General features: G+C 43.4%; 39 protein-coding genes (1 of these 39 only partly in view). 36 read left to right on the top strand and 3 right to left on the bottom strand.

The window, feature by feature from the left end; genetic code table 11:
* From Q5866_RS02490 to Q5866_RS02650, 33 genes are all read left to right on the top strand, one after another.
* On the top strand, positions 1-988 hold the 3' portion of the coding sequence (locus Q5866_RS02490) for an aspartate kinase (protein ID WP_303178567.1). 296 nt of this gene lie to the left of the window's left edge; 988 of the gene's 1,284 nt are visible here — the last part of the coding sequence; its start codon lies beyond the left edge, outside the window; the stop codon is at positions 986-988.
* Positions 985-1,713 (top strand): glycosyltransferase family 2 protein, encoded by a 729-nt coding sequence (locus Q5866_RS02495; protein WP_186974738.1) that lies wholly within the window; start codon positions 985-987, stop codon positions 1,711-1,713. Before Q5866_RS02490 ends, Q5866_RS02495 begins: the two co-directional genes overlap by 4 nt.
* Positions 1,714-1,724: 11 nt before the next feature.
* Positions 1,725-3,425, top strand: a complete 1,701-nt coding sequence (locus Q5866_RS02500) for a hypothetical protein (RefSeq protein WP_303178570.1) — start codon at positions 1,725-1,727, stop codon at positions 3,423-3,425.
* Positions 3,426-3,517: 92 nt separating this feature from the next.
* Positions 3,518-3,793: a hypothetical protein gene (locus tag Q5866_RS02505; protein ID WP_303178572.1), complete on the top strand. Its 276-nt coding sequence runs from the start codon at positions 3,518-3,520 to the stop codon at positions 3,791-3,793.
* 789 nt (positions 3,794-4,582) lie between these two features.
* Entirely contained in the window at positions 4,583-8,011 is a 3,429-nt protein-coding gene (ileS, locus tag Q5866_RS02510; protein WP_303178574.1) for an isoleucine--tRNA ligase, read from the top strand.
* A gap of 95 nt (positions 8,012-8,106) precedes the next feature.
* Complete coding sequence (locus Q5866_RS02515; RefSeq protein ID WP_227216864.1) at positions 8,107-8,487, top strand: TraR/DksA C4-type zinc finger protein; 381 nt, start codon at positions 8,107-8,109, stop codon at positions 8,485-8,487.
* 44 nt (positions 8,488-8,531) lie between these two features.
* Positions 8,532-9,143, top strand: a complete 612-nt coding sequence (locus Q5866_RS02520; RefSeq protein WP_303178576.1) for a lipoprotein signal peptidase — start codon at positions 8,532-8,534, stop codon at positions 9,141-9,143.
* Positions 9,144-9,167: 24 nt separating this feature from the next.
* On the top strand, positions 9,168-9,749 hold the full coding sequence (locus Q5866_RS02525) for an RNA polymerase sigma factor (RefSeq protein WP_303178578.1): 582 nt from the start codon (positions 9,168-9,170) through the stop codon (positions 9,747-9,749).
* Positions 9,750-9,883: 134 nt separating this feature from the next.
* Complete coding sequence (locus Q5866_RS02530) at positions 9,884-11,017, top strand: FecR family protein (protein WP_303178580.1); 1,134 nt, start codon at positions 9,884-9,886, stop codon at positions 11,015-11,017.
* Between the two features lie 87 nt (positions 11,018-11,104).
* Positions 11,105-14,635, top strand: a complete 3,531-nt coding sequence (locus tag Q5866_RS02535) for a SusC/RagA family TonB-linked outer membrane protein (protein ID WP_303178582.1) — start codon at positions 11,105-11,107, stop codon at positions 14,633-14,635.
* A 76-nt stretch (positions 14,636-14,711) separates the two neighbouring features.
* Positions 14,712-16,265, top strand: a complete 1,554-nt coding sequence (locus tag Q5866_RS02540; RefSeq protein ID WP_303178584.1) for a RagB/SusD family nutrient uptake outer membrane protein — start codon at positions 14,712-14,714, stop codon at positions 16,263-16,265.
* 12 nt (positions 16,266-16,277) lie between these two features.
* Entirely contained in the window at positions 16,278-17,195 is a 918-nt protein-coding gene (locus Q5866_RS02545; protein ID WP_303178586.1) for a hypothetical protein, read from the top strand.
* A gap of 12 nt (positions 17,196-17,207) precedes the next feature.
* The gene (locus Q5866_RS02550) at positions 17,208-17,942 is read left to right on the top strand and encodes a fibrobacter succinogenes major paralogous domain-containing protein (RefSeq protein ID WP_303178588.1); all 735 of its coding nucleotides are present in this window, start codon (positions 17,208-17,210) and stop codon (positions 17,940-17,942) included.
* Between the two features lie 11 nt (positions 17,943-17,953).
* A complete protein-coding gene (locus tag Q5866_RS02555; protein WP_303178590.1) occupies positions 17,954-20,668 on the top strand; it encodes a prolyl oligopeptidase family serine peptidase in 2,715 nt (904 codons plus the stop codon).
* Between the two features lie 9 nt (positions 20,669-20,677).
* Positions 20,678-21,898 carry a thioredoxin fold domain-containing protein gene (locus tag Q5866_RS02560; protein ID WP_303178592.1) on the top strand — a complete coding sequence of 407 codons (1,221 nt, stop codon included), beginning with the start codon at positions 20,678-20,680 and terminating at the stop codon, positions 21,896-21,898.
* Between the two features lie 36 nt (positions 21,899-21,934).
* Positions 21,935-22,429: a TlpA disulfide reductase family protein gene (locus Q5866_RS02565; RefSeq protein ID WP_303178594.1), complete on the top strand. Its 495-nt coding sequence runs from the start codon at positions 21,935-21,937 to the stop codon at positions 22,427-22,429.
* Between the two features lie 76 nt (positions 22,430-22,505).
* The gene (locus Q5866_RS02570; protein ID WP_303178596.1) at positions 22,506-25,748 is read left to right on the top strand and encodes a hypothetical protein; all 3,243 of its coding nucleotides are present in this window, start codon (positions 22,506-22,508) and stop codon (positions 25,746-25,748) included.
* Positions 25,749-25,766: 18 nt separating this feature from the next.
* Positions 25,767-26,468: a hypothetical protein gene (locus Q5866_RS02575; RefSeq protein ID WP_303178598.1), complete on the top strand. Its 702-nt coding sequence runs from the start codon at positions 25,767-25,769 to the stop codon at positions 26,466-26,468.
* A gap of 205 nt (positions 26,469-26,673) precedes the next feature.
* Complete coding sequence (locus Q5866_RS02580; RefSeq protein ID WP_303178600.1) at positions 26,674-27,168, top strand: thioredoxin domain-containing protein; 495 nt, start codon at positions 26,674-26,676, stop codon at positions 27,166-27,168.
* Positions 27,169-27,335: 167 nt separating this feature from the next.
* On the top strand, positions 27,336-27,695 hold the full coding sequence (locus Q5866_RS02585) for a hypothetical protein (protein ID WP_303178602.1): 360 nt from the start codon (positions 27,336-27,338) through the stop codon (positions 27,693-27,695).
* 235 nt (positions 27,696-27,930) lie between these two features.
* A complete protein-coding gene (locus Q5866_RS02590) occupies positions 27,931-29,967 on the top strand; it encodes a thioredoxin family protein (RefSeq protein WP_303178604.1) in 2,037 nt (678 codons plus the stop codon).
* A 133-nt stretch (positions 29,968-30,100) separates the two neighbouring features.
* A complete protein-coding gene (locus tag Q5866_RS02595) occupies positions 30,101-33,346 on the top strand; it encodes a hypothetical protein (protein ID WP_303178606.1) in 3,246 nt (1,081 codons plus the stop codon).
* A gap of 103 nt (positions 33,347-33,449) precedes the next feature.
* Entirely contained in the window at positions 33,450-33,887 is a 438-nt protein-coding gene (locus tag Q5866_RS02600) for an immunoglobulin domain-containing protein (RefSeq protein WP_303178608.1), read from the top strand.
* 337 nt (positions 33,888-34,224) lie between these two features.
* Complete coding sequence (gene topA, locus Q5866_RS02605; RefSeq protein ID WP_303178610.1) at positions 34,225-36,609, top strand: type I DNA topoisomerase; 2,385 nt, start codon at positions 34,225-34,227, stop codon at positions 36,607-36,609.
* Positions 36,610-36,720: 111 nt separating this feature from the next.
* Entirely contained in the window at positions 36,721-38,862 is a 2,142-nt protein-coding gene (locus Q5866_RS02610; protein WP_303178612.1) for a peptidylprolyl isomerase, read from the top strand.
* 96 nt (positions 38,863-38,958) lie between these two features.
* Positions 38,959-39,537 (top strand): acyltransferase, encoded by a 579-nt coding sequence (locus Q5866_RS02615; protein WP_099291161.1) that lies wholly within the window; start codon positions 38,959-38,961, stop codon positions 39,535-39,537.
* 19 nt (positions 39,538-39,556) lie between these two features.
* Positions 39,557-40,684 (top strand): DegT/DnrJ/EryC1/StrS aminotransferase family protein, encoded by a 1,128-nt coding sequence (locus tag Q5866_RS02620; protein ID WP_303178615.1) that lies wholly within the window; start codon positions 39,557-39,559, stop codon positions 40,682-40,684.
* A gap of 10 nt (positions 40,685-40,694) precedes the next feature.
* A complete protein-coding gene (gene wecB / locus Q5866_RS02625) occupies positions 40,695-41,756 on the top strand; it encodes a non-hydrolyzing UDP-N-acetylglucosamine 2-epimerase (RefSeq protein ID WP_303178617.1) in 1,062 nt (353 codons plus the stop codon).
* A gap of 1 nt (position 41,757) precedes the next feature.
* Positions 41,758-43,053 carry a glycosyltransferase family 4 protein gene (locus Q5866_RS02630; protein ID WP_303178618.1) on the top strand — a complete coding sequence of 432 codons (1,296 nt, stop codon included), beginning with the start codon at positions 41,758-41,760 and terminating at the stop codon, positions 43,051-43,053.
* An 8-nt stretch (positions 43,054-43,061) separates the two neighbouring features.
* Positions 43,062-44,075, top strand: a complete 1,014-nt coding sequence (locus Q5866_RS02635; protein WP_176554973.1) for a D-glucuronyl C5-epimerase family protein — start codon at positions 43,062-43,064, stop codon at positions 44,073-44,075.
* 253 nt (positions 44,076-44,328) lie between these two features.
* Entirely contained in the window at positions 44,329-46,257 is a 1,929-nt protein-coding gene (gene asnB, locus Q5866_RS02640; protein ID WP_303178622.1) for an asparagine synthase (glutamine-hydrolyzing), read from the top strand.
* Between the two features lie 11 nt (positions 46,258-46,268).
* Positions 46,269-47,303 (top strand): glycosyltransferase, encoded by a 1,035-nt coding sequence (locus tag Q5866_RS02645; RefSeq protein ID WP_303178624.1) that lies wholly within the window; start codon positions 46,269-46,271, stop codon positions 47,301-47,303.
* Between the two features lie 3 nt (positions 47,304-47,306).
* Positions 47,307-48,488 carry a glycosyltransferase family 4 protein gene (locus Q5866_RS02650; RefSeq protein ID WP_303178626.1) on the top strand — a complete coding sequence of 394 codons (1,182 nt, stop codon included), beginning with the start codon at positions 47,307-47,309 and terminating at the stop codon, positions 48,486-48,488.
* Here Q5866_RS02650 and Q5866_RS02655 read toward each other — a convergent pair.
* From Q5866_RS02655 to Q5866_RS02665, 3 genes are all read right to left on the bottom strand, one after another.
* Positions 48,485-49,264 (bottom strand): hypothetical protein, encoded by a 780-nt coding sequence (locus Q5866_RS02655; protein ID WP_303178628.1) that lies wholly within the window; start codon positions 49,262-49,264, stop codon positions 48,485-48,487. The genes Q5866_RS02650 and Q5866_RS02655 overlap by 4 nt on opposite strands.
* Positions 49,249-51,402 carry a lipopolysaccharide biosynthesis protein gene (locus tag Q5866_RS02660; RefSeq protein WP_303178630.1) on the bottom strand — a complete coding sequence of 718 codons (2,154 nt, stop codon included), beginning with the start codon at positions 51,400-51,402 and terminating at the stop codon, positions 49,249-49,251. Before Q5866_RS02660 ends, Q5866_RS02655 begins: the two co-directional genes overlap by 16 nt.
* 63 nt (positions 51,403-51,465) lie before the next feature.
* Positions 51,466-52,566, bottom strand: a complete 1,101-nt coding sequence (locus Q5866_RS02665; RefSeq protein ID WP_303178632.1) for a glycosyltransferase — start codon at positions 52,564-52,566, stop codon at positions 51,466-51,468.
* Positions 52,567-52,777: 211 nt separating this feature from the next.
* Between Q5866_RS02665 and Q5866_RS02670 the strand changes: the two genes are divergently transcribed.
* From Q5866_RS02670 to Q5866_RS02680, 3 genes are all read left to right on the top strand, one after another.
* Positions 52,778-55,258, top strand: a complete 2,481-nt coding sequence (locus tag Q5866_RS02670; RefSeq protein ID WP_303178633.1) for a YfhO family protein — start codon at positions 52,778-52,780, stop codon at positions 55,256-55,258.
* 193 nt (positions 55,259-55,451) lie between these two features.
* Complete coding sequence (locus Q5866_RS02675) at positions 55,452-56,831, top strand: PCMD domain-containing protein (RefSeq protein ID WP_303178635.1); 1,380 nt, start codon at positions 55,452-55,454, stop codon at positions 56,829-56,831.
* Between the two features lie 12 nt (positions 56,832-56,843).
* Positions 56,844-57,659 carry an outer membrane beta-barrel protein gene (locus tag Q5866_RS02680; protein ID WP_186974767.1) on the top strand — a complete coding sequence of 272 codons (816 nt, stop codon included), beginning with the start codon at positions 56,844-56,846 and terminating at the stop codon, positions 57,657-57,659.
* Positions 57,660-57,671 lie beyond the last annotated feature (12 nt).

Here is a 57,671-nt window from a genome sequence, read left to right on the forward strand (position 1 = left end):
GAATACCGAATCTTCCCTGTGCTACGACTACGAGTACGACCGTATCATCAGCTTCGGGGAACTCATCTCGACCACGATTATTTCCCATTATTTAAGGCTCAAAAATATCGACAACCTATTCATCGACATACGCAAATACTTGAAAACCGACCAGAACTACCGGAACGGCAACATCGACCTTGAACTCTCCGGGCAGCTCTGCGAAGAGGCTTTCGATTTTAAAAATACCACCATCTACGTCACTCAAGGCTTCATCGCCGGAACCCGTACCAACCAAACCACCACGCTGGGACGCGAGGGCTCCGATTACACGGCGGCATTACTTGCCAACCTGCTGAACGCCGAGGATGTCACCATCTGGAAAGACGTACCGGGAGTAATGAATGCCGACCCGAAAGAATACGACAAGGCACAAGTCATCAGCAAAATGTCGTACAAAGAAGCCATCGAGCTATCCCACTTCGGGGCAAAAGTCATTCACCCGAAAACCATAAAACCGATACAGAACAAACAAATTCCCCTGTATGTAAAATCATTCCTGCACCCGGAATCAAGCGGAACAATCATCGAGGAAATAGACGAACACCTGAAACTCCCCCCCATATACATCAACAAGGGGAATCAATGCCTGCTAACCCTCACTCCAAGAGATTTTTCCTTCATCGCCGAAGAAAAACTCAGTCACATCTTTGCCATACTTGCGCGATACAAACTCAAGCTGAACCTGATGCAAAACTCCGCCATCAGCTTCTCGTTCTGCATAGATTGCAACACGGCCATCTTCAATGAATTCCTGCAACAATTGCAAGAAGAATTTGAGGTACGTTACAACCAAGATGTCAAACTGATAACCATACGCCACTACACGGAAGAAGCCATCTGGGAAATAATAGGCGACCGCCCGTCACTCGTGGAACAACGAAGCCGGACAACCGCCCAATTCGTGTTGAGAAACCATATGTCGGAACCAATTCACTCTCGTTCATGAAACAACAGACCTTGTCCATCATCATCCCCGCGTACAACGAAGCGAGTACCATATTCCGGTTACTGGAAAAAGTACATCATACCCGCCTCGTCCATGATATTCGTAAAGAAATTATTGTTGTAAACGATTGTTCCAAAGATAACACGGAAGAAGAAATCCTGCGTTTTACAGAAACTTACCCGGACTGCACTCTCGTTTATCACAAACAGCCGCACAATCAAGGAAAAGGAGCTGCAATTCGAGCGGGAATCCAAAAAATCACGGGCAATTGGACAATCATTCAGGACGCTGACCTTGAATACAACCCCGAAGATTACAACCCGCTACTGGAATGGATGATAGAGAACGACGGAAAAGTCATTTACGGTTCCCGTTTCCTGAACAAAACGAACAAACACTCCTACCAGAGCTTCTACCTTGGCGGACGGCTCCTCTCCATAGTGACGAACCTGCTGTACGGGCAACACCTCACGGACGAGCCGACCTGCTACAAGATGTTCGACTCGGGACTATTGCGTTCCATCCCCTTAAAATCCACGGGCTTCGAGTTCTGCCCCGAGGTCACGGCAATCGTCTGCCGCCGGGGATACAAAATACCGGAACTCCCTATCCGTTACTATCCCCGTAGCATCGAGGAAGGCAAAAAAATCAACTGGAAAGACGGGTTGATAGCCATCTGGGTGCTGGTAAAAATACGGTTCGCGAACAAACATTCACTCGAATAAACACCACAATCATGAATATATTCAAAAACATACAACCCCGAACGTTAATATATTACTGTTTAGGTATCATCACCTGTGTATTCGTCTTCAACTACATTCAAATATTTGACTTCAAACCGGACTTAAACGGTGACAACGTGTACTACTACGCCCTCGGCAAAGCCCTCGCCTCCGGGCAGGGATACACCAACATCATGTTCCTCGAGGAAAGCCCCCACTCGCACTTTCCCCCGGGTTACCCGTTATTCACGGCACTCATCTTGCTGTTTTTCAAATCCTACACGGCACTGAAAATAGCGAACGGCGTTCTTTTCGGCTTATCCATCCTGCTTCTTTTCTTCCTGACGAAAAGAATTTCAGGCAATTTGCTTCTGGCATTACTGACCTGCCTGCTATGCTGCATGCAGCAAGCCATGTTGCGCTACTCGACCATCGTGATGAGCGAAATGTTGTTCACCTTCCTGACAATGGGAGTACTCTACCTCTTCAGCCTTCTCGACACGGACCGCCTTTTCAGCAAAGACCGTCCCCGCCGGCAAATACTCTATTTCGCTGGAATCATCATCGGGCTGAATTACATCTACTTCGTCCGCACCATGGGAACATCCATCATTATCGCCGCCATACTCTACATGCTGCTCGTTTGCGGACAAAAAGCCCTCGAATGGCTAAAAAGCAAACGGGAGAACAGCGACGCGCGAATCATTCATCTCAACAAACGAGCCCTAACAAGCAACCTGCTCACCCTATGCATCATTATTGCCACTTTCGCCGGGGCTAAAACCGCGTGGGATTTCAGAAACAAAAGCATCGGGGTGACTCAAAGCGATTACCTCAAAGACTTCAAGAAAAAGCCCAAGGGGCAAACCATGGAAACATTCTCCGACTGGACGGAACGCGTGCAAAACAATCTCGTCAGCTACATCGGGAAATGGATACCCACTGCCGTCATCTCCGACGAACCCGCGTTTGACCAAAAAATAACCCGAACAGACCTCATCAAAGGTACATGCATCGTTACTCTCATGATTCTGGGATTAATAGCCTTACCCCACATGAAACTCCTGCTCTTCCTGTACATCGGCATCACCATGACAGTACTCATGGTCTGGCCGGAACAATACGCCGGACACCGTTACTTCATCGGCATCATTCCGTTGTTCATCTTCCTGTTCCTGAACGGCTGCGTGGAAGGATTGCGCTTGCTTGTGAAGAAAATGCCGGAAACAAAATTCACACGTCGAATCCCCACCGGGGGAATGGTCCTCATCGTATCCCTTTTCCTGTTCCCGCATTACGCCAAAGCCCTAAAACCACAGCAAAATTTCGCCACGTATAAAGTTTGGAACGAAAAAATTGCCGACGCCGCTTTCGTAGAATACATATACGCCATCAACTGGTGCAAAAAGAACTTACCGGAAGACGCCCGCATCGCCTGTCGCAAACCGGAATTATTCTACCTCTTCTCGGGAGGTCGGAAATCAACCAGTTTCCCGCAATACGCCACCCCGGAAGACCTGCTCAACATGTTCAAAGAGAAAAACCTCTCGCACGTCATCATCGACCGTTGGTTCCGCCACGGGTATGTCACCGTCTACCCGATGGTACAAAAATACCCCACCCATTTCAAACCCTTGATTCAAATCGGGCAGAACACGAAAAAACAGCTCCCGACACTTATTTTCCAATTCTTCCCGCAAGCGGAATTGTAATATTCTTCAATAAACCAGAATACTGATTATGGATACATTAAGTCTCAAGAAAGCAACATCATTGTTCATCCTAACTTTAATACAAAGAGACGATGGACAAAAGAAACAAATTATGGAGACACCGGCAAATGGCACGCGTGTTCAAAGCTCGCATGATTCTTTATGCCGCTTATAGACATTGCATTATTCACGAGGATGGCAGTATTGATAGTCATCCGCATTGGTTCGAGTTGGCAAAAGAAAAATGGGCAAGAGTTTACAAAACCTCAGGAACTCCATGTAACTGTTCGATGTGCAGAGGAAAAAAGTATAACCGCAAGGAATACAAGAAAGAAACTCTGCGCATTATCAAAGAATCATTGAATTAGCCAATAGATTGAAACGTCATGAGGGGGGACAAAAGTCCTTGTCTAAACTCAACTCTCCCTCTGTTTCCAGAAAAACTCACCAGCACTTCCTCTGTTCATAGAGAAGGTAGCGGCGTAGCCGACGGAGGAGTTTTTAGAGGAAAATGATTTTTGACACCCTCATAACGTTTGTTAAATCAAACAAAGCACTCAAAACAACAGCTATTACAAATAGTTTCATCCCAACATTTGATTAACGCCAGAAACTACAAAATACGCCATTTTGATACCATAAAAAACTTTTCACGCACATTTTATCCTTATAGAAAATAAAAACAATGAATTATGACATTTTATCTTCCATGGAAGATAAAATGACACACTAGGGCTATAGATACTGAATTAACAGGGAAAACCTCTCCAATACAGTTATAAATGCAGTATCAATTCCGTATCACTTCCGGATGAATAGTACTTATAAAACTTTAGTAGTCCTTTTAATTCCCTATAAGAACGCTATTATAGTATAGGGTTTTAATAGCGTTTTAATAGGGAACTAATAGCGTTTTACACGGAAGTGAACCGGAAGTGATACACTATTGATACGGGATTCATTACTGTATTCCAGACTATTAGAGAACAACCTCTCGTGAATCACCCGAAAAAAGAAAATTGCACGTGTCGATATCGCGATCGAGTAAAAAAAGACATCAATTCCTATCAGTATTTCTACTTTCTAAATAAAATGGTATATTTGCAACTTGATTTTTTAAACGTGCAATAATAATATCTAAAAAGTTAGGAGTCACGATGGACAAAAAATTCCAAGAGTACAAAGGATTGGATCTCTCTCAGGTAAACAAAGACGTCCTGAAAGAGTGGAAAGCTCAACACACGTTCGAGGAGAGCTTGAAAATTAGAGAGGGGCATCCCTCGTTTGTCTTTTTTGAAGGTCCCCCTTCGGCAAACGGTATGCCGGGTATTCACCACGTAATGGCACGGACGATTAAAGATATTATTTGCAGGTACAAAACTTTACAAGGATTTCTCGTTGAACGGAAAGCGGGATGGGATACCCACGGGCTTCCGGTAGAATTAGGCGTGGAAAAGAAACTCGGTATCACGAAAGAGAATATCGGGAAAACCATATCAGTGGCAGACTACAACAAAGAATGTCGTGCGGACGTGATGAAATTCACCCGCGAGTGGGAAGACTTAACCGACAAGATGGGATACTGGGTAAACATGGAAGACCCGTACATCACCTACGACAACCGGTATATCGAAACCTTGTGGTACCTGTTGAAACAACTGTACGAAAAAGGATTCCTTTACAAGGGATACACCATACAACCCTACTCCCCGGCGGCAGGAACCGGATTGAGCACGCACGAACTGAACCAACCGGGATGCTACCGGGACGTGAAGGACACCACGTGCGTGGCGCAATTCAAAGTAGTACGGGACGAGAAATCGGAAAAGCTGTTCGCTCACGGTGACGAAGTGTACTTCACCGCGTGGACAACTACCCCGTGGACGTTACCGTCCAACACGGCATTGGCTGTAGGCCCGGCTATCACGTACGTGGAAGTGAAAACTTACAACCCGTATACATTCCGCCCTGTAACCCTCATTTTGGCGAAAGACCGCTTCAGCGCTTACTTTAACAAGAAAGCGGAGGATATTGCCCTAAGTGATTACAAGGAGGGAGATAAACTTATTCCTTACGAGATTGTTGCCGAATATCAAGGTACGGAACTCGATGGCATCCGTTACGAGCAATTGTTACCGTGGATGACACCCATGGGCGACGCGTTCCGCGTGATCTTGGGTGATTACGTGAGCACGGAGGACGGTACCGGTATCGTGCATATCGCCCCGACTTTCGGTGCGGACGACGACCGGGTTGCCAAGGTAGCAGGCATCGCTCCCATGTTGTTGATAGACAAAGATGGCAATAGACAACCGATGGTTGACAAGCGGGGACGTTTGTTCCTGCCGAGTGAAATCGACCCCGATTTCTTGAAAAACAACGTGAATATCGACTTGTACGGGGAGTTCGCCGGACGCTTCGTGAAAAACGCATACGACCCGGAATTAACGGACAACGATCCCACGCTGGATATAGACTTGAGTATCCTGTTGAAACGGGAGAACAAAGCGTTCAAGGTAGAAAAACACGAGCATAACTACCCGCATTGCTGGCGCACGGATAAACCGGTGCTTTACTACCCGCTGGATTCTTGGTTTATCAAGACCACGGCGGTACGCGACCGGATGATCGAACTGAACAAAACGATCAACTGGAAACCCGCGAGCACGGGTGAAGGGCGTTTCGGCAAATGGTTGGAAAACCTCGTGGACTGGAATCTTTCCCGTTCCCGTTACTGGGGTACCCCGCTCCCGATATGGGTAAGCGAAGACGGAACCGAGAAAATATGCATCGGTTCGGTACAGGAATTAATGGAAGAGATGGAGAAAGCCGTACAAGCGGGCGTGATGAAGGAAAACCCGTTCAAGGATTTCAAAGCAGGAGATTACTCGAAAGAGAATTACGATAAAATAGATTTGCATCGCCCGTACGTGGACGACATTATACTGGTATCGCCCACGGGACAACCGATGTACCGCGAGAAAGACCTGATCGATGTTTGGTTCGACTCGGGAGCCATGCCCTACGCGCAGGTGCACTACCCGTTCGAGAACAAAGAGTTGATAGACAATCATATCAAATTCCCTGCCGACTTTATCGCCGAGGGAGTGGATCAAACCCGCGGGTGGTTCTTCACGCTTCACGCCATCGCCACCATGGTGTTCGATTCCGTGGCGTTCAAGAATATCATCTCCAACGGGCTGGTACTGGATGCCAAAGGAAACAAGATGTCGAAACGATTGGGTAACGCCGTCGATCCTTTCGACACGATCGAGAAGCAAGGTTCCGATCCCTTGCGCTGGTACATGATGACTAACGCGCAACCGTGGGATAACTTGAAATTCGACATCGCCGGGGTGGAGGAAGTGAAACGCAAATTTTTCGGTACGCTGTACAACACGTACAGTTTCTTTGCCTTGTACGCCAACATCGACAACTTCACGTATGCCGAGCCGGAAGTTCCGTTCAACGAAAGACCGGAGATCGACCGCTGGATACTTTCTTTGCTCAATAGCTTGATCAAGGAAGTTACCGAGGCTTACGAGAGTTACGAACCGACCAGAGCCGGACGTGCTATACAGAATTTCGTGATCGAGAACCTGTCGAACTGGTACGTGCGTCTTTCCCGGAAACGTTACTGGGGAGGGGAACAAACCACGGACAAGTTGTCGGCTTACCAGACACTGTACACCTGCTTGGAAACCGTGGCTATCCTGTCGTCACCCATCGCACCGTTCTACATGGATCGCCTGTTCAAGGATTTGAACAGTGTCACCGGACGTTACACGACAAGTGTTCACCTCACGGATTTCCCCGTCGCTAACGACACGATGATAGACAAGCAACTGGAAGAACGGATGGATATGGCTCAACAGATATCCTCTATGGTACTCGGGTTGAGAAGGAAAGTTCAAATCCGCGTCCGCCAACCGCTTTGCAAGTTGTTGATCCCGATTTTGGACGAGGGGATGACCGCGCAATTGGATGCCGTGAAAAATATCATCCTGTCGGAAGTGAACGTGAAAGAGATCGAGTACATAACCGATACCGCCGGGATATTGATCAAGAAGATCAAACCGAACTTCAAGACTTTAGGCCCGAAATACGGCAAGTACATGAAGCAGATTTCCGCTCTCGTGGCAGAAATGGACCAGAACGACATCTATAATTTTGAAAAACGGGGTACTTACTCTTTGCAAGTAGGCACGGAGAGTCTGGAATTGACACTGAACGACATGGAAATCCTGTCGGAAGACATCCCGGGCTGGCTGGTTGCCAACGAGGGACGCTTGACGGTGGCTCTGGATATCAACATCACGAAAGAATTGCGCGAGGAAGGTATCGCCAGAGAGTTGATCAACCGGATTCAGAATTTGAGAAAGGAAAAAGATTTCAACGTGACGGACAAAATAGATCTTCAAATCGGCAAGCATAAAGACATTAACGATGCCGTGGAGAATTTCAAGGAGTATATCGCCAGTCAGGTTCTGGCAGAGAACGTTACGCTGGCAGACAAAGCCGATGAAGATGTGCAGATCATCGAAATCGACGATATACATACTTTCATAAAGATTCAAAAAATGTAACTTCCGCGGGCTATAACGAGTAAAAACGGATATTTTAGCAGCAGGAAGGTTGCAGAACGGATTTTTTTATTAACTTAGACAAAAACTTTACAACTATGTCAGAGAAGACCAGATATTCGGACGAAGAGTTGCAGGAATTCAAAGAATTGATTCTTGAGAAACTCGAAAAGGCGAAAAGAGATTACGAGGTTTTGAAAGCCTCGATCTCCGGAAGCGACGGGAATGACATTGCCGACACATCTCCCACTTTCAAGGTATTGGAAGAAGGTGCATCCGTGCTCTCGAAAGAGGAAGCCGGACGTTTAGCCCAAAGGCAGGCAAAATTTATCGCGCATTTGGAAGCTGCATTGGTTAGAGTTGAGAACAAGACATACGGAATTTGCCGGGTAACCGGGAAATTAATTTCAAAAGAAAGATTACGCGCTGTGCCCCACGCCACGTTGAGCATGGACGCGAAAATGGGACAAGACTCTTAATCGCCACGAGCGATTAAGAGCCGCTATTTTAATACATTACAAGGATGAGCACGGGGAAAAAGCTAATTATTTTTATCATCGCCCTTTTAGTTATCGATCAGGTCGTGAAGATCTGGATTAAGACACATATGATGATCGGGGATGAATTCAGTGTCTTCGGGGACTGGTTCAAAATCCACTTTATCGAGAATAACGGAATGGCTTTCGGGATGGAACTCGGGGGCGGGAAATGGGGTAAAACCGTTTTGAGCGTATTCCGGCTGGTTGCCGTCGTCGGCATTGCCTGGTACCTGAGACACCTGATCAAGCAGAAAGCCCCGACCGGAGTGATTCTTTCTTTCGGGCTTATCTTCTGCGGTGCCGTCGGGAACATCATCGACAGTATGTTCTACGGGATGATATTTAATGACAGCTATTCCCAAGTCGCTACACTATTTCCCCAAGGAGGAGGCTACTCGTCATTCCTGCACGGAAAAGTGGTTGATATGCTTTACTTCCCCCTTTACGAGGGATTTCTGCCGGATTGGATTCCCTTCTGGGGAAACAAGTTTTTCGTGTTCTTCCGCCCGGTATTTAATCTGGCTGACTCTTATATCACGATAGGCGTACTGATACTACTACTTTTCCAACGTAAGTTCTTTGCAACGAAGAAGTAATTTAAACCTTTAAATCATTTCTCCATGCACGATGATGAACCCGAATTCATATCGAATATAAACGCGAAAAAGGAAATTGCCTGGAAGAAATTATACCGGAATTACTACCCGGCTCTGTGCAATTACGCTTCCCGGATGATTCAGGATGAAGTGATCGTGGAAGATATCGTGCAGGAGTGTCTTATCAAACTATGGGATTCCCCCGTGACATTTCCGAATATCAGAAGCCTCACGGGATGGCTTTACCAAGCGGTCTATACCCGCTCGTTGAACACAATGCGGGATCAGGCTCGCGCGAATAAGCTGCGGCAGGATTTATGGGACTCCGTGCAAGGGGAACTGACCGAGGAAGAAGCTGTCGACTCGGCAATCGAAGAAGAGATATTACACAAATTCAGAACCATCATTACCCAACTTTCTCCCCAACAACAGGAAATCATGAAAATGAGCATGGACGGGATGAAAGTAAAAGAAATCGCCGAAACGCTGAACGTGTCGGAGAACGCTATCAAAATGCAAAAAAAGAGAGCTTATTCAGCTATACGGGAAGAACTCGGGGAATGCTGGAGCATCCTGCTCGTGACGTCGTTCCCGAATTTATTCTAAAGATTTGTAATCTGTCATTACAAAAAATGTAATAACAGAAAATGTAATATGCATTTTCTTTATATTTTTCTTGAAATTCTTGTTACCCGTTTTTATACCTTAGGTGTTTTATTAGTAAATTAAAAACACCTGCTATGGCTCATTGGAACGAAATAGATGATATATCCGGGAGATTGCTCAAGAAGATTCTGCTCGGGGAGGACAGGGAAAACTCCACTCCTCCACGAGAGAATGCCGGGCGGTTGACGGATAAATACAAGGATTGGGACACGCTTGCCGAGCAATCCAAGAAGGCATTGAAGTATGACGCGAACGAGGCTTTCCGAAAATTGCGACACCGGAAATATCGTCGTCGCCACATGATGACACGATGGAGTATCGCGGCGAGTATTATGCTGTTGTTCTCTCTCTCGATTTTCTTTATTCAAGAATCTCCCGAAGTGAAGTCTGTCGCGAAAATCGAGCCGGGCTACAAGAAAGCCACGCTGACCCTGTCCGACGGGACAAGTTGGGACATTCGGGAAGCAGCGACAGTGATCCAAGTGAAAGACAGCGAACTCAAAGTGGACTCATCCGGGTTAAGCGTTTTCAGTGACACAACTAATACCTCACAAGAAGAAACGCAATACCACACGTTGAGCGTACCCAGAGGGGGCGAATATAATTTAACCCTGTCGGACGGAACACAAGTTTGGTTAAACTCTGAATCGGAACTACGCTTTCCCACACGATTCGACGCGAACAACCGGACGGTATATTGCAAGGGGGAAGTCTATTTCGATGTTACCCGAAACCCGAACTCTCCTTTTATCGTGAAATTGGATAAAGGTGAGATTTCCGTGCTGGGTACGGAGTTCTGCACGTCCGATTACGAGAATTCGGTCGTGGAAGTCACCCTCGTGACAGGAAAAGTCAGGTTCAAGGCACAAAACGGGGATTCCGTATCTCTGACTCCTTCACAACATCTGGTTTACAACACGGCAACCGACAGTATTTCCGTTACCACGGTGGACACCCGTGTATACACGGCGTGGAAGGACAATTTATTCTGCTTCGAGGATGAAACACTGGAAAACATCATGCGCACGCTGTCACGATGGTACAATATAAATATACGTTTTGAATCGGAAGATTTAAAAGAACGACATTTCTCCGGAACGATTGAAAGATTCACGGGGATCAAATCATTTCTGGAACTTTTTGAAACAGGAACAGGAATAAAATTCGATATTCATGGACACGAGATAACAGTAAGAGCATCAAAATAAAAAACGAAAAAGCCCCGTTCTGGTTGGCGCCTATCACGGGACTTTATACGTTCAGTCAACATCATAAATCAACTAACATTCAAAATTATGAAAAAAAAACCACTTATCACGCGGGAATATCCGTGTGAAGTGAAAAAAATTTTAAGAAAGATGAGGATTACATTGTTATTTGTACTCTTGTTTGGTTTTTACGCAGAGGCTTCTTCACAAAAGGTCACCCTGAAAGTGAAGGACATGAATCTCTACACGGTTTTATTGCAACTGAAGAATCAGACCGGAGTCCGTATGCTGTACGATGCAGATTACACGAAACAAATCAAGTGTAACGATGTTACTTTTCAAGAAGAAGATATCGCCGTCGTTCTGGAAAAATTGTTGAAAGATACACCCCTTACGTTCAACGTTGTAAATGGGGTTTACGTGATAAACAAAGCTCCGGAAAAAGAAGAAGAGAAACAAGTCAAGTTGTCCGGTATTGTCAAAGACAAACAGGGCGATCCGCTCCCGGGGGTCACGATCATCATCAAGGGCACCACTACCGGGGTTTCGACAGATGCCCTAGGAAAATTCCTCTTGAATGTCAAGTCTCAGGAAAAGATCGTCCTTGTCTTCACGTTTATCGGGATGAAAAGACTGGAAGTGACAGCCACTCCCGACAAGCCGATGAATATCGTGATGGAAGAGGATGCACAAGAAATGGAAGAAGTCGTGGTGACAGGCTACCAAGTGATCGACAAACGGAAATCAACTAGTGCTATCACGACCGTGAACATGGACGATATCATGGTTCCGGGAGCAACCACTCTGGATCAGATGCTGGAGGGACGTGTTTCCGACATGATCTTGATGAACAATTCCGGCGAAGTAGGAGTTGTCCCTCAAATTCGTATCCGGGGAACTTCAACACTTATCGGAAACCGCGAGCCGCTGTGGGTTGTGGACGGAATTATCGTGCAAGATCCCGTGCCTATTTCCGCGGATGAATTGAATGACCCGGATTATATCAACCGCATCGGTAATGCCATTGCCGGTCTTAACCCGCAGGACATCGAACGTCTGGATATATTGAAGGATGCTGCCGCCACAGCCTTGTACGGGGCGAAAGCAGCCAACGGGGTGATCGTGATCACAACCAAAAAAGGAAGTATCGGTGCACCGGTTATCAGCTATAACATGAGTGGGACTTTTCGCCAACGTCCCCGCTACACGGACAGGAAGATCAACCTGATGGATTCAAAGGAACGGATTCAGTTCTCTCGTGAACTATCCGAACAACACTACGTGTATCCCTCAAATATCAATTACGTGGGGTACGAGGGACTCTTAAACGATCTTCATTTAGGAAATATCGACGAAAAAACTTTCGCAGAACAGGTTGCTTATCTGGAAACGGTAAACACCGACTGGTTTGATCTGCTAACAGAAGACACGTTCTCACACCAACACACGGTGAGTATCTCCGGCGGTTCGGAAAAGACACGTTACTATTCTTCTATCGGTTTTTCACGGGCAAACGACGTGATCAAAGGGAATTACAATCAACGCTACACGGCAACCTTGAAGATGGAAACCTCTTTGAACAAATGGTTCACAGCTTCCTTCCAGTTGCTGGGTAACGTGAGCGAACGCAAATACAACCAAAGTAGTATCAATCCTATCAATTACGCTTATAATACCAGTCGCACGATTCCCGCTTATGACGAAGAAGGAGAATATTACTATTACAATAAACTGGATGGCAATACTTCTTTAAGTACGAAAAAATACAATATCATGAACGAATTGGATAATAGTTATTCCAATCAAAACACTTCGGGAATCACGCTGAATACCAACTTGAGATTCAAATTCTCCCCTTGGTTGAACGCCAGTGCAATTGTTTCCTATTCCAATTCCAACGCTGACATAGAAGGTTGGTGGGGAGAAAAAAGTTTTTACGCTGCCAAAAATCGAGCATCGGAATACGGTACACTTCCCAAAACAGGAGAAGCGGGAACAACCACGCTTCCTTTCGGTGGCGAATTATCCCGCAGCACCACTCGTACCGATAGCTACACAATCCGTTTACAAATGAACCTGAACAAATATTTCGGTCCCGAGGAACAACACAATATCAATGCCAGTGCCGGTTTCGAGTTGAGTTCTTCCCGCTACAACGGCTTCAAGAGCGTACACCGGGGATATTACAAAGACCGGGGAAAAAGGTTCGTTGCCGAAATCAGCATGACGGATTATCCGCATTACGCCGCATGGCTCGCCAAGAATGTCCCGACTTCAACGGACAATCTGACCAATATGGTATCGGAATACGCCACGGTATCATATAGTTATCGCAACTATTTTACCGTAAACGCCAATGCTCGTATGGACGGTTCAAATAAATTCGGGGACCAGAGTAACAATACCTTCCTGCCAATCTGGTCTATATCGGGATCTTACAATATCTCGGAACATGAAGCGTTACAAACCGAGTGGATCGATTACATGAGGCTAAAAGCTTCGTTCGGCTACCAAGGAAATATGCTGGATGACCAATCTCCCGTGATGATTATCGAAAAGTTACCTCTCGATCCTTATTATAACGAGAATGTATCCCAAGTGGAACGTAACCCGAATCCCAACCTGAGATGGGAAAAAACTTCTTCCTTCAACACGGGACTGACGTTATCTCTTTTCAAGCGAAGGATACAACTGGAAACACAATATTATTACAAGCGCACGAAGGATGCTTTTATGACAAAAGACGTGGCTTCGATGAATGGAGTGGATTCATACGTTATCAACGGGGGAGATGTCGAAAACAAAGGATATAGCGTGGATTTTACCGCGATCCCCGTCACGAATAAAAACTGGCGGTGGCTACTATCTATCTCGTTCTCCCGGAACTATAATATGATAAAAAATGACCCGAGTGCCCAAACCTATACCTATAACCAGTTTCTGAAAGGAACTGCCGTCGTGAAAGGAAAGGCTATCAACACGTTCTATTCTTATAAATTTGTCGGGCTGAGCCCGATAGACGGGGGACCTTTGTTCGATGATATGCAAAACAACCGCCATTTACTAAGCGGGCTGGATAGATACGACACGTTCACCCGCGTACTGACGCCCTCGGGTAACCGGGAGCCTTATATATCAGGAGGATTAAGTACCAATATCAAGTACAGGAACTTGCGGTTGAGTGGTATGTTCTCCTATAGCTTAGGAGCCAAGACCCGTTTATTCCGGCTATTTGACTCCACTATCAAACCGGAATTCAACGTGAGCCGTGATTTCTTGAACCGCTGGCAACACCCCGGGGATGAGAAGTATACCAATATTCCCGCTTTGATATCCAGCAACCATGCCTCGTACCGGAAATATAGTAGTCATTATTCCAAGACGTATAGTGATATACAGACTTTCGCGTCCAGTGCATGGACGATGTATGATTATGCAGACATCCGGGTAGTCAGTGCTAATTATTTGAAATGTTCCAGCTTGAATTTAACATACGAATTCAGCAAGCAACTTTTATCTCGCGCGGATATATCACGGTTAGCCATCACGTTGTCGGGAACGAACCTATTTACATGGTGTTCAATCAAGTTGAGAGGACAGACTCCGACACAAGGCTGATTCAGCGAAATTCAACTATCAGAGCGTCCGACTTACTCGCTCAGTTTAAGTGTCTCATTTTAAAAACTAAAGCATCATGAAAAACGCAATCATCATCGGGATGTTATTATTTACCTTGAGTGCCTGTTCCAGTTTTCTGGAAGAATATTCACAGGAACTCGCCAAAGTGGAAACTATCACCGATCTCGACGAATTGTTACTGGGAAGTGCTTATCTCCCGGTTGCCAAGATTACAACAAGCAGCAAATACTCCGTGAACCTAACCTCGACACAGTATATCACTTTCATTAACTTTATGTCTGACGAGCTCCGGCAAAATGAATTGACCAACGATGGTGCCTACTCGGGTGCTTTCGACGGGATGTTCGGTTATTTTACATGGCAACGGAATGTCGGTATTAATCCCAAAGGTACAGCGATCGGAACAGAAAATGCTTACTGGAAAAGCACTTACCAATATATTAATGTCACCAACATGATCATCGACGAACTGGACAACGTCAGCATCACGGGAGAGCATGAAGCTGCAGACAGAACCCGGGTGGAAGGAGAAGCCCATTTCCTGCGCGCGTTGTACTATTTCAACTTGATAAACCTGTACGCGAATCCTTACAAACCTTCGACTGCCGGAGAAACGACAGGAGTCCCCTTGAAATTGACCTCGTATATCGAGGACAAGACTTACACGTGCAGTAGCGTGGAAGAGGTATACAACCAAATCGTGAAAGATTTGAAAAAAGCAGAGGAATGTCTGGAAAAATCGACATCTAAATCCATTTACAGTGCAGATATTACAGCCGTTTATCTCCTAGCGAGCAGGGTATATTTATATATGCAAGATTACAAAAATGCGCGTACTTATGCCCAACACGTACTTGACCGCAATGATGCTTTGACTGACCTGAACAATTTCGAGGGCTCCGAGAGTGTGTTCACGAGCGAATCGCCGGAAGTGATTTTCTCCATGGGCGGACATATGTTGTACTCTTACTTGAACGGCAATGAAGTAGGCGTACCACAAACCCCTTATTTCATATCGAATGATTTGTTGGAGGCTTTCGATTCACCGGATGATTTAAGGAAATCCTTTTATATAGAAGGAAGTGACAATGAATACTGTTACCGGAAGATCGTTTGGGGTGTTTCTCGTTGGGGACAGGCATGTAGTGTTTCAGACAACTTTCTGTTCCGTGTTTCCGAGGCTTACCTGAATCTGGCGGAAGCCGCGGCTTTCGAGGGTGACGAGGGTGAAGCCCGCCGAGCACTCGGGACATTGCAAGCCAAACGATTCAGCACGGCTCCTGTCATCAATGAAAGCGGGAACGCACTTATCGACCTGATCCGTTGTGAACGCCAGCGGGAGTTATGCCTGGAAGGACACCGGTGGTTTGACCTGCGTCGTCACGCTGCCTGCGAGAAATATCCGTCATCCAAAACTTACCGTCATGCTTATACTGAATTTGAACTTCGCATAGGAGACATTATTCCTGTACGTACCAGGGTATACGAGTTAGAGATAAACGATAAAGCTTACACGTTGGCATTCCCGTATGAAGTACTGAATTTCCAAAGTAGCTTGAATAAAAATAACCGTATCGAACGCGAGCCGATAGAATATATTACATACTAAAAAATGAATGCCATGAATAAAATATTTTATCTGATTACCTGTCATTTGCTCCTGGTAACATTGCTTTCTTGCGAGAAAGAGGGCACACTGGAACCTTCCAATATAAATGAGGATTATTTCACGATCTCTCCCGATGCCTCTGATCCCGTATCGGTAATGCGCCGTGAGTTTTTTGAACGTAACGGGGTACACCTGCTTTTCAATGATACCCTATGCCATGAACAACGGGGATACAACCGGGACGGTAGTCCTTATTGGTTCACCGAGATCATTGATCCTGCCTACGGTCTGACAACGTCCAATACCAGAAATTACGAGTATGAATATCTGCCGGACGAGGCTGCCATGCAATCGGGTATCGATTTTACAGAAACTTATCTTCTGCCCCGCCTGGGAAAAAAACTACGACCGTATTCAATATTGATTGTTCAAAAGGTGAGTTATCTGAAAGAAACTTATGATGGTCAATGGTATTCTAATGTACCTCGAGTGGAACCGACTTATTACAATGGTTCCCGTTGTTTTGTCATAAACATGAATAAGATAGGTGACACCGAGGCAAAAAGAAATACGAATTGCCAAAAAATTTTCAGGGATATTATTAACGCGAAAATAGGATTATTGGACGCGAATGTAATGGATGAATTCTACTCCATTAGTGGAGCGTATCATTCTAAAAAGTTAGCTGATTTCGGTCTTCCATACTATCCCACTATAGAAGAATTGTATCCCTATGGATTTATTGATCCCTACTATAAATATACTTACGGATGGTTTTCCAGTAAAGCATTGGATCTTAGTAGTTTTCTTACTGCCTTCTTTGCCAACAGCGAAGAAGAGTACAGAGCAAAATACGGAGAGTATCCTCTGTTGATACAAAAATTTGAAGTAATGAAAAAGATTGCTTCCGACATGGGTTTCGCCTTTTAAAATGAATGCAATATGAAGAAGATAATATACTATATGTTATGGTTTGCCCTAAGCCTTTCTTGCTGGGGATGTAATGACGATGAAGATACAAAAGAGTTACCGGTCGTGAAGCCGGAAGCCACGGGAACCGTGGTTGACAATGAAGGGAATGAATACACGTGGGTGCGTTATAACGGACTGGACTGGATGACGTCGAACTTAAAATGCGGGAAACCATTTTACAAAGTGGCACATAACGGCATCCTCGTGGTTCGCTTGGATAATAAAGATCAAGCACTGGCAGAGTATGATTCGCTCGGTAACCTTTTCTCCTATGAAGAAGCTTTAGCAAATGCCCCGGAAGGGTGGCGTCTCCCCTCGGATGAAGATTGGAAAAACTTAGAAAAGATTCTGGGTATGTCGGCATCCGAAGCTAATACCTTGGGGTGGAGAGGCTCCGTGGAAGGAGAATTAATCCAACAAGGTGCCAACGGTAGCGGCATTTGTCTTTTATTGAGCGGTCTTGTCAGTTTACAAGAAAGAACATGGACCAAATGGCCTTATTTCACTCAAGTACGGGAATACGGGTATTATTGGACCAGCACCATTGACGAAAGCCACACGTTGGGAACGACAGCTTATTACCGCCGAATTGGTTATTACACGTCGCAGATTGAACGTAATGTCACCGCGATCCAAGAGAAAAGTACCGATGGAGTAATATATAATAAATACCTGAGCGTTCGTTACGTGCGGGATGCACGGTAAGAAATTTCATAATGAGAGCAAGAATATTTATTTTGAACATATTGTTATTCATGGGAATAACAATATGTTCGGCACAACAACGACCTTTAGACATCGAGGCATACAAACGATGGAGACAAGTGGAAAGCCCGAAGATGTCGGAAGACGGTAAATGGATTACATACCGGTATAGATATACATACCCGGCTGGGCACAAGAATGATGTACCGGTGAGTTACCTGTATAACACGACCACAGGCAGGACGCACGAGTTCCGGAATGTAAAACAAATTGACTTCTGGGATCATTGCAAACGAATTAAATATACCGTTCAACGTGCATCCCAAGATACTTTGAAGACAGGAAAAGATTCTGTTTTTCTGGTATCGTTGAAGAACATGAAAAAAGTGTATTGGGATCGACCGTATGCCTGCAACGTATTGTCCAAATCCAAGTTAATTACCTCTTTTTACCCGATTGGCAAAACGACAGAAGGGATAGAAGTGAAACGTCTGGTACTTACCAACATCGAAACGATGGACTCCACGATCATAGACAGTCTGGAAAGTTACAGACTTCTGGATGATTACAAATCAATCATCTACATCAAGGAAAAAAACGGACGCAAAGCATTATTTGCCGGAGCGATCAAAGGCAAACAGCACGTGATATATGACGAACCGGAGGGACATCTAGTAAAATTCTCCATGGATGGCGGAGGCAAAAAGGGATTATTCGCCGTGGCAACGGACAGTATTTATTTGGAGAACCCGGATTTGCTATACCGTTTTTCCGTGGTTGACGGAAGTTATCATTTACTTTTAGACACGAAGAAGGTAAAAATTGAAGGAGCATATACATTAAAAGGAGAGCTTTACACACCCTTCAATCAAGACAAGTATATTTATGTCAACGTGACACCTAAAGTAGAACCGGGGAAAAAAGAGAAAGTCAAAGCGGACAAGAGTTTTGAATTGGAATTATGGACTTGGGACGAGGAATACGCCCCATGCCGGAAACTCAACGTGAAACGTAAATCCAATCCACCTAAATACGTGTACCAAACAGATAGCAAAAAATGTATATTGGTAGTACCCGAAGAAATGGATCGAATAATAAAACCGAATTGCGAGGAATATGAATATATATTGATCAGTAACCAGACCCCTTATCTGAAAACAGCAGAATGGAAGTCAGACGTGACGAACGATTGGTTCCTTGTAAGCCTTCGGACAGGTGAAAGAAAATTGATATTCCGGGATTTCCGGGATGACCCGGTATGGAGCCCGAACGGGAAATATGCCTTGTTCTATCACGCGGAAAAGAAGGTATGGTTTAAGCTGGAACCGGAAACAGGAAACGTGACAGATATATCTTCGGGGATCGGTTATCCCGTTTATAACGAGTGGTACGACAGACCGGAACCGCCTAGACCATATAATATAGCCGGGTGGACGCACGGCGGGGATCAAGTCGTTCTGTATGACCAATATGATCCATGGGTTATTGACCTAACAGGGGAAAAAGCACCTTATTGCTTGACGGACGGCTGGGGCAGGAAAAATAATATTACTTTACGCTTATTAGCTAAAGGATTCAATCAAATGAAAGATCTGGATATACGGAAAGACATTATGCTGAAAGCTGTCGTTCAGAAAACACTGGATCAAGGCATATATATCCGAACGGCAAACGGGAAAATCAAGAAACTGACGGAAGGAGCTTATAACCTAAACGTAAATCAAACAAGTGAAGGGAATAAATATTGTTTGTTTACCCGTGAAAGTTACTCGGAATCAAAGGAAATCTGGTGGTGTAAAAGTGATTTTACCCGTCCTGTAAAGGTATCGGACAGTAACCCCCAGCAGAAAGAATACTGCTGGGGGAGTGCGCGACTGGTAGAATGGACGAATTTGGAAGGGAAAAAGAACAGGGGGTTATTGTATTTGCCGGAGAATTACAACTCGTCAAAACGTTATCCGGTCATCGTGAATTTTTACGAGATAGTCACTCCCAAGTATCATATCTACCCCACTCCCACCCTAACGAAGGCCATGATCAACGCGATAAGTTACGTGAGCGACGGGTACGTTGTATTTATGCCGAATATCCATTTTACCGTGGGGAAACCGGGAGAAAGTTGTTATAATGCCATCGTGAGCGGGGTACAAATGTTGATCGATCAAGGAATTGCCGACAAAGACCGAATCGGGGTGCAAGGACACAGCTGGTCGGGATACCAAACGGCTTACCTGATTTCTCAAACGAATCTTTTCAAATGTGCCAACGCAGCTGCTCCCGTTTCCAATATGGTAGCAGCTTATACCGGTATCCGCACAGGTAGCGGTCTGCCGCGTATGTTCATGTATGAAACAGGGCAAAGCCGTATCGGTCGATCTCTTTGGGATGCACCTGAACTTTATATTCAGAATTCTCCTATCTTCTACGCGGACAAGATACAAACTCCCTTGCTGATATTGCATTGTGACAAAGATGAGGCTGTACCTTATTCGGAAGGCTTGAACCTGTTCCTCGCCATGCGCCGCCTGCAAAAACCGGCGTGGTTGCTGAATTACAAAGGTGAAGGACACGTGCTGGAAAAAAGAGAGGCTGTCTTGGATTTCACGATACGTCTAAAACAATTTTTCGATTACTATTTGAAGGATACGCCGATGCCCCGGTGGATGAAAGAGGGGATTCCTGCCGCAGAACGGGGTGTCGACCAAAAATATGATTACATGAAATAAAAGAACAACATGAAAGGATTTATTTTATTCACGTTGCTGGCAATACTGGCAACAAGGGGAGTTTATGCCCAAAATAGAAGTATCAGCTTTGAACAGACCAAAGTGTGGCATGATATTGTAAAGAAAGCCAGACAGGAGAAAAGATTGATTTTTATAGACTGTCACACGTGGTGGTGCGGGGCGTGTAAGATTATGGCTGCACAAACTTTCACGCAAGACTCGGTGGCTGATTATTTCAACGAGAATTTCGTGAACGTGATGTACGACATGGAAAAAGATACCGACGGAGTGATCTTGAGAAAAAAGCTCGGGATAAATATCTTCCCAACCCTATTGTTCATTGACCCGACGACCCAAGAAGTTGTACACTATGTCATAGGTGCCCGTAAAGCCGAAACATTAATTGCCGACGGACAACAGGCATTAGACCCGAAAAATAATTTAGTCGGCTTGAAAAAACGTTATGCCGCGGGAGAAAGAGATTTAGAATTTACGGTTAAATATCTGGCAGCTTTATCCTCCATATACCAGAAAGATGAGGTAAGCCGAATCGTTCCGGAATACTTGAAAACTTTAACCCCGGAACAATTGGCAACAAAAGCGGGTTGGGAGTTTATAAACGAATACATGGATGACCCTCTTTCATCCCCACTGCAACTGGTCATGAGCGAACGGAAAAAGTTTTATACTCTTGTCGGAAAAGAAGCCGTGGACGCTAAATTGAATGAATCAATCCGTGCTGCCGTGCAACAATTAACAAGCTGGACTCCGGAGAAAGACTCCCTGTTTAATGAAAAACGTAACCGGGAATTGATAGAATATCTATTGAAAATCGATTCCGAGGTAGCCCCCGAAGGACTGGCAAAACTTTACTTGGCGGCTTACGCGAGAAAAGGAGATTTCCGGGGATTATTGGATAAAATGAAAGAAGTGGAGAGTTATAACCTATTACGCGGCAGAACGGCGAAGTATCATTTCCGGCAAAATATCAGTAAGCTGACTCAATGCAAGAATAACGCATTGGTAGAAGAAGGTATCAAACGGATTGACACGGAATGTGCCGTTACAAACGATTATCTATACAAGGCAGAATTGATGAATTGTAAAGCCAATTTACAAACCCATATCGGTGATACCGCGGGAGCTGCAAAATCGAAAACAGAAGAAGAAAAATATTTGGTAGAGGGAAGGAAAAGAAAAGTTCCCATTCACCTCTCTCCAAAGTATTAGAAGGATTATTAATCACTTAAAAAAGACATGATGAAAATGAAATTATTTATGCTAGCTGTTTTGACATTATTATTATCACTAACAGTAGATGGACAAAAAAAGAAAGTATTACAGAATGGAGATAAATCACCCGTGTTCAAATTCTTGGATATTAACGGGAAAAAAGTGTCTCTAAAAGACTTCCGGGGGAAATATGTATTGATCGATCTATGGCACACGAAGTGCGGTCCGTGCAAGAAACAATTCCCATATTTAAAGGAACTGGAGGAAAAAATGCAGGGGAAGAATATCGTTTTTATATGTATTGCCAGCGACAGGAAAAGAGAGATGTGGGAAAAATTCGTGAAAGAAAATAAATTAACAGGTATACAACTACATAACGGAGGTGATCGTTCATATATGCGAGCCTATGGCTTTGAAACCGTTCCCCGATTTATTCTTATCGACAAAAAAGGACGAATTGTAGAATGTGCTATGCCGCGTCCCTGTGAGCCGAGATTAGAGCAAATGCTAATGAAAATGATTGACTAAAGTCTATCCCAAAATTCTCGTTCTTTTTCAGGAACATCTCCGGGCAGTTACACGCATTTATAATAAAAAGACTTTTATGAACTTAAATAATATTGTACTAGAGGCTTTATACGAAATTAAATGTACCCGGAGATGTGTCCTGTTTAATTTACTTGTGATTATTGGATTATCATGCACCTTTGTTTTACCCTCCCTGCTATTTTCTTCAGAAGGAAAAATGAGTTTTGCATCATTCAATCCTCCATGGTACGCGCAAGCATTATCTTCTTCTCTACCATTTACAACAGCTTATTGCTATAATATCATCCAAGTATTAGTAGTGACTTTTATGGCATCCAATGATTTGAGGCGAACAAAATTAACGGCGATGTCCGCTCTTGATGTACACTCTCAATCCAATATGGATATCATCATCGGATGTTTTCTTGGGCGGGTTGTGGTTTTTAGTTGCATGAGCATTTTATTATTCTTTCTCGCGATTAGTTATAATGCAATATATTATCCCAAGGTATTGAATATTCTGTACTATTTGTTTTACTGGTTGACTTTGACATTCCCAACTTTAATCTATTTTTTGGGGGTATCCGTGTTAATTACCAGAGCCACGAATAATCAAGGTATCAGTATTTTGCTTTTACTAACACTTGCAATAACTACCACCATATACGGTGCCGACATAATGTACAATCTACCCGACCCTATAGCCCGTTATATTCCTAATTTGTTTTCCGATTTCACCGGACATGCTTGCTTACGTCCCTATTTATTGCACCGGACAATATACCTTTTCCTTGGGATATTTTTACTAATCATATCCGCCATCACTTGTCAACGTATTCCAAACACTCCGCATCCCGTTCGCACCAATCTTCTCATTGCCGGTTGCCCATTGACCATTATTATAGTTCTAACGTCAATATATTATATCCACTTTGACCGGATAAATCAGAACGAAAATCAATATCGACAATTATATCTCGAACACGACGCATCTCTCAAGGCTCAGATTGTTACTCACGATATCGTGCTACAAGAAATCGAAAAAAATGAAATCTCCGCTGAAAGTAGAATGACCATGAGCAACAGGAACCCGGAAAACGTTTCTATCATGTTATATTTAAATCCCGGTCTACAAGTCGACCGATTAACTTGTAACAACCACCCATTATCATTCGAACGCAACGGACAAATCATTCTGACAGGCAAACAACTTGCCCCGGGAGATACTTGCTGTTTAACAATGAAATACAGAGGAACAATTGACAATACAGTTTGCTATCTGGACATCCCTGCTTCCCGGAAGAACTCTCCATTTATAAATAGCTATGGTATTTTTCATTTTGGCAATCAACCTGCATTCTGTACCACAGGCTACAAACTATTCACGCCAGAGTGCCTATGGTATCCTGTATGTATCCCACCTACCTGTTTTACGGTTTCTCAAATAAAAAACTTCACCCGTTACTCACTTACCGTACTACACGATGAAAACCACACGGCCATCTCTCAAGGTAAAGCTTTGAATAAAACCATAAACAAAACCATTTTTCTCCATGACCATGATTTACAGGGAATCAGTCTTTGCATCGGGAAGTTCAAAAAAGCCTCATTATTCTTGAATTCTGTTCAAATGCAAGCATACTACAAACCCGAACACGAGTATTTGTTATCCTGTTTCAAACCGGATACGAATATTTTCGAAAATCAATTAGGCTCATACATCTATCTCGTTCGAAAAGAAGAAAAGAACAATCAACCATCTTCCCGAAATAACTCACAACAAAACAACAGGACTATAACACCAATCTATAACTTAAAATATCCTTATACTTGGCTACGACTGGTGGAAACTCCAATAAGTTTCTGTAATTATACCAAAAACGATGAAATCGACGGAGAAATGATACAATGCGGAATGATATTTTTACCGGAAAAACTATCAACCGCTTACTATCAAGCAAAATGGCTCAAACTACCAGACAAAACCGAAATAAACGATTATCTGCATGAATTTCTAGAAAATAATTTCCATGATGGGAAATACAATATCCAATCACTTATCACGAGAAATCAAGGTTACGTGAATTCAAACAAATATCCCATGATAAACGAGGTCTTGCAATATTTAACGCGATATAACCCTAAATCTCTCCACAAAATATCTATAAACGACTATTACGCGATTAAATATATGTCGCATCATAGTTTACTCGATGCAATCAACGACAAAGATTTATCTACAACTGAATTAAGAACATTAATTCAAAAAAAGAGCTATGAATTACGCACATTAATCTGTAGTCAAGTATCAGATAAGCGTTTCAGTACATTTCTCTATCATTTTTTCAAATCACATCGCTTCAAGAATATAAATGAAAATGAATTTGAGGAGAAGTTTAAGATGTATCTTAACATAGATTTAGAAGACATTCTGCAAGATTGGTACCATCGAAATCAACTGCCCGTCTTCCGGGTAGAATCCAAATGTTACAAGTACACTTCCGACTGGCATGAACATGTTTACAACATACACTATAAAGTGTACAACAGCGGTAATGTCGATGGTGTTATAAAGTCTTCAACAGGGGAATGCTGGAATATTTCCAAACACTCCTGCAAAAATATTTTTATTAAAAGTTACGATCTCGGAGATTCTTATTTCTTAGAATTACCCATGTCACAAAATTTACCTGACTGCATAGTATTTAAAAACTACGAACCCGCATTCGACACGTTAAACATGCGGGAAGGAGTTTTTGATGCAGATTCAAATTACTTTAAACAAGATTCTTCCGAAATCATCTTGACCATACTAGATCCTGCATGTGAACAGGTAAATACCACGAACTGGGTACGAAATATTTATAATTATTTTAAAACAGATTCCCTTGTATTCGGTTTTTCCCTAAAGCAGAAACAAGAATGGAAATTAGCGGTTGGTCCGGAATATCTCGGTTTTCCGGTCCAAGGTGAATTAAATAAACCTATCGGCTCCGGAAAGAATTATATTGAATGGAATACGAAATTACAAAAAACAGGAGATTATGAATTATTTTTTTATATCGTGAAATCACAAAACAAATTTTGTTCATTGTACGAGAACACGTTGTATTTTTCCATTTACGACGGGAGTCACTGGCACGATATCAATGTAACGTACAATGACCAAACAACAGGATGGATTTCATTAGGACAATATAAATTCACGAATCATGAGGTGAAAGTAGTCTTCTATGACAAACAAGATTTCATTTCAAATTTACATTCTTTATCAAGTCGAGTTATTCATGTAAATGCGATTAAATTATATCAGTTATAAATGTTTAAATTTACAAATATGAAAAATAGTATTTTAATTGGGTTATTTTCTTTAGTTTTCTTTAGTTGTAACCAAGAAGACGACGTGTTAATAAGCAATAATGTAGAAAATGAGTTATTAGTTTTAAAAAACAAATATGGTTTAAAATACCAAAAGCAAGAATCTACAAAGATTCCTGAAAATGCATTATCAATTGATGAGTTAAAACGATTCTTTACTTCATTCGAATCACAACAAAGCAAATCACGTTACATTGCACGTAATGATTGGGAAGGACATCATTATCCTAATATAGAAGAAGCAGAAGGTGTGAGTTTGGTAGGTGGGCATAATATTAATTTGGGGAGCGATAGCTTGTGGTCTAGTATTAAAATTTATGGAGAAACAATGCTTGATGATATAGATATAATTACATCATGTTCTTTTACTCGAGACATTTTTGAGAATTGGCCTATCCCACAAGATATTATAGTTCGCATAGATCGAAATAAACAAGACTGTAATTTAGTCGATTACGCAGGTGACGAAAATATGGTTTTATTTTTCTATATAAGTATTATGACATTTGATGTTTTCGAAGAAGCCGGAAACGGCCAATATATAGTATGGGGAATTATTTGGGCATTCAATATATCTGGATACATAGATATTCAAAACAACATTTCCGAAATGAACTTAACAACAACTAATTATGATGAATCTCCAGATCACTTTAATTAATTAGTTCCAAATTCCGCATTTTATGATACGAACAAGACTGCCATACTTTCTTGCAGTCTTGTTTTTATTATCACCCAGAATGAATCAAAGAAATTAATAATCCTCTATCAGAAAAACAAATACAGGATTATTGTCACCCAAAAAGAGAATTCTTCTGTCGTAGGCATGTAATTTATACACATGAATAACATTAAACGATAGAATCATGAAAAATCTCTTTTTACTATTTGCCTTTATGATGCTCGGTATTCCTTCTTTTTGCCAAGAAGGGGTTCATTTTCAAGACATCTCTTTCAACGAGGCACTGGCAAAAGCAAAGACTGAAAACAAAATCGTGTTTATAGATTGCTACACTTCGTGGTGCGGTCCTTGCAAGATGATGCTCAACGCTGTTTTCCCGCAAAAGAAGGCGGGGGATTATTTCAACGAGAAATTTATTTGCGTGAAATATGATCTGGAAAAGGGGGAAGGACCGGAATTGGCGAAGAAATACGAGGTGCGATACTACCCGACATTCATGATCCTGAATCCTGACGGAAGTGTTATCCACAAGGTGGTAGGGGGCTCGAGGTCTGTCGATGAATTTATTCAAAGAATCAAAGAGAGTTTTGATGAAAACGAGGCTCTCGGCAGTTTAAACAAGAAATACGCCAAGGCAAGCAGGATAAGGCATTCCTGCTCAAGTACACGGAATCTTTAATCAAGGCATCGGATTTGAAAACTTCCTCCGTTATCGACGATTTGATGCAAGTCTTAAATGACGAAGAAAAATTATCTCCCGATTACTGGTGGATTTTTGAAGTTGTGGAACGCAGTCCCCGGGGATCCGTCGCCGGGAAATACTTATTGGCTAACAGGGAGAAATTCATGGAAGTACAAGGTAAAAAAGCCATTGAGGGCCGTTTTTATCTCGAATACCAATACATCTTCAACCTCATTTTCAGCAATAAAATCCCCAACAAGGATATGAAAACATTAAACGAAATCGAGAAAGAAGTGAAATCCTTGAAACTAGAAAACGAACGCCACCTTCTCGGTCTTATTAATATCGCGAAGGCTATAACGAAAAACGATATTGATCATGTCATTACCACCTGCGAACAAAAGTTCCCTCAAATGAATTTTGCACAAACACCGAAGAAAATTCTTGAATTTCTCTATAAAGATAAGTCCACGGATGCCCAAAAAACCCGCTGGGATGCCCTGATTCAAAAAATGTCCAAATAACTGCAGTTCGGGCAAATACTTACCCCCTCCGCCCTCCCCCATCCTCGGGAGAGAGCGGAGGGGGTAAGTATTTGTTGAAAATCATACCAAAGATGATCTTGTTAAAGAAATGTTATAACAATGAGATATACCTCCTCTTGTTTTAAAAATAAGTTAATACCACTCAAAACGATAACAGCATTTAGCATTCTTTCCTACCTTGCAGATCCATTTACCAATAATTTAAATTGATTTTATGAAAAGCCTTATCTCAATTATTACCTTATTAATGCTCAGCTTTACTGTTTTCGGACAGGGGGTGAACTTCGAGCACCTTACATTCGACGAAGCCTTGGCGAAAGCTAAAGCGGAGAATAAACTCATCTTCATGGATTGCTACACGACGTGGTGTGGTCCATGCAAGTACATGACTGAAAATGTTTTTCCACAAGAGAAAGCGGGAGAATATTTCAACCCGAAATTCGTTTGCGTGAAATTTGACATGGAGAAGGGTGAAGGTCCCGAACTGGCAAAAAGATTCGGCGTCAGAGCCTACCCGACTTTCTTTATTATTCGCCCCGACGGAACTATGCAACATACCGTCGTTGGCGGTGGCGAGGTTGACGATTTTATCGCCCGAATTGAAAAAGGATTGAATGAGAAAACCTCTCTCGACTACTTGAACAAGTTGTACGAGAAGGGGAAAATGAACAAGAAACAACTTATCACTTATCAGATTGCCTTACTTGACGCCTACGACAAAGCCAAAAGCACGGAAGTAAGCGAAAAACTAAATGCCGTTCTAAAAGATAAGGACAAAATGAAAAAAGAATATTGGCCGATCATGGAAAATGACGGTTACGGTTCTGACAATTTCAAACTTGTCGTGAATAATGTCGCCACTTTTAGAAAAACTATCGGTAAAGAGAAGGTGGATTCATACCTATATAATAATTATAGCAGAGCTATCGACAATACCACGCGTCGCGGAGCAAAAGAGCCTGCCGCTCAACTGAATCAAATCCGTCAGGAATTAGCTAACCTCGACTTGGAAAAGAAAGACCAATTAACGGCAAAACTTGACTTGATCGAGGCCGCCGTGAACGGGGATGCAGAGAAAGTCATCTCGTTGGCTTCACGAGAAGATTCCGGCAACGATGTATGGTCTATCGTTTCAGCTCTAACCTCGATCAAATCCAAAGCAACGAAAGAGCAAGCCGGTCGTATCGCGGCTTTAGGAGATAAATTCATCGAGAATGCCGCTCCCGGAAGAGAAAAAGCGTACCTGGAAACAGTTTTCGAGGGTTTCAAAATTGCCGCTCACACGGGAATATACTTCCAAGAATTGACTTATGAACAAGCCTTGGAGAAAGCGAAACAACAACGGAAGAGGCTCTTTATCGACTGCTATACCAGCTGGTGCGGTCCCTGCCAATACATGGCAAACAAGGTATTCACACAAGAGAACGTGGGTGATTTCTTCAACAAGAATTTCATTTGCGTGAAATATGACATGGAGAAAGGTGAAGGTCCGGAATTAGGCAAGAAATTCGGTGTCAGAGCCTACCCGACTTTTGTCATCGTGAACCCGGACGGAAGTATCCGCCACAAGCTTGTAGGCGGCGGTGAAGGTGAAGAATTTATCAAGCGGGTAGAAGAATCTTTCGATGATGAAAAAGCTCTCGGAACTTCCATTACCAAATACAATGAAGGAAACCGGGACAAAGCATTTCTGGCCTCTTACGCGCAAACATTACTCAACCTGTATGATCCGGCAGCGAAAGACGTGGCAAATGAATTGTTTGTAACCTTGAGTGACGAAGAGAAAGTATCTCCCGACTATTGGTTTATCTTTGACAGAAAAGAACTTAGCCCCAAAGGTTCCGACGCGGAGAAATTCCTGTTGGCCAACCGGGCAAAATTCAACGCTACAACAGGAAAAGAAGTTGTTGATACAAGACTGAGCAAAGATTTACAACGGGAACTCATGGAAATCCTTGCCACGAAAGGACAGGCAATCAAAGCAACCCGATTTGACGAGATCACGAAAGAAGTGAAAAGTTTGAAACTAAGCAACGAGAAATCATTGCTCGGGCTTGTGGCTATCGGTAGAGCGGTAAAGAATGGCAATGTCGATCGTTTTCTGGCTACTTGCGAGAAAGAGATGCCAAAAGTAAAAGCAGACAAACGGTTATGTCGCAACTTACTACCCGAGGCACTGACGCACAAAAAGCCCGCTGGAAAAAAATCGCGGATAAATATCTTCAAGAATAATTCGAAAAAGAGAATGTAAATTAAACCGTGTTAGCAAAGAATTGTTTTATTCTCTGCTAACACGGTTTAATTTATACTCTCTACTTTAGAATTTCACCCAAGAAACAAGTTTTTTCCGCGTATTATATATAATTTTACAAAAAACTAAAATAATGGATCGGAATAATGTTTTTATAGAGTCATTATACGGGTATAAATACACGTATAGAAATATCATTTTCAGGATATTCGCTTTTTTAGCAATTATAGGACTTGCCATTTTCCAGTACACTCCGCTGAGTCAAATAAATGATTACGATTCTATCAATGATTTGTTCCGTTATCCCATGGATTGGACATCCATAGCGTTACCTTCGTCAATAGCATTCAAAAGTGCTTACTATTTCAATATTATTCAGCTGATTTTTATTATCGGATTTATCCCGAATGATCTGAAAACATCTAAATGGAAAGCCATGGATGTTTTTCATGCCCGACCACAAAGTAATAGTGAAATTGTAACCGGCAATTTTATTGGCAAACTGCTCGTTTTTGTCATGATAAATTGTTTGTGGTTTCTTTTCTCAATCATTATTAATATTGCATTTTATCCCGGGTCTTTTAAATTATCTTATTATCTCTTCTATCTAATAACTCTTACTTTCCCTTCGTTAGTTTATTTCTTGGGACTTTCTTATCTTGTAACTCGTTTTATTCACAATCAAGGTTTATGCGCCATCGTTTTATTCTTATTATTAGGGGGCATCTCCATTTGGGGAGGCGAAATTTTTAATGGTTTACTTGATCCCTATGCTCGTGAGTTTCCAAATATGTTTTCAGATTTTATAGGACACGTGGGTTTACGAAATTATTTATTACAAAGATCTTGCATCTTGTTAACGGGGATCATTTGCCTTTCATTATCCATAATTTATTATCCCAGAATCCCGAATAATAAAGCCACTGCCAGATATTGTTTATTTATCGTTGGCATCTTATTCAGCGTGGTCGGCGGCATGATGCTATTTTATCATAGCGAATATAAAACAACAGATACAAGTAGAAAACTTTTTGTGCAAGTTTACGAGGATTGTCGAGATTGTCCAAAAGCCAAGATCACGAAACACAATTTGCACGTGAAAAACTCGACAAATAATAGTATTTCAGTTCATAGTCAAATGAATTTGGTAAATAGAAATGCTTGCCCGATTCCCATCATCCTATTCTTGAATCCCGGACTAAAAATCAATTCAGTTGAGATTAATGGAGAACCGGTTAATTTCCGAAGAACACAGCAAGCGATATTTTTAAATAAAGAATTAATTGCAGGGGAAACTTGCAATATTTCAATTGACTACGAGGGAAAGATAGATAATAATATATGTTTTTTGGATGTGAGCCCTGAAAGATACCATCCCACGGATGCTAATAATTATGGAATATACCATTTTGGATACATGCCGACTTTTTGTGAAAAAGAATACAAATTGCTTACCCCGGAGTGTTTATGGTATCCCGTGTGCGACGCTCCCTATAGTCTGTTCGGATGTAGAAATGTCTGTTTTACTCGATACTCTTTAAAAGTCGAACATGCTCCACATCTTGTGGCTATTTCACAAGGGGAGATCCATGAAAATGTACCAGGAGAAACATCCTTTATTCTAGATCATGATATACCGGGTATTACTTTGTGTATCGGGAAGTATGAAAAGCGAGTTCTCATGATTGATTCGACTCGCCTGCAATTTTATTATTTTCCTGGTCACGAACACATTGTAGACAAGTACGACCTTCAAGAAGAGGAGTTGCAGGGTAAGTTATCATTTACAAAAATGAGATTAGAAATGCAGGAATGCATAAAGGACGGGAAATATACATCTAATTTTTTTGAGAATAGAAGCATTGTTGATCCTGTACATCAATACCCTTATCGTTGGCTCACGCTTTTGGAAGTGCCATGCAATTTTTACAGTTTCCCGAGCCTAACGCAATTGACCGGGGAGAGAGAGCAAGGAGGAATTTTCTTTATTCCGGAAAAAATATACCCGCTAAAGGAATATGCTTGTCAAATAAGAACGGATATAGAAGGCTATGGTTCTATCGATTGCCTAGATAGTGATTTCGAAATGTTGATGGGAGAAGGAGGATGTGATATAAAGCCAGTTTTACGGGGCAAAACGAGTTTTATTTTCTCAAAGGAGTATCCTATTATAAATAATGTATTGGGTTATATCTCTAGCGAGGGATTTAGTCAGCGCTCATTCTCGAATAAAGATTATCACATTATTGAATATTTAAAAAACAAGAGTTTAAAAGATGCACTGAATGACCATTCATTAACGTACGATGATGTTAAAAATATCATCCGCAAAAAAAGTATAGAATTACAAATGCGTATCATATTGCACATTAGAAAAAAAGAGTTTTTCGATCAATTCTATAGTGATTTTCTATCAGCTAATCTCTTTAAAGAAACAAACTGGGATGAATTTTGCAAACAGTTTCAACAAACACTCCATGTAAACTTGGATTCTCTTGTTAGAAATTGGTATTATACAGATCAATTACCACTCTTTGAAATAAAGGATGCCCGAATGATAAAAGTGCATCAAGAAGAAAATGCACCATCGGATATATTATACAGTTTCAAAGTATTCAACAAGAGTGATGTACCGGGAATCATAATAACTGGAGATTATCAGAAATGGATAATTCCCCCTCACGAGGGAAAAGAAATCAGAACCTATTGCCAAAGTGAATATGCTCCTGATTACATAGGAATGCCTTTAGCTCAAAATTTGCCGGGTACAATACGAATGAAAACAGAAAATATCGAGAATGTACACATAGATACAGGTACAGGTATTTTCGATCTGGATTCGTCGGCTTTTTTCCAAGGAGAAAATATCCATGAAATTATCGTTGACAACGAAGATTTAGGCTTTAGAGTCGTAAAAGCAGAAGATTTCCATATTTCATCTCTTTTCCGAAAAGAAAAGAGTATCTCTGAAAAATATCAGGACTTTTTTAGAGAAGATAAATGGCAGCCCACGATCAACGAAGGCTTCTATGGTTTCCCGATACGTAGCGCCCTGTACAAACTAGCGGGATCAGGCTTACAAAAAGTAGAATGGAATGTTCAGCTACCACGTGCTGGAGAGTACGAAGTATATTTTTATTATGCACCTCTTTTTAATATGGACCCGAAACTGGAATTTCATTATACGGTTTTTGACGGGAAAAAAGAGCATGAGGTTATTGCAGAAGTAAATAAAGGAGAAGAGGGTTGGATTTCTTTAGGAATTTTTGAATTTTCAAAAAATGCAAAAGTGATTTTGAGTGATAGGGATAGAAAAAATAATCCTAACGGGACACCGCAAGAACTTATAGCAGATGCCATAAAATGGATTAAATTATAATATCATGAACCTCCATTTCCTATCTTACAAGCTATGAGTAAGGAAAGAATTATTGAACCTAGATATTATTTTTGTTAGATTGTTTAAATAAAAAATTAAAGTTATGAGAAAAAATTTATTAATAGTCTTAGCTTTTCTCTCTCTTACAGCTTTTGATATTAAGAAGGTAGAAGCTCCGAAAGTTGAGAATGTAACAGAGAATAAATCTTTCTATATAAAACCTATACCTAAAATTTTAACCCCAACAGAAGGTAAAATTGTCGCCAAGAAAGGACAGACCATTCAAATTAGAACAACGGCAGCGGGAGAACCAACTCCGACATCTATAGTATGGTTTCGTTATGGAATGAATACAAATGCTTATGAATTAAAAGATACAGATAGAATCAGTATAGATAAACTTGGCGCTAACGTAACAATTACAATTAAAGATGCAAAAAAATCAGATAGCGGGATATATGAAATATGCTATATGAATGTAGCAGGCTCCGCTTCAGTATGGGTTACTGTAGAGGTAAAAGAGAAACCAGCACAACTTTAAGAATAAAATTATTCTTGAGTAGGTCTATCCTAGATTTTGTATAAATAGAAAACAGAATTCAGATAAATATTTTTTATATCTTTATTCTGTTTTCAAATACAGACATATCGGATATTCTTGCAATAAAAAAATATGTACAGAAGTTTATTATAATCGTCATCAAAAAAATAATCTTCCAACAATGGTTGTATTTTCTCTCCGTTTTTCATTTATAATTGTCAACCGTTTTTCATTTTCAATTGTTTTACGTAAGTTTGCACCCTAATTTTAGGACGAACTGCTTGAAAAAGCGATAACTCTGCTTCCGTGGGAAGCGAAAAGTAAAAGAGAATCGTGTATGATTGAAAATTTAGTAATTGTCGAGTCTCCGGCGAAAGCCAAGACGATTGAACGTTTTTTAGGAAAAGATTATGTTGTAAAGTCCAGCTTCGGACATATCCGGGATCTTGAAAAAAAAGATTTAGGGATAGATATAGAACATAATTTCCAACCCCAATACGAAATATCTCCCGATAAAAAAGCGATTGTAAAAGAGTTGAAGCAACTCGCGAAAGAGGCCAAGACCGTGTGGCTGGCTTCCGATGAGGACCGCGAGGGAGAAGCCATTGCCTGGCACCTGTTTGAAGTGCTCGGCTTAAAAAAGGAAAACACAAAACGGATTGTTTTTCACGAGATCACGAAAGATGCCATACTGCATGCCATCAATAACCCGCGGGATATTGACGGTAACTTGGTGAACGCCCAACAAGCCCGTCGGGTACTCGACCGACTGGTGGGATTTGAAGTTTCTCCGGTTCTCTGGAAGAAGGTAAAACCATCGCTTTCTGCCGGACGGGTTCAGTCCGTGGCGGTAAAACTCATCGTGGAGAGAGAGCGAGAAATCAATCATTTCGAGGAACAAAAGTACTATAAAGTAATCGGTACATTCGAAACGAAAGATGCTAACGGGAATATCACACCCCTGAAAGCGGAATTATCCGAGCGTTTCTCCACGCGGGAAGAAACACTCAAGTTCTTAGAAGCTTGTAAAGAAGCATCCTTCTCGGTCAGCGATGTGGTAACAAGACCGACCAGTCGTAAACCGGCTCCGCCTTTCACGACTTCCACGTTACAACAGGAAGCCTCCCGGAAACTCGGTTTCTCCGTTTCCCAAACCATGTCCGTGGCACAAAAGCTTTACGAGCAGGGATCGATCACTTACATGAGAACGGACTCCGTGAACCTGTCCCAACTGGCCATCGGTGCAGCCAAAGCAGTGATCACGAATGCCCTTGGCGAAAAATATTCCAAGCCCCGGAATTACGCAACCAAAACCAAAGGGGCACAGGAAGCCCACGAGGCTATCCGCCCGACCTACATGGACAAAGAATCCATTAGCGGGGATCGTAACGAACAGCAACTTTACGCCTTGATCCGTAAACGGACACTGGCATCCCAAATGGCAGACGCGGAGTTGGAAAAAACTACCGTAACCATTGCCATTTCGGGACAAAAATATATATTCGAGGCAGAGGGAGAAGTCATCATCTTCGACGGTTTCTTGAAAGTTTACATGGAATCGTTCGATGACGAGAAAGAAGATGACGAGGCAGCATTACTACCCGCCATTCGCAAGGGCGACCAACTGGAACGCTCGCTTGTGCAGGCACAGGAACAATACACACTGCACCCGCCCCGTTACACGGAAGCAAGCCTCGTGAAAAAAATGGAGGCCTTGGGTATCGGGCGTCCTTCTACCTACGCGCCGACAATTACCACAATTCAAAACAGAGGCTATATTCTCCGGGAAAGCCGGGACGGGGTTGACCGGGAACTGGACCAAATCGATTTAAAAGGACAAAATATCAAAATAAACAAGATCAAGAAGACTTTCGGGGCAGAAAAGAAGAAACTTTTCCCCTCGGATATCGGGATGGTCGTTACTGATTTCCTGTCCCAGTATTTTACCAACATCATGGATTACAATTTCACTGCCAAAGCAGAAACCGCACTCGATCATATCGCTGAAGGAGAAATCGAATGGCAATCCATGATCGGCTCTTTCTACCGTCCTTTCCACGCAAACGTGGAGAAAACGCTGAAAGAGTCGGAGCGTAACAGAGGAGAACGCGTACTGGGAACGGAACCTCAAACAGGTGAAACGGTGAGCGTTCGTATCGGGCGTTTCGGACCTATGGCTCAAATCGGCGAGGGTGAAAATGTACGGTATGCCGGGCTACTAAAAGGGCAATTAATGGAAACCATCACGCTGGAAGAAGCTCTTGATTTGTTTAAATTTCCTCGCCAGTTAGGCGAATATGAAGACAAACCCGTCAGCGTGGGAATCGGTCGTTTCGGACCGTACATCAAACATAATCAGCTCTTCGTTTCTTTGAAAAAAGGAGTTGACGAGCCGGGTACAATCACGCTGGAAACCGCTATCGAGCGTATCGAGGAAAAGCGGGAAATCGAGAGAAACCGGAAGATCAAAGAATTTGATAATGGTGTTCAAATCCTTAACGGACGTTTCGGACCTTATATTACTTTCAATAAAGAGAACTATAAAATCCCGAAAGGACAAGAGGCCGATAAATTGACGTTCGAGGAAACCATGGCTATCATAGCGAAAGGTAACGACACCAAAAAGAAAACGACGAAAAAAACAACAAAGAAGACAGCAGAAAAAACAACAGAAAAAACGAAAAAAACAACCACAAAAAAGAAGAGTAAAAAGAGTGAGTAAGTGAATATATAGAAGGGAATAAAATTTATTTGCATAAAACCAATCCATTTTATATATTCGTACCCTCGAAAATAGATTATTTCGTGTGGAAAACATAAAATTTTAATATAAATGGCAACATTACAAAAAATTAGAAATCGCGGCGGACTACTTGTTAGTATCGTGATTGGTTTGGCCCTTGTGGCTTTCATTGTTGGAGATGCGCTTAGTTCTGGAGCCAGCCTTCTTAACCGCTCTAAAAATCAAGTCGGAGAGATCGCCGGAGAAGCTATCAGCATTCAGGATTATCAGCAAAAGGTAGCGGAGAACGAGGAAACGATCAAATCAATGAACAATTTACCTTCTTTAAACGAAGAGCAACAACGAATGATTCGCGAAAACACGTGGAATCAGATTGTGTCCGAAAACATCATGCAAAAAGAATATGAAAGTCTTGGGCTAGGTGTCAGCGGAGATGAGTTGTTCGATTTCACTTTAGGGGAAAATATGCATCCCAGTATCAAACAATTGTTCACCGATCCGCAAACCGGTGCTTTCGATAAAAATCTTGCCAGAGAAAGAATACAAATGATCTTAAACGCTCCCGCCAATAATATGCAAGCTCAAGCAAGCAAACAATATTGGTTGAACATGGAAGAGCAGGTAGAAGCAGCACGCAAGCAAGAGAAATACAATTCATTGTTGATGAAAGGTATGTTTATCCCGAACGAGGTTGCAAAAGAATACGCCGAGAATGCTTTAACGACTGTTGACATCAGCTTCATCTCGAAGAGTTATAACACGGTAAGCGATTCAGCCGTAAGCGTGACGAACAACGAAATAAAAGATTATTACAATTCACACAAATACCTGTTCGAACAACAGGAAATGCGGCAAATCGTTTACGTGAACTTTGACGTTTCCGCTTCAGCCGAAGATATTCAAGAAACAGAAGAATGGGTAAAAGAGTCCATTCCGGAATTTACCAATGCAAGTAACGTGATTGAATTCGCTAATCTTTCATCCGAAAAAAGATTCCAACCCAAATACTACAAAAAAGGAGAAATCGGGAATGAAGAATTGGATGAATTTCTTTTCACTGAAAAAGGTAACGGCGTGTACGGACCTTACTTGCAAGACAACGCGTACAATATTGCACGCGTAGCCGACCGTAAAGTAATGCCCGACTCTGTAAAAGCCCGCCATATCTTGATTTCAACCCAAACGATGGAGGCTTCCCGTGCTGAGAAATTAGCGGACAGTCTGGCTGGATTAATCCGTAAAGGAGGCGACTTCGACGAACTTGCCAGAAAATATTCCGCGGATCAAAATTCAGCTATCAACGGGGGTGACTTGGGATGGTTTACACAGGAGATGATGATTCCTTCATTCAGTGACACTGCATTTATTGCCAAGAAAAATGAAGTTAAAATCACGAAAACTCCTTACGGCTACCACGTTCTTCAAGTAATGGACATGACAAAACCGGTAGAGAAAGTATTACTCGGAATCATTGCCAAAGAGATTACCCCGTCACAACAGACGGTCAACAAAATCTACAATGATGCCCGTACTTTCGCTAACAATATCAACACGCTTGCCGATTTCGACGCGGCTGTTACCGCCAACAATCAAACCAAGCGTATCGCGAATTTAGGTAAAAACGACGCTACTATCCCGGGTATCGAAAGTGCCAGAGAGATTATCCGTCAGGCTTACTTAACGGATAAACCGGGATTCATCCTTATGGACAAGGAGAAATCTCCGATTTTCGAAACAGGGGATAAATTCACGGTTGCCGTGTTAACCAACATTCAAGAAGAAGGTATCGCACCGTTAAACAGTGTAGCCCCCATGATTCGTACCGAACTTATCAGAAAGAAAAAAGGTGAAATCATCGCAAAAGAATTGACCGGTGCTATCTCCGGTAGCGAAAGTTTGCTTTCTGTCGCTCAAAAGGCAAACGCGCAAGTTATGGACGCGACAGATGTCAGCTTCAGTTCATTCCAAATCCCCGGAGCCGGAATCGAACCCAAGTTAATCTCTGAAGTGATGACCTTGCAGGAAAATCAAATCTCCAAACCGATTATCGGCAATCAAGGAGTGTATGTAGTTGTAGTTAATTCCAAAACCGTTGAAACGGTTACCCCCGAACAAATCGAGGCTGCAAAGAATTCAGCACTACAAATGAACATGACCAAAATTTATTATCAGACTCTTCCCGCCTTGATTAAGAAAGCAGGAGTTACCGATGCCAGATATAAATTTTACTAATAGCCTAAACCACAAACCAAGAAAACCGTCCGATACACCGGGCGGTTTTCTTTTGTCAAAAAAAGCGCTATTTTTGTTTTGAAAAATAAATACGACATGGAAGAATATTTCGCACATGAAACAGCCGTCATTGACGAAGGCGCAATCATAGGAAAAGGAACTAAAATATGGCATTTCTCACATATCATGAGCAATTGCCGCATCGGGGAAAACTGCAATATCGGACAGAATGTAGTAATCTCTCCCGACGTCATTCTGGGAAACCAAGTGAAGGTACAAAACAACGTATCGGTCTACACGGGCGTGACCTGCGATGATGACGTATTTTTGGGTCCTTCCTGCGTGTTCACGAATGTAACGAACCCGCGGAGTGCCGTGAACCGCAAAAGCCAGTACGCACGGACGCACGTGGGTAAAGGTGCGACAATCGGGGCAAACGCAACCATCGTCTGCGGGCATGACATCGGGGCTTACGCCTTTATCGGCGCCGGGGCTGTCGTGACCAAAACCGTCCCCGCTTACGCCTTGCTGGTCGGGAATCCGGCACGCCAACTGGGATGGATGAGCGAATACGGGCATAGGCTGCATTTCGACAAAGACGGCATCGCCGAATGTCCCGAAAGCAAACAACGGTATCGCTTGCAAAACGGTATTGTAGAAAAGATTACAGAATAATAATATAAAATATTCCATCATGAATATAGCCATGGTAGACCTTCACGGGCAATACGAACGTATTCGGGAAGAGATAAACCACGCCATACAGGAAGTCCTCGACTCCGCGGCATTTATCAACGGACCGCAAGTAAAACAATTTGAACAACACCTCGCGGAATACAATCAAGTGGAGCACGCGATAACTTGCGCGAACGGAACCGATGCCCTGCAAATTGCCTTGATGGCCTTAGGCTTACAACCGGGAGACGAAGTAATTGTACCCGTGCATACCTACGTGGCAACGGCGGAAGTGATAGCCTTATTACACCTGAAACCCGTGTTCGCCGATTGTGTGGCAGACCGCTTCACGATAGACGTTACCCGGATTGAAGAAAAAATCACCCCCCGCACGAAAGCCATCGTACCCGTTCACCTGTACGGTCAATGTGCCGACATGGAGCCTTTGATGGAAATTGCCAAACGCCACAACCTCTTCGTGGTGGAGGATGCCGCGCAATCCATCGGGGCGGAGTACACTTTCAGCGACGGACGGAAACTGAAATCCGGGTGTATCGGCGATATCGGCACCACTTCATTTTTCCCGTCCAAGAACTTGGGATGCTACGGGGACGGCGGAGCCTTATTTATCCGGGACGCCCGACTGGCAGAACGTGCCCGCATGATTGCCAATCACGGGCAAAAGATTAAATACCACCACGATATCGTGGGTTGCAATTCCCGGCTGGACACGCTACAAGCCGCCATTCTCGACGTGAAATTACGTTATCTCCGCGAATACACTGCCGCCCGTAACCGGGTTGCCGACAAATACGACGAGGGACTGGCTTCCGTCAAAGGCATTATACTTCCCGCCCGAGCTACCAACAGCACGCACGCGTTCCACCAGTACACGATACGAGTGGCAGACAAACGCAGGGATGAGCTGAAGACTTTCCTGCAATCCCAAGGCATCCCGAGCATGATATATTACCCGGTTCCTTTACACCTGCAACAAGCCTACCTCCGCGAAGGACAAGGGAAAGGCTCGTACCCCGTGTCGGAGCAACTGAGCGAAGAGGTACTATCCCTGCCCATCCACACGGAAATGAAACCAGAGGTTCAAGAATATATCATACAACAAATACACGCGTTTTTTAATCAATAATACCCGTTCCATGAACATTATCACCATCGTAGGGGCAAGACCTCAATTCGTGAAAGCGGCAGTAGTCAGCCGGGAAATCAGCACTCGCGACGATATTCACGAAACCATCATACACACGGGGCAACACTTCGACCCCAATATGAGTGATTTGTTTTTCGAGGAAATGCGGATTCCCGCTCCCGGTTACAACCTCAATATCAACAGCCTGAGTCACGGTGCCATGACCGGTAAGATGCTTGAAGAAATCGAAAAGGTACTTATAGACAAGAAACCGGACTGGGTGCTTGTATACGGGGACACGAACTCCACCCTCGCCGGGGCTCTTGCCGCGAAGAAATTACATATCCGGGTGGCACACGTGGAAGCCGGGTTGCGTTCATTCAACATGACCATGCCGGAAGAAATCAACCGGATTCTGACAGACCGCATTTCCGATATCCTTTTCTGCCCGACGGAAACGGCTACCCGAAACCTGCAAAATGAAGGCTTCGACCATTTCGACTCCCGTGTCGTGCTATCGGGAGATGTCATGCTGGACGCCGCCCTTTTCTACCGGCAATACAGCCGTCCGCCACAAATCGAACTGAAGCGGGATTTCGTACTCGCCACCCTGCACCGGGCTGAAAACACGGATACTCCCGAATACTTGTCGGAAATCATCCGAGCACTGGAAACGATTTCACGGGAGCAAGACGTCCTTCTCCCCCTTCATCCCCGTACCCGGGCAAAACTGGAGGCTTCGGGCTATAATACCCGACTCTCCCCCATTCGTTTCATCGACCCCGTGGGATACCTTGAAATGATTCACTTACTGGACAAATGCTCGCTCGTCATGACGGATAGCGGGGGATTACAAAAAGAGGCTTTCTTCTTCCGGAAATATTGTATCACGCTCCGGAACGAAACGGAATGGACGGAACTCGTCGACCACGGTTACAATACCTTGGCGGGAAATTCATACGACAGAATTATCCAAGCCTACCGGGAGCAACCGCATCCTGACTTTTCTACCCCCCTGTACGGTGACGGACATGCCGCAAAAGTGATTGTCGATACTTTAATCGAGGCGTAAGATGAAAAAGAAAGTTCTGATTATTACCTACTATTGGCCGCCAAGCGGGGGACCGGGAGTGCAACGGGTGCTAAACTTCGCAAAATACCTGCCCAAGTACGGGTGGGAACCCGTGATACTGACCGTCAGAAAAGGCGAGTATCCCGCTAAAGACCCCTCGTTGGAAAAAGAAATCCCGTCGCACCTAAAAGTGTACAAGACAAAAACTTTCGAACCGTTCTCCATTTTCAAACTGGTTTCCGGCAAAAAGAAGGACGACGCAATCGGGACCTATATTCTCTCCGAGAAAAGCCCGAACCTCGTCACCCGCCTCTCCAAATGGATTCGGCTCAACCTCTTCATCCCCGATGCCCGTGTCGGTTGGAAACGTTACGCCGTGAGGGAAGGAAAGAAAATCATCCGGTCGGAAAACATTGATTTGATTCTCACCTCCTCTCCTCCCCATTCGTTGCAACTAATCGGTCAAGCCCTTGCCCGAAAAACGGGGAAACCGTGGATTGCCGACTATCGCGACCCGTGGAAAGAGGTCGTTTACAACCAAAACTTGAAAAGGAGTGCCCGTGCCGAGCGTAAAGACCGTCGTCTGGAACACGACGCCTTGAATGCCGCCGATGGCATCGTATCCATCAGCAAGGACATCCTGCAATTGCTCGAAAGCAAACGCGAAAAACTGCGAAACGGTTGTCTGGTCTTCAATGGTTACGACAACCGTCCGGCTCCCCTCCCGCGCAACGACTGCCCCGTGATTACTTACACGGGAGTACTTTCAGTCACCCGTATCCCGACACCCTTACTCCCCGCCCTTCGGGAATTGCGGGAAGAAAATATACGGTTCCGGCTGAAATTCATCGGGAACACCTGTCCCGAACTGCGACAACTCGTGGAGGAAAACGGGCTGACCGCCGACACGGAATACATATCCTATCTCCCCCACGACGAATCGATACGCCATATAAACTCGTCCGACGCCCTGTTACTTGTCATTGATAACGTACCGAACAACAAGGGCATCCTTACCGGAAAATTGTTCGAGTACATCGGGGCTCAACGTTCCATCCTCGCCGTCGGCAATACCGAGGGAGAAGCCCGCCATATCATCGACGAATGTCAATGCGGGGAAATGGTCGACTACAATGACACGGAAGGTGCCAAAAGAATATTACGCAAACTCCACGAGGCATGGCAACGTCAAACACCCGCCTACTCGTTCTCGAACAGTTCCCGTTATTCCCGCGAGGCAACCACCGGGGAACTGGCTCACTTCATGAATCACGTGCTTTCCCGGCACACGAAATAAACAAGCCTATGAAACTGAAAAATGCCCTATTCTTCGGAAAAAGATTGTTGACCGATTTCAACGAGAACAAGCATCTGGCTACTTGCACGGACAACAAAAGCACTGAACTGACTTATTATTATTTTCTTTTTGAAGAGGACAAAATCAACACGCGGGGCGGCAACCACCCGTTCCAATTTGATGAAGCGGGTATTCCCCTCGTACACTCCTACATCGACGTGGTTGACGGGAAAGGATATTACTATTACCCAATCACCATCGGGCAATACGCTTTGGCCGTGTTTCATAGCTGGCTCAAAACACATGATAGCGAAAAGAAAGCCTATTTCCTCCGCTTTGCCGATTGGTTCATGCAGCAACGGGAGGAATCGCCCGAATTGGGTTGTTACTGGCTGACCGAAACCGCCAAACCGGAATACCGCGTCACCACCCCGTGGAAATCGGCATTCACCCAAAGCCGGGCTATCTCTATCCTCTTGCGGGCATGGCAAATGACACAAAACACGGAATACCTGCACGCGGCAACACTTGCCCTTATCCCTTTCACGAAAGATATATCCGAAGGCGGTGTTTCCGTTGACCGGGCAATCGGCGAAACATTCTATGAAGAGTACACGGCTGCCTACCCTACCCGCGTGTTGGACGGACATATATTCTCGCTCTTCGGTCTACACGATTACATTCGTGCCGTCCCGGAAGAAGTGAATCCCGACGGGCATGCCCTCGCCCTCCATCTATTCAAGGAAGGTGTGGAAGGGCTTATCCGCCAACTACCTAAATTCGACATGGGTTATTGGTCCCGCTTCAACCGCTGCGACCTGCCCGGTTACCCGCAAAACGACCCCTGCACTATCGGCTATCTCCGGCTGGTACGCCATCAATTGCTAGTACTCCACCAAATCACGGGTAAAGACGAATTACGCGCATACAGTGAAAAATTCCGCCGGTACGACAATATCCGGAATATCCTGAAAATGTATCGCCATAAATTCAAGGCTCTGAAAAAACTGAACAGGTTATAGCCCCATCCCTTGCTACCACTACATAACCCTTGCCCTACCTTATAAGTAGTGCATGAACGGAGCATATACACAGCATAAACACTGATTTACGTTTATGCTACGTTCATGCTACGTCCATGATACGTTCATGAGGTAGAGCAAGGGTTAAGAATAGGCTGCCCAACCATAAAATAAGTATAGATATTCCGTATCTCTCATTTTTGTGTTACTTTTGTAAAAAATGCAACCGATGTCCAATTAATCAACAAAGAATATGTGCGGAATAGCCGGAATATTTGAACGCGACAAGGATAACAAAGAATTGATGTCGGAAATGCTGACCGCCATAAAACACCGCGGTCCGGATGACCAAGCCGTCTATGTCCACCGGGATTTTACTCTCGGGCATCGGCGCTTGTCCATTATCGACGTGACAACTTGCGGGAATCAACCCATATTCAACGAGGATAAAACGGTTTGCGTTATTTTCAACGGGGAAATATACAATTACGAGGAGATACGGGAAGAATTAAAAAATAAAGGACACGTGTTTTACACGGCTACCGACACGGAGGTGCTGGTTCACTTGTACGAGGAACACGGTACCGGATTCTTCAACAAGCTGAACGGTATTTTCGCTTTTGCCTTGTTGGACATGAAGAACGAGCGCTTGATTCTTGCCCGGGACCATTTCGGGGTGAAACCGCTTCACTATTTTTTGAAAGACGGCGTACTGGTATTCGGCTCGGAGCAAAAATCCATTATCCTTCATCCCAAGTACGAGCGACAACTCAACCTGAAGGCCTTACACGTTCACTTGAACTTGCGGTACACGCAAGGCAACGAAACCCTGTTCGAGGGAATCAAACGTATCCCGCCGGCACATTATGCCGTGTTCGAGAAAGGGTTGTTCACGGTAAAACGTTACTGGCAATTGTCTGTCGATGTCGATCGCTCCATCACGGAAGACGAAGCAAAGGAGCGGATGAACGCGTTGATCAAACAGGCCGTGAAACGCCAGCTGGTGAGTGACGTCCCCGTGGGAGTATATCTTTCGGGAGGGTTGGATTCTTCCGCTATCGTGCAAAAGATGCATGAATTGGGAGTACCGGAAATCAACACGTTTACCATGGGATTCAACGAACCCACGGACGAATTTCCCGACGCGCAACAGATAGCGGATTACTTTCATACGAATCATCACACGTTGAGTCTGTCGATGAACCCGATGCAACAAATGCCACAAGTTATATGGCACGCGGAAGAACCGAAAATCAATTTGTTGCAGGGATTCAACATGTCGGCGTTCGTCCACCCCACGGTGAAAGTTGTACTGGGGGGATTAGGCGGGGACGAGCTATTTGCCGGGTACGATATTCACAAGTTCGTTTACCCGTTCAACCAATGGCACCGCCATATGCCGCGATGGATGCAACGCTTCGGACGTTGGAAATCGGATTTTATTTTCAAACTACAAAATAATTCCAAGTCTTTGAAGTATGACGAGTACCGACGGGGAGTGCAAATGCTTCTCTCGATCGGGGACGTGGAGCACTTTTATCTCATCCTCCGTAACGCGTGGGATTACGACATGCCATTCTACAAGAATATTTACTCGGAGAAGTTTTTGCATCAACACCAAGTGGAACTTATTCCGGTTCACAAGGAGTTCGATAAGATTTTCAACGACGTGAAGAACGAGAACGCACTAAATCAAGTGCTATACACGGAGTTCCAGTCCAAAATGGTAAATGATTACCTGCTCACGGACGACCGGATGTCAATGGCTCATTCCGTGGAAGAACGGGTGCCTTTCCTCGACCGGGAGCTGGTGGATTTCGGATTCTCTCTGCCCGTGGAACTTAAAATCAAGAATAACCAGACGAAGTATCTGTTCCGGGAAGCCATGAAACCCTATCTGCCGCCCAAGATCATCACCAAGAAGAAATGGGGATTCACGGTGAACCCGTATCTCCAGTTCAAGAAGGATTTGAAGGATACCGCCGAAAAGATTCTGACGAAGGAATACATCGAAAAACAAGGTATATTCAATTACGAATATATCCGGTATATCTTGGATTACCCGGCTCATCCGAAACTCCGGTGGCACTATAATTTCATTTGGATTATCCTAGGACTCGCGATTTGGGAACAGCAATTTATCTATAAACGGGTGGAAGATAATATTGAGGCTTATTATTAAAGGGAAAATGTATGAAATATTCTATTATCATAGCCGTTTATAACCGATTGGATGAAGTGAAAGAACTTCTCGATAGTGCCGAAAAAATGGAAGGTGATCGGAAACTTTTTGAATTTCTTTTCGTGGATGACGGTTCGAAAGACGGTTTTCGGGAATTTATAGAGCAATACCGTTCGGCAAGCGGTTTGCAGATTCGTGCCGTCTACCAAAAGAATCAAGGCCCGGGAGCCGCGAGAAATCACGGGATGCGGGAAGCCAAAGGAGATTATTTTATCTTCGTGGATTCGGATTGCATGTTTCCCCCGCATTGGCTACGTGAAATAGAGAAAGTACAAAACGAACACCATTACGACGCTTTCGGCGGACCCGACACGTGTCATCCCTCTTTCTCCCCTCTGTTAAAAGCAATCAATTATTCCATGACTTCTTTTATCGGCACGGGCGGCACGCGAGGAAATAAAAAACATGTCGGACGTTTCTATCCCCGGAGTTTTAACATGGGCATATCCCGCGAAGTCCATGACACGATTGGAGAAATGGGAGGTCTTCGCCACGGGCAAGACATGGATTACTCGATGCGTATATACAATGCCGGATTCAAAGTAGGACTTATTCCCGATGCTTACGTTTACCACAAGCGACGGACAAGCATCCCGAAATTCTTCCGCCAGATATTCAACTGGGGAGTGGCACGTATCAACCTCTCCCGTCGTCACCCGCACACGTTGAAAGTGGTGCATTTGTTACCCGCGATCCTTATCCTCGGTCTGTTCGGGTTAGCCATTGTGACCTGTTTCACGGGGCTAATATTCCCGACGCATGTCCTGTGGAGCATTGCCGGTTGCGGACTGCTGGCGGTTTGCCTGCCGGCTTTCCTTCAATCTTTGGGAAAGTATCACAGCCTCGCGGTTGCCTTCTTGTCAATCATCACGCTGTTGATTCAAGTGTTCGCATACGGATTCGGGCTTCTGTGGGGAGGGTGGAATGCCTTGTTGGGTAAAGAAGTGAGGGGATTTTCAAAGAATTATTACGGAAATAAAAAATAAGACATGAAAATAGGTGTCATATTAGATAAAGAGATCACGAGAGATCAACGGGTACTGAACGAGATCAAGGTTTTGGAAAATCACGGGCACGAGATACACGTTCTCTGTCCGGATTTGCTGAATATCGGACTATCGGGGACTATCGGCAAAACTAAAATCACACGCTTCAAGATGTCAAACAGGCAAAGAGAAATCCTGTTCGGAATCGTGAACCGTTTCCCGCTATACAACTGGATATGGCAAAAACAAATCCGTCGTTTCATAAAAAATACCGGGGTAGAAGCCTTACACACGCATGATTTGTACATGGCAAAACCCGTGTACACGGGCAGCCGCAAATACCGGCTCCCGATCACTCTCGACTTGCACGAGAACTTCCCGGCAGCGATACAATCCTACACGTGGGCAACGACTTTCCCGAAGAGTTTGCTCGTGGTTCCCAAACGCTGGGAAAAACTGGAAAAAAGATACCTTGAATATGCCGACAACATCGTCGTGTTGTGTCATAGCTTTCAAGAAGAGTTAAAACAAAAATACCCGTCACTCGCGGGAAAACGCTTCGTTATTTATCCCAATGTGCCGGACACGGAGGAACTTTTAAAACACGATACCGCTCCCGAAACGGTTGCCAAGCAAGATTTTATCATGTTCTATTTCGGGGCTATCGGTGTACGCCGCGGATTGATTACCTGTTTTAAAACGTTAAAGGAACTTGCCCCGAAGTACCCGGATATAAAACTATTGCTTATCGGCCCTATAGACAAAGGGGACAAAGAAGTATTCAAGATCTACATGGATGATCCTCAAATAAAAGAGCAAATCATTTACCATAAATGGAAGGATCTGTCCGAGTTTCCCGCTTTTGCCCGCCAATCCGCTATCGGGTTATCCCCTTTAATCAAGAATCCGCAACATGATTCCGGTATTGCCAACAAGGTTTACCAATACATGTTGTTTGAAACTCCCGTACTGGTGTCGGATTGTACCCCCCAGTTGGAATTAATCGAAGAAACCGGAGGCGGAATGGTATTCCGGAACGAGGACGTGGACGACCTCACGGAAAAAATCATCTATCTCTATCAACACCCGAAAGAACGGAAACGCATGGGAGAGAACGGAAAGAAAGCCGTGTTGGAGAAATACAACTCGGTAGTGGCAGGCAACACGTTGAATACGATATACTAACGATCTAAGAAAGACAACCAAAGTTTGCGCACATTCGAGAGAAAATGATGATTCCAATGCTCAGGGTGAGTCAATAACAGGATCACGGAATCACCTTGCTCGATAGCCTCGACAGGGGATTTACCGTATCGCCAGACAGAAGCGTCGGTCACCGAGGCATCCGATATGTAGGTCGTGATTCTTTCCCTCAAAGCTTCGTCGTAAGCCTCGAAAAGGATATCATGCTCTTTTTTGAACGTATCGTCCACGAGAATATGATTCGGGACACCCAGTTTCCTGTTCCAAGCCGCACCGTGGGAACAGAGAGAGGTCATGGAACCGAAACTCTTTCTAAATTCTTGGATTTCCCCGGCTAATTGTTGTTGACAGGAGAGAAGGATTTCGGAAGAAATCTCTTTTTTGTCCTTCAATTGCAAGTGCCTCATCTTCACGGCTAACGTTTCGTAATGCAGCCCGACCTCGAATCCTTCACGAAGCATCCGCTTCACGAGAGAGGGTTTCATGGTTAAATGCCGGAAATAATAAGAGGCATGAACTCCTAAATGCCTTTCCACCTCGAACATCCTTTCCGCCCCGCGGGAATCTATATCCACATCGTGACGAAGCAAGAGAACATGCCCCGACGGATAATCTTCCCGCACCCATTCAAGTAACGACATTACCCGATAGCCGTTCTCCAAAGCCCGTTTCAAAAGAGCTTCATACTCCCCTATCCGGTCTTTCTGCCGAAATAACTTGCGATATATTCTTTTCCAGCGGTTCATCGGTTTATCCATGTCACTTTAGTCGGTTCAAAATGGAAACGTTTTTTAAATAAAGCTAACCCTCGGGAATTTCCCCAATAGGAGTCATAAATGATATACCTTACATCGTCCCGCTCAAAGCAACGCTGCACGACTTCCAAAAGCAAGAAATACACAACCCCTGCTTTCAGATAAGCGCCATGCCCCAATATATTATTTATAAATATCGTTTCGCCCAGATGCAATGTACGGATATACCCGACCAGTTTATCATCCATAAAGACCCCGTATACGTCCATCCCCTCGCCCCGGGTAATATTTCCCCGCTGCAAATATTCTTGTTTTATCTCTTTTCCCTGTCGTACTTCCAATGAAGTATTCACTTCAAAAATCTCATTCTCGAATAACTCCGGTTCAATAGACCGAAATTCAGCCCCTTTCTTGTGCGCCTGCTGATGAAAATACTTGACCGAGTTCTTGCCTTTCACCGTTTCGTAATATGCGGCGAAATCGTTATGATATTTACTTTTATCCAACAAGGCTATAGCTATTCTCTTACGAGGCACTAAAAATAAAAATTTAGCCTTTCGTTTACTAAATTCCCTACTCAATCGCCCGGCAACAACAGTCTTTCCCAGATTAACTGTTTTACGAGGCATAGAGGTCAAAGAAGACCAATAATATCCCAACATCAATTTCCAATTATCCCACATCCCCGTGATTCTTTGAAGTTCCACGTCATCGTAAAATTTCCATGCATAGAGCATAAAAGGATACGCAACCAACAACCCGATCTTGATAATGAAAGCAATCCATATATTCAACGGAGCCGTCAAAACGCTCAGAAGATAGATTGCCGTACCAACCGCAAGAACTTTTCCCAACTTACCCAACTCGTAGGGTATCGGATAAGCCTTTTGCGCGAAATAGTAGGGTATGCCCCAAGAAATTATTTGCGCCACCAAGGTTGCCAATGCAGCCCCGTACATTCCCATCGCGGGGATCAAAAGTATATTCAATCCCAGATTTATAAACGTGATCAAGATGATCGAGGAACTGATAATTTTTGTCCGTTTCGTGATTTGTAAACCGATAACGGAAGCATCCCGCAACATACCGAAGAATATCCCGAAAGTGATAAAAGGAACGATATACACGGAAGCATAATACGCGGGATTAGACGCCACCAAGGCAATCAATTCTCTGGATAATAAACTTAATCCCAAAACACAATACATTCCTCCGAAAGAGAGATAGGTAAATATTTTTGAATAAAAACGTCGATTGTTCGGGTCGTTTATTTTTTTCATCATCAAGGGCGTCAGTGCCAATTGAACGGAAGCAACGATGAATATTTTCAACGTGTTACCAATTTTATAACCGAATGCATAAAAGGCAACATCATCCATCCCTTTCATGTAATTCAGCATATATTTATCGAAAACGGTCAATAAACCGCCCACGATAGCGGGGAACATCAACGGGTAGCTATACGAAAGAATTTGCTTAATAGCCGCAAATTCCAATTTCAAGGCTGAATTTTTTATAATGAAAGGCAACAGGAGTAATATTTGGAATATAGCCCCGATCACTTGCGCCTCGTACACCCCGGTAATTCCCTTTTGCCGCTCCACGATAAAATAAACAGTTACACCCAAGGTAACGACCAATTTCAAAATATTGACTACCGAGAACTGCACGGAACGGCTTTTCAACCGCAACAGATCCAACACCGGTGCCACTATCGCGGATAAAACGGAATACACCAACAGCAAATTGAACACGTAAGGCAATTGTTCAAACGACTCCATTTTCTCCCCTGCCAACAACAACCCCTCTATAGAATCCCGGAATCCCCACAGGATCATACCCATCCCCACGGCTGCCACCGTGGTCATCAGTATTATCGTGAAGAACAGACTTTTCTGACGTTCCGCGTACTCCTTATCCCAATACCAACGCACGAGCCCGGCATAAAAAGCCAATCCCATGGCGGCAACCAATACTTGGGACGTTACGTCCAAAAGGCTCAGCATCCCGTAATCAGCGGGAGAAAAGAATTTCTCGTTCGTGTACAACGGAATCAGAATAAAACCGACCAACTTGGAAGCAAAGTTTCCAACGCCATACACGACGGTATGCTTCATGGTCTGTTTTATATCTCCGAACATCTTTTACGCTAAAATATAAACTTATCTATACACGAAATATTTCTCAAACGGGAACAAAGATACTCATACCTGCTGATATAAAGCAATCATGGTGTCAACATTTTTCTGCCAATCATACATTTTCTCCACTCGTTCCCGACCGCTTGTTCCTAAAGCAAGTCGCAACCTGCCATCCAGAAAAAGACGTTCCATGGCTTCCGCTGCAGCGGCGGCATTCTCCCTAGGCACAATCAACCCGTTTATTCCGTCTTCCACAATTTCCACGAATCCCGGGGCATCGGACACGATCACAGGACATTGGCATGCCATGGCTTCCACTATTGCGACTCCAAAACTCTCACTTCTCGAAAGAGCTACAAATACATCAAAATCATTCAATATCGTCGGCAATTCATGATTCGGTACACGCCCCTCAAAAATGATATCATCTCCTACTCCCGAATCTTCTGCCTGTTTTTCAAGTTTCCCTCTCAAACTTCCATCCCCGACAACACGCAACTTCATGCTTGTCTCAGCATATTTCTTCCGGAACAAAGCGAAAGCATCGATAAGTACATCAATCCCGTAACCATACTCCAACGTCTTCACAATCCCCACGGTGAATACCCCGTCGGGCTTTCTCTCCAACTGCCGGAATAAACTGATGTCCACACCAAAAGGAGTGATCTCTATCTTCCGGGATATATACTTCCGGGTTTCTTCTGCCATCACGTGACTCGTTGACAGAATGTGATCCGTCCGTTTCAATATAAAACGGATTATTCGTTTCCGAATACCGCTTTTCGAGGGGTAGACAAAAATATCCGTTCCCCAGACAGACACCAAGAGAGGATGAAATCCGGACAAAACCCCGAACAAACCGTTATCACTGATGCAATGGGAATGTACCAAATCCGGTTTGTAAGCACGAATCTGTCGCTTGATATCCCAAACCAAAGGTATATAGTACCAGAATAGCTTAAACAAGAAAAACGATTTTATCCCCCGTGCATTTCTTTCTTTGGTAAAGCCACGCACCTCCGCGTTCTCCATGTTTTTATAAAACCCCTCTTCCTTGTAAGGCCTAAAACTATATAGTAATATATTTATTCCTCTCTCGGATAAGGACTTCACCCATTTTTGGGTATGCACGGCAACCGGATTAGCCAACATAAAAACTTTCATAACTCTCTTGTATTTTTAGAGAAAAAATAAAAATCTAAAAATACAAATAATTTATCTACCGCCTAATCCAAGGCATACATTTTTCAAGAAACACGAATGCCATCGTCCCACCAAGACCATCCCCTTCTCACAATTTTTAAATACATTCCTCTATTTTGATAATTATATTTTTTACTTTCGCGAGAAATCGAATACATTAAAACACAAAAACATGAAGATGCCGAAGCTCAAATCGTTTTATCCTTATCTTGTAGCTTTTATCCTATTTATCGTTATTGCCTACGCTTACTTTCCGGCTTTATTCGAGGGCAAAATAGTAATGCAATCGGATATTTCCTCGTGGCGAGGGGCAGCGAACGAGATTATACAGTTTCGGGAACAAACAGGAGAAGAGCCGTTGTGGACAAACTCCATGTTCAGCGGAATGCCGACCACAATGATCTCCACGGAATATAAAGGCAATTACTTGAAAAACGTGTATGACAGTCTGTTCGTGGGACCTCGCCCTGCCAGCTATCTGATTTTAGGGTTTGTCAGTTTCTACCTGTTACTATTGGCTTTCGGGGTAAACCCGTGGCTATCTATCGTGGGTGCTCTCGCTTTTGGTTTCTGCTCGTACAATTTCCAAATTCTTCAAGTAGGACATAACGCGAAGATGGTGGCAATATCATTAATGCCCATGGTCTTGGCTTCTGTCGTTTTCGCCTTCCGAAAGAATCGGTGGTTAGGGGCGGTATTCTTCGGGATAACACTTGCTTTCCAAATCATGGCGAATCACCCGCAAATCACGTATTATCTCGCTTTTATCGTTTTATTCTACGGAATAGCACAATTATACAAAGCCGTCAAAGCAAAGGCTCTTCCCGCCTTTTTAAAAACTGTCACGCTACTCGTGGTAGCGGTTCTATTTGCGGCAGCCACAAATATAAATCACTTGTGGCCGACGTGGGAATATAGCAAGTACACGATGCGAGGCGGGTCGGAATTGACCTTGAACCAAAATAGCCAAACCAAAGGCGGGTTGGATAAAGATTACGCCACCGCGTGGAGTTACGGGATTGACGAAACCCTCAATCTGATGATACCGAACTTCAAGGGTGGAGCCTCCGGCGGAGCGTTAGACAAAAATTCGGAAACATACAAATTCCTGAATAGCCAAGGAGCGTCGAATGCCGATCAAATCATTCAACAATTACCTTTGTACTGGGGCGAACAGGCATTCACGGCGGGACCTATGTACATGGGAGCTATCGCTATTTTCCTTTTCGTGTTGGGACTCGTGTTAATCAAAGGACCCATGAAGTGGTGGATTGTAGGAGTTTCTTTACTGGCTCTATTCTTGGGTTGGGGACGGAATTTCATGTTCCTGTCGAGTTTCTTCTATGATTACATCCCGCTATACAACAAATTCCGGGTGCCGTCCATGATATTGATCGTGTTACAGTTGACCATTCCTTTGCTAGGGATATATACCCTGAACAAAATTCTTAACGGGGAATACGAGAAAAAGACTCTGCTTAAAGGATTGAAAATAGCCATAGGAGTTACCGGTGGTATTTGCGCCTTGTTCGCGTTATTACCCGGTTTAGCCGGAAGTTTCGTTTCGCCGGCAGACAGTCAATACCCGGATTGGCTCAGACAATATTTACCCCAAGACCGGGAATCCCTGCTTCGCTCGGACGCATTCCGTTCTTTGGTATTTATCTTATTGGCAGGCATCGTTATTTGGGCATGGATGATTCAGAAAATCAAAAGTACACATGTCGTGATCGTCATGGGACTATTGATTCTTGCCGATATGTGGACCGTGGATAAACGTTACCTCAATAACGACCACTTTGTAAAACAACGGGAGTTTAACAATCAATACCAACCTCGTCCGGTGGATCAAGCCATCCTTGCAGATAAAGACCCGAATTATCGGGTACTGGATATATCCGTGAACACGTTCAATGATTCGCATACCAGTTATCATCACAAGACGATCGGGGGATACAGTGCCGCCAAGTTACAGCGTTACCAAGATATTATTGATTATTTCATCTATCCCGAGATGCAAAGTATCGGTAAAACGCTGGAAAGTTCTCCAACACTCTCTGCCATGGAAGAAAGTCTTTCCAAGCAAACCGTGTTGAATATGTTGAACACGAAATATGTCATCGTGCATGCCAATTCCGCCCCCGTCAACAATAAATACGCTTACGGGAACGCATGGTTTGTCAAGGATTATGAACTCGTGAACACGCCGGATGAAGAATTACTCGGGCTGAAACAAATAGACCCGAGAGAATCTGCCGTCATCAGCAAAGAGTTTGAATCCGTCATTCAAGATAAAGGTTTCAATTTTGACGAGAACGCCACGATACAATTGACCTCGTACGCCCCGAACAAATTGGAATACAAGACTTCCGCGGCAAACGAACAATTGGCCGTATTCAGTGAAATATATTATCCCAAAGGCTGGAATGTTTATATTGACGGTAACAAAACCGATCTTCTCAGGGCTGATTATATCTTACGCGCCGTCATAGTCCCCGCGGGAGAACATACCGTTACATTCGAATACAAACCGGAGTCTTATTACATGGGAGCCCGAATTTCAGCTATAAGTTCAAGTCTTCTTTTGTTGGCTTTGTTGGGCGGTATTATATTCTATATCATGCGGTATATGAAGAAAAAGAAGGATGAATAGGGTTTCTACTTTGATATCACAAGCTGTGACATCAAAGAACTGGTCGCAAATTACGACCAGTTGACTACAACGATGAAACATAACTTGCAATACCTTTTGCAATGAAATACCCAATAGATAACTTTATCAACCTCATTTCCGTATTTATACGGATGGCATAAAAATTGCTGAGTATTACGAAAATTAAATTTATATGAGAAAATATTACGGGATTCTTTTACTAGCACTTGGATTATTCAGTTCATGTGAGAAAGTAAGCAAGTTAAGTGATGATGCGGAGATTGTTTCTTTCTCAATTACTGATCAAACAGAAGGGATCATATTAAACAAAGATGATATTACAATCAGTAATAATATAGTAACTATTCCCTTGGATTACGGGAGAAAATTATTTCCACTCACGATAAAGGCTAACATCAAATTTTCTTCAACTACAGACAAGGCCATTAGTGTGGATGAAAATCCATTAAACCTTAAAGAGTTTACATTCAAGGATGTATATACCCCACAATCTTTTTACCTTATTTCTGAGAGCGGTATTCCCCACTTGGGGCAAATCATATTAAAGGATAAGCCTAACGCAGACATTATAAACTTCCGTATCACAGAACCATCAGAAGGTGTGAATGTTTCAATCCGGAATAACAATATTAGAATTACCTTTGAGAAAGAAATAGACTGGGCGGAAACAAAATCGGTAACTATTAAAGCAGAGATCGCCAAAACAGGAGAATATAAAGACGGTTCTGCCCCATCCTCCTTTGTTTTCAAAAGTTCTAATGATAAAAAACAAATCACTTTAATTGCCGATAATGGAGACGAACGGGTTTGGAACGTACTAATCGTCCCCAGTATCGAAAATTCAAAATTTGACGACTGGATTAATGTTGGAACTAAAACCATAAATATCGATCCAAGACCCGGCAAACTAGGCGAAGGACTCGGATGGGCTACAGCCAATAATTCTTTTGTGCAAGGAACCACTCCCGTCGAAAATCAAGACGGATTTGCGGCACAAATGCAAACAGGTATTCAAGATTTAAGTGGTCTAGGCATAGGTGAATTAATTACAGCCGGAACAATATTCACAGGATATTTCAAAATGAATATCTCGGCTTTAAGCAATCCCCCGTTAATGACCTATTTCGGAATACCGTTTATCATGCGTCCGGAATCCATTTCTGTTGATGCCAAATATGAAGCTGGTGTAAAATTCCAACGCTCAGAAAAAGTGGGACTAAATTCTTACAAATTGAAAGATACGACAGGAGTTGACCAAGGACGTATCTGGGTTGAACTACTTTGTTGGGAAGGTAATGAGAAATTAGAATATCACGGGGATCCCGTTGATGGCCTAAAGGTTTTAGGAAAAGGGGAAATCATTTTCGATGGAGCGAATACAGCATTACGCAACTGGAACAATTACACGATCCCGATTAAATACGATAGCAAGTACAAAGATTTGGAACCGACACATATATCTATCGTAATGACTTCCAGCAGGCAAGGAGATCTGTTTATCGGAGCTAAAGGTAGTACCTTAACCGTTGATAACGTTGTTGTAAACTTTTAACCTGAAAAGAAAATGAAACTGATATACCTTTTACTTGTACCGTTATTTTGTACTTTAAATACCGTTGCCCAAGACAACAATCAATCAAAGACCAACACGACTTCAGTAGATACTGATGATCAAGTAGAATATCGATTCGCTCTTGGAGTTCAGCTAGGAACTGATATTGGCGGGGCTATCCCGTTTCCGTTCAGTAATGTTCCGGACGTGTTCAACCCCTATCCTAAACTTTCGCCATCATTGGGAGCAAAACTAACTTTCCCTGTAACAAAGAAATGGACATTAGGTGCAGAACTCACGTACAAAAAAGTGGCTATTGATGCTGACGCCCGTATTGATGACCAAAGATTTCATGACGATAAAAACAATATTATTTCCCGTTTTTGCGGCTCTGCCGAAATGTCAATGGATTTTACCATGCTGGAAGTTCCTCTTTATTTCAAATACACGTTTAGCAATCAAAAAGACCGTATTCTGGTTGGACTCTATGGGGCATGGATCATTAATGCCAAATTTCGAAATACGGTGACCAAAGGATACATGATGACCGATGATAAAGTCTATAATGGTTCTATTGACCCGAGTAATCCTTTGCATATTAACTTTAGCAATATCTTGGATAGCTGGGATATGGGTTTCATTGCCGGATACGAACGCCAACTATTTCCCCGTATCGAACTCGGGTTACGGTTTAGTTGCGGATTCAAAGATATATTCAAACCCAGCAATCAATATTTCGATTATAAAATGCTGCACATGAGAGGAAGTTTGGTCTTGAGTTACAATCTATTTAACATCAAGCCACCCAAATTGAATCCATTCAAATAACCATAAAATAAA

Origin of the sequence: uncultured Butyricimonas sp. (assembly GCF_959596855.1) — a bacterium.
Lineage (GTDB): Bacteria > Bacteroidota > Bacteroidia > Bacteroidales > Marinifilaceae > Butyricimonas > Butyricimonas muris.

Bases quoted from the DNA above. Each gene is read 5' to 3' on its own strand.
- Q5866_RS02495 (WP_186974738.1), top strand. From the start codon at position 985: ATGAAACAACAGACCTTGTCCATCATCATCCCCGCGTACAACGAAGCG.
- Q5866_RS02500 (WP_303178570.1), top strand. From the start codon at position 1,725: ATGAATATATTCAAAAACATACAACCCCGAACGTTAATATATTACTGT.
- Q5866_RS02505 (WP_303178572.1), top strand. From the start codon at position 3,518: ATGGACAAAAGAAACAAATTATGGAGACACCGGCAAATGGCACGCGTG.
- ileS (WP_303178574.1), top strand. From the start codon at position 4,583: ATGGACAAAAAATTCCAAGAGTACAAAGGATTGGATCTCTCTCAGGTA.
- Q5866_RS02515 (WP_227216864.1), top strand. From the start codon at position 8,107: ATGTCAGAGAAGACCAGATATTCGGACGAAGAGTTGCAGGAATTCAAA.
- Q5866_RS02520 (WP_303178576.1), top strand. From the start codon at position 8,532: ATGAGCACGGGGAAAAAGCTAATTATTTTTATCATCGCCCTTTTAGTT.
- Q5866_RS02525 (WP_303178578.1), top strand. From the start codon at position 9,168: ATGCACGATGATGAACCCGAATTCATATCGAATATAAACGCGAAAAAG.
- Q5866_RS02530 (WP_303178580.1), top strand. From the start codon at position 9,884: ATGGCTCATTGGAACGAAATAGATGATATATCCGGGAGATTGCTCAAG.
- Q5866_RS02535 (WP_303178582.1), top strand. From the start codon at position 11,105: ATGAAAAAAAAACCACTTATCACGCGGGAATATCCGTGTGAAGTGAAA.
- Q5866_RS02540 (WP_303178584.1), top strand. From the start codon at position 14,712: ATGAAAAACGCAATCATCATCGGGATGTTATTATTTACCTTGAGTGCC.
- Q5866_RS02545 (WP_303178586.1), top strand. From the start codon at position 16,278: ATGAATAAAATATTTTATCTGATTACCTGTCATTTGCTCCTGGTAACA.
- Q5866_RS02550 (WP_303178588.1), top strand. From the start codon at position 17,208: ATGAAGAAGATAATATACTATATGTTATGGTTTGCCCTAAGCCTTTCT.
- Q5866_RS02555 (WP_303178590.1), top strand. From the start codon at position 17,954: ATGAGAGCAAGAATATTTATTTTGAACATATTGTTATTCATGGGAATA.
- Q5866_RS02560 (WP_303178592.1), top strand. From the start codon at position 20,678: ATGAAAGGATTTATTTTATTCACGTTGCTGGCAATACTGGCAACAAGG.
- Q5866_RS02565 (WP_303178594.1), top strand. From the start codon at position 21,935: ATGAAATTATTTATGCTAGCTGTTTTGACATTATTATTATCACTAACA.
- Q5866_RS02570 (WP_303178596.1), top strand. From the start codon at position 22,506: ATGAACTTAAATAATATTGTACTAGAGGCTTTATACGAAATTAAATGT.
- Q5866_RS02575 (WP_303178598.1), top strand. From the start codon at position 25,767: ATGAAAAATAGTATTTTAATTGGGTTATTTTCTTTAGTTTTCTTTAGT.
- Q5866_RS02580 (WP_303178600.1), top strand. From the start codon at position 26,674: ATGAAAAATCTCTTTTTACTATTTGCCTTTATGATGCTCGGTATTCCT.
- Q5866_RS02585 (WP_303178602.1), top strand. From the start codon at position 27,336: ATGGAAGTACAAGGTAAAAAAGCCATTGAGGGCCGTTTTTATCTCGAA.
- Q5866_RS02590 (WP_303178604.1), top strand. From the start codon at position 27,931: ATGAAAAGCCTTATCTCAATTATTACCTTATTAATGCTCAGCTTTACT.
- Q5866_RS02595 (WP_303178606.1), top strand. From the start codon at position 30,101: ATGGATCGGAATAATGTTTTTATAGAGTCATTATACGGGTATAAATAC.
- Q5866_RS02600 (WP_303178608.1), top strand. From the start codon at position 33,450: ATGAGAAAAAATTTATTAATAGTCTTAGCTTTTCTCTCTCTTACAGCT.
- topA (WP_303178610.1), top strand. From the start codon at position 34,225: ATGATTGAAAATTTAGTAATTGTCGAGTCTCCGGCGAAAGCCAAGACG.
- Q5866_RS02610 (WP_303178612.1), top strand. From the start codon at position 36,721: ATGGCAACATTACAAAAAATTAGAAATCGCGGCGGACTACTTGTTAGT.
- Q5866_RS02615 (WP_099291161.1), top strand. From the start codon at position 38,959: ATGGAAGAATATTTCGCACATGAAACAGCCGTCATTGACGAAGGCGCA.
- Q5866_RS02620 (WP_303178615.1), top strand. From the start codon at position 39,557: ATGAATATAGCCATGGTAGACCTTCACGGGCAATACGAACGTATTCGG.
- wecB (WP_303178617.1), top strand. From the start codon at position 40,695: ATGAACATTATCACCATCGTAGGGGCAAGACCTCAATTCGTGAAAGCG.
- Q5866_RS02630 (WP_303178618.1), top strand. From the start codon at position 41,758: ATGAAAAAGAAAGTTCTGATTATTACCTACTATTGGCCGCCAAGCGGG.
- Q5866_RS02635 (WP_176554973.1), top strand. From the start codon at position 43,062: ATGAAACTGAAAAATGCCCTATTCTTCGGAAAAAGATTGTTGACCGAT.
- asnB (WP_303178622.1), top strand. From the start codon at position 44,329: ATGTGCGGAATAGCCGGAATATTTGAACGCGACAAGGATAACAAAGAA.
- Q5866_RS02645 (WP_303178624.1), top strand. From the start codon at position 46,269: ATGAAATATTCTATTATCATAGCCGTTTATAACCGATTGGATGAAGTG.
- Q5866_RS02650 (WP_303178626.1), top strand. From the start codon at position 47,307: ATGAAAATAGGTGTCATATTAGATAAAGAGATCACGAGAGATCAACGG.
- Q5866_RS02655 (WP_303178628.1), bottom strand. From the start codon at position 49,264: ATGGATAAACCGATGAACCGCTGGAAAAGAATATATCGCAAGTTATTT.
- Q5866_RS02660 (WP_303178630.1), bottom strand. From the start codon at position 51,402: ATGTTCGGAGATATAAAACAGACCATGAAGCATACCGTCGTGTATGGC.
- Q5866_RS02665 (WP_303178632.1), bottom strand. From the start codon at position 52,566: ATGAAAGTTTTTATGTTGGCTAATCCGGTTGCCGTGCATACCCAAAAA.
- Q5866_RS02670 (WP_303178633.1), top strand. From the start codon at position 52,778: ATGAAGATGCCGAAGCTCAAATCGTTTTATCCTTATCTTGTAGCTTTT.
- Q5866_RS02675 (WP_303178635.1), top strand. From the start codon at position 55,452: ATGAGAAAATATTACGGGATTCTTTTACTAGCACTTGGATTATTCAGT.
- Q5866_RS02680 (WP_186974767.1), top strand. From the start codon at position 56,844: ATGAAACTGATATACCTTTTACTTGTACCGTTATTTTGTACTTTAAAT.